General features: G+C 64.6%; 44 protein-coding genes and 1 tRNA gene (1 of these 45 running past the window's edge). 18 read left to right on the forward strand and 27 right to left on the reverse strand.

What is annotated here, in order from left to right:
- Positions 1-80: 80 nt before the first annotated feature.
- From Q6D67_RS16455 to Q6D67_RS16465, 3 genes are all read right to left on the reverse strand, one after another.
- Positions 81-157 (reverse strand) — tRNA-Arg (locus Q6D67_RS16455).
- A gap of 65 nt (positions 158-222) precedes the next feature.
- Positions 223-1,911, reverse strand: a complete 1,689-nt coding sequence (locus tag Q6D67_RS16460) for an FAD-binding oxidoreductase (protein WP_304706764.1) — start codon at positions 1,909-1,911, stop codon at positions 223-225.
- An 11-nt stretch (positions 1,912-1,922) separates the two neighbouring features.
- A complete protein-coding gene (locus tag Q6D67_RS16465) occupies positions 1,923-2,330 on the reverse strand; it encodes a hypothetical protein (RefSeq protein ID WP_304706765.1) in 408 nt (135 codons plus the stop codon).
- Between the two features lie 134 nt (positions 2,331-2,464).
- Between Q6D67_RS16465 and Q6D67_RS16470 the strand changes: the two genes are divergently transcribed.
- A complete protein-coding gene (locus Q6D67_RS16470) occupies positions 2,465-3,556 on the forward strand; it encodes a CNNM domain-containing protein (protein ID WP_304706766.1) in 1,092 nt (363 codons plus the stop codon).
- An 88-nt stretch (positions 3,557-3,644) separates the two neighbouring features.
- Here Q6D67_RS16470 and Q6D67_RS16475 read toward each other — a convergent pair whose 3' ends face one another.
- From Q6D67_RS16475 to Q6D67_RS16505, 7 genes are all read right to left on the reverse strand, one after another.
- A complete protein-coding gene (locus Q6D67_RS16475; protein WP_304706767.1) occupies positions 3,645-4,010 on the reverse strand; it encodes a hypothetical protein in 366 nt (121 codons plus the stop codon).
- Positions 4,011-4,140: 130 nt separating this feature from the next.
- The gene (locus Q6D67_RS16480; protein WP_304706768.1) at positions 4,141-4,569 is read right to left on the reverse strand and encodes a group 1 truncated hemoglobin; all 429 of its coding nucleotides are present in this window, start codon (positions 4,567-4,569) and stop codon (positions 4,141-4,143) included.
- A gap of 9 nt (positions 4,570-4,578) precedes the next feature.
- Positions 4,579-5,409 carry a DUF3034 family protein gene (locus Q6D67_RS16485; RefSeq protein WP_304706769.1) on the reverse strand — a complete coding sequence of 277 codons (831 nt, stop codon included), beginning with the start codon at positions 5,407-5,409 and terminating at the stop codon, positions 4,579-4,581.
- Entirely contained in the window at positions 5,402-7,756 is a 2,355-nt protein-coding gene (locus Q6D67_RS16490) for a bifunctional diguanylate cyclase/phosphodiesterase (protein ID WP_304706819.1), read from the reverse strand. Before Q6D67_RS16490 ends, Q6D67_RS16485 begins: the two co-directional genes overlap by 8 nt.
- Positions 7,734-8,420 carry a methylamine utilization protein gene (locus Q6D67_RS16495; RefSeq protein ID WP_304706770.1) on the reverse strand — a complete coding sequence of 229 codons (687 nt, stop codon included), beginning with the start codon at positions 8,418-8,420 and terminating at the stop codon, positions 7,734-7,736. The genes Q6D67_RS16490 and Q6D67_RS16495 overlap by 23 nt, the downstream gene beginning before the upstream one ends.
- Before the next feature lie 41 nt (positions 8,421-8,461).
- Positions 8,462-9,661 carry a pyridoxal phosphate-dependent aminotransferase gene (locus Q6D67_RS16500; RefSeq protein ID WP_304706771.1) on the reverse strand — a complete coding sequence of 400 codons (1,200 nt, stop codon included), beginning with the start codon at positions 9,659-9,661 and terminating at the stop codon, positions 8,462-8,464.
- Positions 9,658-11,052 carry an amidase gene (locus Q6D67_RS16505; protein ID WP_304706772.1) on the reverse strand — a complete coding sequence of 465 codons (1,395 nt, stop codon included), beginning with the start codon at positions 11,050-11,052 and terminating at the stop codon, positions 9,658-9,660. Before Q6D67_RS16505 ends, Q6D67_RS16500 begins: the two co-directional genes overlap by 4 nt.
- 502 nt (positions 11,053-11,554) lie before the next feature.
- On the opposite strand from Q6D67_RS16505, the gene Q6D67_RS16510 reads away from it, so the two are divergent.
- The 5 genes from Q6D67_RS16510 (at position 11,555) to Q6D67_RS16530 (ending at position 15,622) form a co-directional block, all read left to right on the forward strand.
- Positions 11,555-12,778, forward strand: a complete 1,224-nt coding sequence (locus Q6D67_RS16510; protein ID WP_304706773.1) for an acyl-CoA dehydrogenase family protein — start codon at positions 11,555-11,557, stop codon at positions 12,776-12,778.
- Positions 12,771-13,169 carry an HIT family protein gene (locus tag Q6D67_RS16515; RefSeq protein ID WP_304706774.1) on the forward strand — a complete coding sequence of 133 codons (399 nt, stop codon included), beginning with the start codon at positions 12,771-12,773 and terminating at the stop codon, positions 13,167-13,169. The genes Q6D67_RS16510 and Q6D67_RS16515 overlap by 8 nt, the downstream gene beginning before the upstream one ends.
- Positions 13,159-13,896, forward strand: coding sequence for an SDR family NAD(P)-dependent oxidoreductase (locus tag Q6D67_RS16520; protein ID WP_304706775.1), 738 nt, complete (start codon positions 13,159-13,161; stop codon positions 13,894-13,896). Before Q6D67_RS16515 ends, Q6D67_RS16520 begins: the two co-directional genes overlap by 11 nt.
- A 54-nt stretch (positions 13,897-13,950) precedes the next feature.
- Entirely contained in the window at positions 13,951-14,583 is a 633-nt protein-coding gene (locus Q6D67_RS16525; protein WP_304706776.1) for a glutathione S-transferase family protein, read from the forward strand.
- A gap of 208 nt (positions 14,584-14,791) precedes the next feature.
- Positions 14,792-15,622, forward strand: coding sequence for an HAD family hydrolase (locus Q6D67_RS16530; RefSeq protein ID WP_304706777.1), 831 nt, complete (start codon positions 14,792-14,794; stop codon positions 15,620-15,622).
- Here Q6D67_RS16530 and Q6D67_RS16535 read toward each other — a convergent pair.
- The 3 genes from Q6D67_RS16535 to Q6D67_RS16545 form a co-directional block, all read right to left on the reverse strand.
- On the reverse strand, positions 15,619-16,266 hold the full coding sequence (locus tag Q6D67_RS16535; protein ID WP_304706778.1) for a hypothetical protein: 648 nt from the start codon (positions 16,264-16,266) through the stop codon (positions 15,619-15,621). The two genes, Q6D67_RS16530 and Q6D67_RS16535, sit on opposite strands and share 4 nt — an antisense overlap.
- A 51-nt stretch (positions 16,267-16,317) precedes the next feature.
- Positions 16,318-18,321, reverse strand: a complete 2,004-nt coding sequence (locus tag Q6D67_RS16540) for a serine/threonine-protein kinase (RefSeq protein WP_304706779.1) — start codon at positions 18,319-18,321, stop codon at positions 16,318-16,320.
- Positions 18,322-18,414: 93 nt separating this feature from the next.
- Positions 18,415-20,097, reverse strand: coding sequence for a cation:proton antiporter (locus Q6D67_RS16545; protein WP_304706780.1), 1,683 nt, complete (start codon positions 20,095-20,097; stop codon positions 18,415-18,417).
- Between the two features lie 82 nt (positions 20,098-20,179).
- Here Q6D67_RS16545 and Q6D67_RS16550 point away from each other — a divergent pair, with 82 nt between their 5' ends.
- The 3 genes from Q6D67_RS16550 to Q6D67_RS16560 are packed head-to-tail and all read left to right on the forward strand — an operon-like array spanning position 20,180 to position 25,799.
- Complete coding sequence (locus tag Q6D67_RS16550; protein WP_304706781.1) at positions 20,180-21,946, forward strand: lyase; 1,767 nt, start codon at positions 20,180-20,182, stop codon at positions 21,944-21,946.
- A 5-nt stretch (positions 21,947-21,951) separates the two neighbouring features.
- Positions 21,952-23,850, forward strand: coding sequence for a pyrroloquinoline quinone-dependent dehydrogenase (locus Q6D67_RS16555; RefSeq protein ID WP_304706782.1), 1,899 nt, complete (start codon positions 21,952-21,954; stop codon positions 23,848-23,850).
- The gene (locus Q6D67_RS16560; RefSeq protein WP_304706783.1) at positions 23,847-25,799 is read left to right on the forward strand and encodes a PQQ-binding-like beta-propeller repeat protein; all 1,953 of its coding nucleotides are present in this window, start codon (positions 23,847-23,849) and stop codon (positions 25,797-25,799) included. The genes Q6D67_RS16555 and Q6D67_RS16560 overlap by 4 nt, the downstream gene beginning before the upstream one ends.
- Before the next feature lie 46 nt (positions 25,800-25,845).
- Here Q6D67_RS16560 and Q6D67_RS16565 read toward each other — a convergent pair whose 3' ends face one another.
- From Q6D67_RS16565 to Q6D67_RS16580, 4 genes are read right to left on the reverse strand one after another with little or no spacing between them, the layout of a single operon-like run.
- Positions 25,846-28,269, reverse strand: coding sequence for an RND family transporter (locus Q6D67_RS16565; protein ID WP_304706784.1), 2,424 nt, complete (start codon positions 28,267-28,269; stop codon positions 25,846-25,848).
- A complete protein-coding gene (locus Q6D67_RS16570; RefSeq protein ID WP_304706785.1) occupies positions 28,266-29,405 on the reverse strand; it encodes a YCF48-related protein in 1,140 nt (379 codons plus the stop codon). The genes Q6D67_RS16565 and Q6D67_RS16570 overlap by 4 nt, the downstream gene beginning before the upstream one ends.
- A 10-nt stretch (positions 29,406-29,415) precedes the next feature.
- On the reverse strand, positions 29,416-30,780 hold the full coding sequence (locus Q6D67_RS16575; RefSeq protein ID WP_304706786.1) for a DUF1329 domain-containing protein: 1,365 nt from the start codon (positions 30,778-30,780) through the stop codon (positions 29,416-29,418).
- Positions 30,781-30,804: 24 nt separating this feature from the next.
- Positions 30,805-32,667, reverse strand: a complete 1,863-nt coding sequence (locus Q6D67_RS16580) for a DUF1302 domain-containing protein (RefSeq protein ID WP_304706787.1) — start codon at positions 32,665-32,667, stop codon at positions 30,805-30,807.
- 120 nt (positions 32,668-32,787) lie between these two features.
- Between Q6D67_RS16580 and Q6D67_RS16585 the strand changes: the two genes are divergently transcribed.
- Positions 32,788-33,315: a TIGR02281 family clan AA aspartic protease gene (locus tag Q6D67_RS16585; RefSeq protein ID WP_304706788.1), complete on the forward strand. Its 528-nt coding sequence runs from the start codon at positions 32,788-32,790 to the stop codon at positions 33,313-33,315.
- Positions 33,316-33,323: 8 nt separating this feature from the next.
- Complete coding sequence (locus Q6D67_RS16590) at positions 33,324-33,794, forward strand: pyridoxamine 5'-phosphate oxidase family protein (protein ID WP_304706789.1); 471 nt, start codon at positions 33,324-33,326, stop codon at positions 33,792-33,794.
- Here the strand turns inward: Q6D67_RS16590 and Q6D67_RS16595 are convergent.
- The 4 genes from Q6D67_RS16595 to Q6D67_RS16610 all read right to left on the reverse strand — a co-directional run bounded on the left by Q6D67_RS16595 (position 33,769) and on the right by Q6D67_RS16610 (position 38,906).
- Entirely contained in the window at positions 33,769-34,521 is a 753-nt protein-coding gene (locus tag Q6D67_RS16595; RefSeq protein WP_304706790.1) for a universal stress protein, read from the reverse strand. The genes Q6D67_RS16590 and Q6D67_RS16595 overlap by 26 nt on opposite strands.
- Positions 34,511-36,919: a Lon protease family protein gene (locus Q6D67_RS16600; protein WP_304706791.1), complete on the reverse strand. Its 2,409-nt coding sequence runs from the start codon at positions 36,917-36,919 to the stop codon at positions 34,511-34,513. The genes Q6D67_RS16595 and Q6D67_RS16600 overlap by 11 nt, the downstream gene beginning before the upstream one ends.
- A 53-nt stretch (positions 36,920-36,972) precedes the next feature.
- A complete protein-coding gene (locus Q6D67_RS16605) occupies positions 36,973-37,260 on the reverse strand; it encodes a hypothetical protein (RefSeq protein ID WP_304706792.1) in 288 nt (95 codons plus the stop codon).
- Between the two features lie 296 nt (positions 37,261-37,556).
- Positions 37,557-38,906 carry a serine hydrolase gene (locus Q6D67_RS16610; RefSeq protein WP_304706793.1) on the reverse strand — a complete coding sequence of 450 codons (1,350 nt, stop codon included), beginning with the start codon at positions 38,904-38,906 and terminating at the stop codon, positions 37,557-37,559.
- A 128-nt stretch (positions 38,907-39,034) separates the two neighbouring features.
- Between Q6D67_RS16610 and Q6D67_RS16615 the strand changes: the two genes are divergently transcribed.
- From Q6D67_RS16615 to Q6D67_RS16635, 5 genes are all read left to right on the forward strand, one after another.
- Positions 39,035-41,728 (forward strand): PD-(D/E)XK nuclease family protein, encoded by a 2,694-nt coding sequence (locus Q6D67_RS16615; protein WP_304706794.1) that lies wholly within the window; start codon positions 39,035-39,037, stop codon positions 41,726-41,728.
- A complete protein-coding gene (locus tag Q6D67_RS16620; RefSeq protein WP_304706795.1) occupies positions 41,725-44,877 on the forward strand; it encodes an exodeoxyribonuclease V subunit beta in 3,153 nt (1,050 codons plus the stop codon). The genes Q6D67_RS16615 and Q6D67_RS16620 overlap by 4 nt, the downstream gene beginning before the upstream one ends.
- Positions 44,878-44,963: 86 nt before the next feature.
- A complete protein-coding gene (locus Q6D67_RS16625) occupies positions 44,964-45,938 on the forward strand; it encodes a hypothetical protein (RefSeq protein ID WP_304706796.1) in 975 nt (324 codons plus the stop codon).
- Between the two features lie 26 nt (positions 45,939-45,964).
- Complete coding sequence (locus tag Q6D67_RS16630; protein ID WP_304706797.1) at positions 45,965-46,396, forward strand: MAPEG family protein; 432 nt, start codon at positions 45,965-45,967, stop codon at positions 46,394-46,396.
- Entirely contained in the window at positions 46,397-47,539 is a 1,143-nt protein-coding gene (locus Q6D67_RS16635; protein WP_304706798.1) for an MltA domain-containing protein, read from the forward strand.
- Positions 47,540-47,602: 63 nt separating this feature from the next.
- On the opposite strand, the gene katG is transcribed toward Q6D67_RS16635, so the two are convergent.
- The 3 genes from katG to Q6D67_RS16650 form a co-directional block, all read right to left on the reverse strand.
- Positions 47,603-49,825 carry a catalase/peroxidase HPI gene (katG, locus tag Q6D67_RS16640; RefSeq protein WP_304706820.1) on the reverse strand — a complete coding sequence of 741 codons (2,223 nt, stop codon included), beginning with the start codon at positions 49,823-49,825 and terminating at the stop codon, positions 47,603-47,605.
- Positions 49,826-49,987: 162 nt separating this feature from the next.
- The gene (locus tag Q6D67_RS16645) at positions 49,988-51,295 is read right to left on the reverse strand and encodes an MFS transporter (RefSeq protein ID WP_304706799.1); all 1,308 of its coding nucleotides are present in this window, start codon (positions 51,293-51,295) and stop codon (positions 49,988-49,990) included.
- Positions 51,296-51,393: 98 nt separating this feature from the next.
- On the reverse strand, positions 51,394-52,584 hold the full coding sequence (locus tag Q6D67_RS16650) for a multidrug effflux MFS transporter (protein WP_304706800.1): 1,191 nt from the start codon (positions 52,582-52,584) through the stop codon (positions 51,394-51,396).
- 194 nt (positions 52,585-52,778) lie between these two features.
- Here Q6D67_RS16650 and Q6D67_RS16655 point away from each other — a divergent pair, with 194 nt between their 5' ends.
- Together Q6D67_RS16655 and Q6D67_RS16660 are read left to right on the forward strand one after the other, a co-directional pair.
- Positions 52,779-54,533 (forward strand): S8 family serine peptidase, encoded by a 1,755-nt coding sequence (locus Q6D67_RS16655; RefSeq protein WP_304706801.1) that lies wholly within the window; start codon positions 52,779-52,781, stop codon positions 54,531-54,533.
- Positions 54,534-54,753: 220 nt separating this feature from the next.
- Positions 54,754-54,933 (forward strand): PLDc N-terminal domain-containing protein, encoded by a 180-nt coding sequence (locus Q6D67_RS16660; protein ID WP_304706802.1) that lies wholly within the window; start codon positions 54,754-54,756, stop codon positions 54,931-54,933.
- A gap of 115 nt (positions 54,934-55,048) precedes the next feature.
- Here the strand turns inward: Q6D67_RS16660 and Q6D67_RS16665 are convergent, their stop codons facing one another.
- The 3 genes in view from Q6D67_RS16665 to Q6D67_RS16675 are tightly spaced (at most 18 nt apart) and all read right to left on the reverse strand, a layout consistent with a single transcriptional unit that may run on beyond the window.
- Entirely contained in the window at positions 55,049-55,339 is a 291-nt protein-coding gene (locus Q6D67_RS16665; protein ID WP_304706803.1) for a hypothetical protein, read from the reverse strand.
- A 10-nt stretch (positions 55,340-55,349) separates the two neighbouring features.
- A complete protein-coding gene (gene ilvD, locus Q6D67_RS16670) occupies positions 55,350-57,023 on the reverse strand; it encodes a dihydroxy-acid dehydratase (RefSeq protein WP_304706804.1) in 1,674 nt (557 codons plus the stop codon).
- An 18-nt stretch (positions 57,024-57,041) separates the two neighbouring features.
- Positions 57,042-57,671 carry the 3' portion of a DUF3524 domain-containing protein gene (locus tag Q6D67_RS16675; protein WP_304706805.1) on the reverse strand. 444 nt of this gene lie beyond the right edge of the window, so only the last 630 of its 1,074 coding nucleotides appear in the window; its start codon lies off the right edge, out of view; the stop codon is at positions 57,042-57,044.

Here is a 57,671-nt window from a genome sequence, read left to right on the forward strand (position 1 = left end):
CAATCCATTTCTACCGGAACTGTAAACCATGTGTCCGGTATGATCTGTAAAGGATGTCTCCGGTACAGACCACGAGTTTTTGGCGCGCCTGGCACGATTCGAACGTGCGACCGCCTGGTTCGTAGCCAGGTACTCTATCCAGCTGAGCTACAGGCGCGTTGAGGGGCCGTACTATAGGTAGCGAATCCTTGTTAGTCAAGGGCTTGCAGGGCAAAAATCCGGTCAGGCGCCCAGTACGCCGCCGCCAACAGCGCCCCGCCCCGGGGTATCCACCAGTACGCCCGGATTCATCATGCCGCGGGGGTCCAGCACCGCCCGGGCGCCGGCAAACGCGGCCTGGAACAGGGGCGGCACCTGGCGGTCGTAGCCCTGTGGGCGGTGGTCCCGGCCCACCGCGTGGTGGTGGGTTACCGTACCGCCGAGGGCGGTGACAGCCTCGTTGGCCGCCAGCTTGATCTGGCGCCAGCGGCCGAGCATCGCGGCCATGTCGCCGCTGCCGGTGCCGCGCGCGTAGAAGGTGAAATAGGGTGCCGGGCCGTCCGGGTAGACATGAGTGAAGCGGCAGCTGAGCATGCCCTCGGCACCGGTTGCCTCCCGGATCGCGCGGCCGACGGCTTCCTGTACACCTTGGTAAAGCGCCTCGAACCGGTCCCAGGTAATCGCGGTTTCGAAGGTATCCGCAATCACCCCGCGCGGAGTCAGGTAGTTGCGATAGTAGGGTGCGCGCAGGAACTGGTTGCGCCAGGCTCCGGCCTCACCCTGGCGGTGTTCGCCCTCCTCTGCGCCAGCGCTGCGCAGGGAGCGCTGCGCCGCTTCCCGATCCCACTCACCGCCGTGGTCGGCCATCAGTTCCAGCGCCCGGGTCAGCCAGGCATCCAGCGGATGGTCCGCGGACTCAAATGCCAGCACCAGCACCGCACTGGTGCCGTCGCCGACACCGTTGATCAGCGCCTCAACCGGATCCAGCAAGCGGCAATTGCTGGGGAACAGTGCGGCCTGGCTGATGGCGCGCACAGCGCTGCAGGCGCTGGTCATATCGGCAAAGCGGACACTGGCGGAGGCGCGGAACCGCGGCCGGTCCTGTACCCGCATCCAGGCCCGGGTGATCAGGCCCAGGGTGCCCTCGGAACCGAGCAGCATCCGGTCCGGCGAGGGCCCGGCGCCAGAGCCCGGCAGCCGCCGGCTTTCCAGCAGGCCACTGGGCGTCAGCATGCGGATGCTCTCGACAAAGTCGTCGATGTGGGTGTACTGGGTGGCGTAGTGGCCCCCGGCGCGGGTGGCGATCCAGCCGCCGAGGGTGGAAAACTGGAAACTCTGGGGAAAGTGGCGCAGGGTCAATTGGTGCGGCTTCAGCGCGGCTTCCAGTTCCGGACCGAGGGCGCCGCCTTCAATCAGCGCGGCGCGGCTACTGCGGTCGAGTTCCAGCACCCGGTTCAGATATTGCAGGTCGATGGAGAGCACCAGCCCATAGTCGCCCTGCACCGCCGTTTCCACCCCGCCGCAAACGCTGGTACCGCCGCCGAAGGGAATCACCGCGGCTGCGGCACTGTCCGCCCAGGCCAGCAGACCCTCGAGCTGGGCTTCGTCCCGCGGGAAGGCCACCCAGTCCGGCGGCCGCGGCACGGCGCGCTGCAACATGCGCACCCCGTCGGCGAAGGACTTGCCGTAGGCGTGGGTCAGGCGATCATACGGTGTTGCGGAGCAGATCGACGCCAGCGCAACCGGCGGCCGGCCGCGGGGGGCAGGCAGCGAAAACTCTTCCAGCCGCGGCGCCGTGACGGCGGCGGAACCCCCGGTGGTCAGGGCGACCAGCTCCGTCAGCCGGGTCTCCTCAGCGGGGGCCAGCTCCTCGTCCACATAACCCCAGCCCCAGAAACGCAGCTCCCGGCGGTGGGCGAGTGACTCAGGCATCGGCACGCCTGCTAGCGGGTGAAGCCGGTTGCGGAATCCATGTACAGGCGCAGTGGCAGGCTGCCATCGTCGCGCAGGTGGATAATCAGACCGTAGTGGTCGTTGTCGTAATCCGCCACCCACTCGTAGCGGAAGTCAGGCAGGATGTCCACCGCTTCGGGCCGGCGGCCGATGACGCGCACCTCTTCCAGCCCGTCAGAGGCCACCCCGACTCGCTCCTTCGGTATTGCGAGGGTGATTTTGCGTTCGCCTTCCATCGCGCCGGGTTCCACCTTGTGCACTGCAGCACCGGACTCCGGGTCCAGGTGGCCCTTGACCAGTTCCAGCCAGCCGGTTTCGGAACTCACGGGCTGTGCCAGCGCGGCGGGCGCAATCGCAATGGCGGCGCAAAAACAGAGGCTACGGGCGAGACGTGACATGGTATTCTCCAGTATCGTGCGATCAGGGTTGCGGTGCCGCAATCCAGCGATGATAGCGCAGTTTTTCCAGTACTGCAGATCCCGCGTACCTATCGCCAAATTCTGGCACCAGAATCGGAGCACAAGCACCCGCCATGGGCCTACTGCTACTCGCCATCTTCCTGGCCATCGCCATTTCCTTTGTCTGCTCGATCGCCGAGGCGGTGCTGCTCAGCGTGACCACCGCGTATACCAGGGTTCTGGAGCAGGAAGGGAGCCCTGCAGGGCGCCGTCTGCGGCTGTTGAAGCAGGATGTGGACCGCCCCCTGTCCGCGATCCTCACTCTGAACACCATTGCCCATACGGCCGGTGCCACGGTCGCTGGCGCCCAGGCCGCAATCGTGTTGGGGAGCAATATGCTGGGGGTGTTCTCCGCGGTTCTGACCTTCCTGATCCTGGTGTTCTCGGAAATCATCCCGAAAACCCTGGGCGCCTATTACTGGCGCCAGCTGGCACCGGTGGTCGCCATTCTGCTGCAGGGCATGATTATTCTGCTCTATCCCTTCGTGCTGATGTCCAACTGGCTGACCAGCCTGATTGCGCGCGGCAAACCCATCCGCGGCCTGAGCCGCGAGGAATTCGTGGTAATGGCGGAACTGGGTGAGATCGAGGGTGAACTGGCCGACAATGAGTCGCGCATCCTGCTCAACCTGCTGTCCCTGCGGGATCAGACCGTGAGCTCGGTGATGACACCGCGGCCGGTTCTGTTCAGCCTGCCACAGGACCTGCCGGTGGAGGAATTTTTCAATAAGCACGGCGACCAGCCCTACTCACGAATCCCCATCTACGGTGACAACCAGGACGAGGTTACCGGCTTTGTCCTGCGCGGTGAGTTGATGCAGGCTCAGGCCAAGGGTGAGGTGGACAGGACCCTCCGCGAGTTCCGCCGCCAGTTGCCGGCGCTGGTCGGCGCCATCGATTTGCTGCGGGCCTTCGAGGAACTACTGGCGAAGGACACGCACATGATGCTGGTAGTGGATGAATACGGCGGCGTCGACGGGGTCATCACCCTGGAGGATATTGTCGAAACGCTGGTAGGCAGGGAAATCGTCGATGAAATTGACCGCACTGCGGATCTGCAAAAGCTGGCGCGCAGACTGGGCGAGCACAGAAACCGGCAGCTGGGGATAACGTCAGCGACTTCACCCAAGGTTGAGCCCCCAGAACCGCCGGCGGACTCCGCTTGAAGTGGCAAGCCGCACGCAAACGCAGCCGGATATAACCGGGCAACGCTCGCCCCAAAAACTTTCGTTCTGGTGAGCGTTGCCCCGTGAGCTACTGGTTGTTTACGGAATCGTCGACGGCGTCCTCAGCATCGTCCGCCATTTGCCCTGCCTCATGCTCGGCATCTTCCATCGCCTGCTTGGACTCGTGCATCATGTCTTCGCCGGCCTGCTTGCTGTCATGCATGGCATCGTCCACGGCGTCAGTAGCATCGTCCCAGGTGTCGCCGGCTGCATCCATGGCGTCATCAGCCGCTGCAGACAATGAACTGCCAGCTTCTTCGGCTTTTTCGCCCATGGTGCTCACGGCATCGGAAGCGGACTCCTGTGCTTCCTGGGTGTCGTCTTTGCTGCAAGCCGCAAGACCCAAAGTCATCAGCGCTGCCAGTACTGCGCCCGTTATTTTTTTCGTACTCATACAATGACCCCTTTAAATTGGTTGTATCGTCGTGTCCCGAGAGGACGCTTTGAGACTACACAGCAATGCGTTTGGAGTAAAGTGGCAGCCTGGCAGCCTGGCAGCCGGGCAGCCGGGCCGCCGCAGCCGTTCAGCCCGCGACAATATCGGCGTGCATCCTGGCGAGGCGCTGCAGCAGCGCATTCTGGGCACCCACCGGGACACCTTCGCGCTCCATGGCCCGGATCAGGTCGTCGACCAGGCTGTTGAACTGGGCCGAAGTGATCCCGAGCCGGCGGTGGGTCTCGGTCATGGAATCGCCGCTGTAACGACAGGGGCCATCGGCAACCTCGCACAGCTGTTCCACCAGCTTGTTGCGGAAGCGCTCGATGTCAGTATCCGCAAACAGCGGCAGCACCAGCGGATCTTCGGCGATTTCCCAGAGCAGGCCGGCGACGATACGATCGACACCCGGCATGCCACCCAGGCGTTCGAACAGGGTGCGCTCGCCGGGAGCCACGGTGCCACAAGCGACCAGCGCCAGAGTCGCCAACAACAGCAGCGTGCGTACTACCCACATGGGCTTCTCCTAGCGGTTCAACTGCAGCGACAGATACCAGCCACCCTGCCCGGGCAAGCCGGCAATGCTGCCGAGATCGGTCCAGGCCAGCACTGCGGCAAAGCGCTTGCCGGGAAACCAGCCCACAAACACATCCGACCAGTCGTCTTCCGCCACCGCAGCGAGATTGTCGGGTTTCTGCCGGTACTCCACGCCCAAAACCCACTGCCGGTTGAGAAAAATTCCGGCAGAGGCTTCCAGCTCCAGCTCCCGCTCGTCGCCAAAACCCAGCAAACCTGTCTGGTGAGCAGAAGTTGAACGCAGGGTAATGTTAGCAAACAGATTGCGCCCAAGCAGACCGTTGAGCCACAGCTTGCTGGCGGCCAGATACATATCCACACCGCTGTCCGCAGACGCGCCCAGCGCGGTCGGCACCGCCATGTCGCGGTTGCGCTTGTACTGCATACCCAGGCTCAACTGGGGCAGGCGGTTGTACACCAGGTCCCCCGCGAGCCGGACTTTGGCGCCGAACACATCCTGGCTTATGGTAAGATCCAGCGGCTCCACCTCCAGATGCTGGCGACTGGCGCTGAACTCCAGCCGGTTCTCGACGCCGACACTCACCGAGCGCACGTCGAGCTGGAAGTCATCGACACCGACCCGCGTGAGGGACGCTGCGCCGCCCCACTCGCCGCTGTCGCCATAACCGCTGATCACCGCCCAGGGCACAATGCCGCCGCCGGTCTGGCCCTCGAAGCTGGTCGCTCCCCCGGTTGCCAGCAGCTTGCTGTTTGCCAGGGTTACCGCGGGGAGGCACAGACACAGCAGGGCCGCGAGGCCGCTTCGAATCCACTCAGGCATGCTGCTCCTCCGCCAGCGCCCGCACCTGGGGCGGGGGTTCGGCCAGCCAAACCTGCAGGGCCGCGGCCGTCATCGGGCGGGCCAGGTAGTAGCCCTGCACCGAATCGCAACCCATCTCCTGCAGCAGCCGCAGGGAGGCGAGATTCTCCACCCCTTCAGCCACTACCTTGAGACCCAGGTAGTGGGCCATCTCGATCGTGGAGCGGACAATTTTCTGGTCGTCACTGTCCTGGTCCAGGCGCAGAATCAGACTCTTGTCGATCTTCAGTTCCTGCACCGGCAACATCTTGAGCTGGGCCAGGGAGGAGAAACCGGTACCGAAATCGTCGATCGCCAGGCGGATGCCGGCGATTTCAAATTCGCGGATGTTGGCCAGGGCAACGTCCATATCGGCCATCATCATGGTTTCCGTCACCTCGATGATTATCGCCGAGCTGTCGAGGCCCGAAGCCTGCAGGGAGTCGATGGCGTGGCGCACAAATCCTGCCTGCAGGATGTCAGCCCCGGAGAGATTGACACAGACGGCGAGCTCAATGCCGGCACGCTCCCAGTCCTGCAGCTGTCGCAATACCTGTTTCAACACAATCACGCTGATGTCGGTGATGATCCCGGTCTGCTCGGCGACCGGGATGAATTCATCGGGAAAGACTTCGCCCAGCTCGGGGTCGGTCCAGCGCATCAGTGCCTCGACCTGCCCTACCCGGTGTGCACCGAGGTCGTACTTGGGTTGGTAGAACACGGTAAAGTTCTCAGCCTCCACTGCGGCCTGCAGGCGGTGGGCCAGGGTAATCTGGCGCAGGTGTATTTCATCCTGGCCGATCTGATAAACGGACCAGCCCTCACTGGCGCTGCGGGCGTAGCCCAATGCAATCTGCGCCCGGCGCAGCAATTCGTCAAATTGCTGCCCATGCTGGGGCGCGAATACAAAACCCATCAGCGGCTCCAGGCGTACGGGCACACCATCAATCAGCAGCGGCGCGGCAAAGTCACCGCGCAGCTTCAGCACCACGGTATCCACCCCGGCGTGTGTGAGGTCATCGAAAAACAGCAGGATCTGCGAGTCCGCGACTCTGGCCGCGATGTCGCCGCGGCGCAGGCTGGCATTGATACGCTCGGCAATTTGCTGCAGGACGCTATCGCTGAACCCGCTGCCGTAGAGGTCAGTAAGCTGTTGCAGATTCTCCAGCTCCAGCAGCCCCATCGCGAACTGATTGCGCTGGGGGCTCTCGCTCAGCCGATTGTTGAACACCGAGTTGATGTAATAGCGATTGGGGAGCTGCGTCAGCATATCGTGCTGGGCCTGGTGGCGGATGCGCGCTTCCCGCTCGGACACGGTGTCCTGCATCAAATTGAGAGTATCGGCAAGCATGCCAAACTCCGCGCCCGCCGCCAGATCGATTCGCCGCGAGTAGTTGCCGTCAGTAATGCGGCGGGCGGCGTTGACGAGCGTATAGATCGGCTGGGTGACGCTGCGGGCAATCACCAGTGCGGTCAAGCCGGCCAGGCCCAGCGCAACAAAACCGATGATCAGCATTTGCTGACGCAGGGGCTGATAATTGTTCAGCGCCTGCTGCAGGGACTGCGACAACAATGCCACCAGTTGGTGCCCGTCTTCCTGCAGCAGGTCGACCTCCCGGCTCAGCCAACGCTGCTGCGAGAGACTGCCGGCAAGCTGCACTGCCATGTCGGATGAGGAATCGCGAGGCTGCAGACCACCTGTGAGGCTGGCCGGCAGGGTGGACTGCAGCAGCCTGGCACTGCGCCCGGCAGCGTAGCCCACCAGGGTGATATCGGCATTGGTAATGGACCGCAGCTCTTCCAGCATGGAGCTGTCGACCGCCGTGCCGAGCCCGACCCAGCCCAGCAGGTCCGGCGCCTGCACGGGCACCAGTACCAACTGAAACGGTTGCTCGTCGAGCAGGACCAAAGTGGCGGCGGCCTGGGTACTGCCAGCCTCTACCACGGCGCGCGCGCTGTCGGGCAAGCGCTCGATCGGGTGGGTGCTCAGCAGCACCTCGCCCTCCCGGGACAACATGAGCACGAAGTCCGCGTTGATGCGCTCGCCGTGGTTGGCGAGCGCGCTGAGCATGGTGGCCTCCTCCCCCGTGGCCAGCGCACGCTTGAACGCGAAATCTCCGGCCACCAGCTCGGCACGGTTGCGCAGCTGCTCCCGGTCGTCCTGCAACAGGGAGCGAAACACCCGTTCCACGACCTGAAGCTCGGCACGCACGATATCTTCCACGGCATTGGTCGAGGCGCGCATGACCGCAAGCAGACTGCTCGCCAGCGTTACCGCGAGCAGGCCCACAATGAGCAGCAGGAGCTTATTGCGGAAGCTGGTTCGCATCACGGGCAAAGCGCTTCAGCAGGCTCTCCAGTTCAGCATTGCTCTTGCTCACCTGTGGATCCTCCCAGGCCAGGGGCAAATCCACGGCGAGGGTGGCACCGGGTGGCGCGGCCAGCGGCACAGCCATGGCGGCGTCCAGCTGGGGATGCCAGACTTGCAGCACCGTGGCGGGCTGCGCACCATCCCAGCTCAGGGTGGCGCGCCCCCGGGCATCGCTGACCACAGCGGTGGCGTCGGTACTGACATAGAGATAGGCCTTCATGCTGTCGTGGATATTGCAACCCAGGGTGACAATACCGGGATTGTTGAAAGCCACGGGCGGCGCATCATTGGCGCGGAACAGCTTGAGCTCGAAACTGTTGCCTTCGGAAAACGAGTAGACGTGGTGCCGGGTATCGTCACTGTTGGGAAAATTGACCTCGGTGCCGGGGCTGATGGCGCTGACATGGGGCAAGAAGCGCCGTTCGCGCTGGTCCACGGAAGCTCCCTGCAGCGGTGGCGCGGGCGCCGATTCGACCCCGGGCAGCGTGAGCACGGCAAACGGGACCGGCTTGCCATCGCTGCCGGTCAGCTGTACCGACAGTGTCTCCGCCACTACCAGCGGCACGGACCCCAGGAGCACCACCGCCAAACCAAGAGTTGTTGCCCCCAACACTTTACCCACGTCGCCCACCTGCAGCTGATAAACGAGAGACTATACCCGAGTCAGGCGAAATCCTGCTTTTCCATCCACGGGATCATACGCTCAAAAGCCGCTTCGATCCGGTCGATGGAAGTTGAGTAGCTGATCCGCAGGGCGTTGCCGCAGGAATCGCCAAAGGTTTGCCCGGGAATCGTGCAGACACCGGTTTCCCTGAGCAGGCGCAGCGCCACGTTGTTGCCATTAATGCCCTCTGGCAGCGAGGGAAACATGTAGAACGCACCCTCCGGCCTGTAGCCTGTCAGGTACGGGGTCTGGTCAACGAGCTCCATCACCCGGTCCCGGCGGCGGCTGTACTCCGCCAGCATGTTATTGACGAAAGTACGCTCGCCCTTGAGCGCCGCCACCCCCGCCCACTGACAGGGCGTATTGGCCACGGTAGTGGTGAACATGTGGTAGCGGCGCAGTTTCCTGATCGCGCCCTGGCTTGCAATCAGCCAGCCAATCCGCATGCCGGCCATGCTGAAAGTCTTGGAAAAACTGCTGACCACCATCACATGGTCCAGGTCCGAGCAGCAGGACAGGACGCTGGGGAAGGTCTTGCCGTCGTACACCAGATGATCATAGACCTCGTCGCTGATCACGTAGATGCCGCGATAGGCGGCCTCCTCGACGATGGCTTCGATGGTCTCCCGCGGATACACCGTGCCAGTGGGATTGCTGGGAGAATTCAGCACCACGGCGCAGGTATTCTGGTCCATGGCGTCGATCACTTCCTGCGGATCGAGCTGATGATTGTTTTCGGCGCGGGTGGCAATGCTCTTGACGGTGCCGCCGTTCATGCGGATCAGCGGCGCATACAGCATGAAGGCAGGGTCCGGCACGATAAACTCCCGGCCCGGGGCCGAGGTGGAGGTCAGGGCCAGATAGATGGCTTCAGTGGCGCCGGTGGTGACCAGGATATTCTCCGGCAGGAGGGCGCGCTGGTAGCGTTCCCCGTAGTATTCCGCCAGTGCCTCCAGCAGTTCGGGTAGCCCCGCATCCATGGTGTACCCGGTCTGACCGGCATGCAACGCATCCACGGTGGCATCGACCACATGGCGTGGTGCCAGCAGGTCGGGTTGGCCAATGGACAGGTGAATGACATCGTCCATGGTCGATGCCAGGTTGACCATCTTGCGGATACCCGGCATCGGAATGGCCAGTAGCGCCGGATTCCAGATCGGGTCCTCGGACTCGTAAAAATCAATATCCATGTCGCTCATGGCAGAGTCCTCGCCTGGGGGGCAGCCTGCTGGTAGGCATGGCCCGCGCGCAGGGCAACAGCATCGTTGTAGCGGGCGGCCACCAGTTGCAGGCCGATGGGAAGGCCCTCGCGACAGAAGCCGCAGGGCACGCTCAGGGCCGGTTGTCCGGTCATGTTGAACGGGTAGGTAAAGGGCGTCCAGGTGGGCCAGCGGGTGCTGGGCCAATCTTCGGGCACCTCGCGGTTTAAGCCGAACGCCGTGAGCGGCAGGGTCGGGGTCAGCAGCAGATCGTATTTCAGGTGAAACTGCGCCATCCGCTCGCAGAGCTGGCCGCGCTCATCGTTGGCGGCAAGGAAATCCAGCACGGTGAGCCGGGACGCCTTGTCCGCAACCTTGACCAGCTGCGGGTCCATCAGCTCCCGCTTGCGGGTACCGATGTCGCGCAGGGCATGGGCGGTACCGCTGTAGAACAGGTGACCGAAGGCGCCGAGTGGATCACTGAAGCTGGGGTCGACCTCGGTAACCGTCGCCCCGAGATCCCGCAGCACCGCGGCGGCAGCTGCGACCGCGCGCACTATCTCGGGACTCACGTCGACATGGCCGAGGTTGGGACTGAACGCGATCTTCATCCCCCTGACGCCAGCGCCGAGGTCCGCCAGGTAATCAATACCCCGCCGCGGCACCGCGTGCACATCGCGCACATCCGGCTCGGACAGGACGTTCATGAGCAGCGCGCAATCCTCCACCGTGCGCGCCATGGGGCCGGCGTGAGCCAGGGTACCAAACGGAGTGCGCGGCCAGTGGGGAACCTCGCCGAAGGAGGGCTTGAAACCGACAACGCCACAGAACGCCGCCGGAATACGAATGGAGCCACCGGCATCGGTGCCCAGAGCCAGCGGCGCCATATTCGCGGCCAGTGCCGCCGCCGAGCCACCGCTGGAACCGCCCGCCGTGCGCTGGTGGTCCCAGGGGTTGCAGGTGGTGCCGTGCAGGGGGCCGTCCGTCACCGCCTTCCAGCCAAATTCCGGTGTGGTGGTCTTGCCCAGGGGGACGTAGCCGTGGCGGTCCAGCGCCGCCACTGCCGGCGCCGACTTGCCCAGATGCAGGTTGGGATCGACGGTCTTCGAGCCGCGGGTGGTGGGCCACATGGGGGTCAGGAACAGATCCTTGATCGCGACTGGCACACCATCCAAAATGCCCTTGGGCTCGCCGCGGCGGTAACGTTGCTCGGACTCCTCGGCGCTGCGCAGGGTGATTTCGGGATCCACCAGGCAGAACGCATTGATATCGGCATCGATTTCTTCGATTCGGCCCAGGGCGGCAGTGGCGACCTCCACCGGAGAGAGCTCGCCTAGCCTGTACTTTTGCAGCAGCGCTATGGCACTCAGCGCGTTGATGGACTCACTCATGAATGGCTCCTGTGCGACCCCGCACACTACTCAGCGGCGGTTGTGGCTGTCAACTGTACTTGGCCGCAATGTGCAGTTGGTCTCGCGGCCGGTGCGTCGCGCCTAATACCGCTTCGTTCTGTTGGCAGCCTGGCGGCTGCTGCGTCGCTCCGCCACGGGTAGGCTGGTGACCAGGCACGTTGTCGAGCGGAACGGAACAAAGGACCAGAGACCAGTGGGCAAGATCCAGCTCGGAATGCCTCGCCTGACCGTCACTGAGACAAAGTCGATAGTGACCGACCCCTGCACCAAGCGTGGATTCGGAGCCCCCGGTTCCCGGAGCGACGCCGCGGTCGCCAGGCCGCCACTCGAACGCAGCGTCCGGGTCGCGCAGCGCCATAGCGACGCTGCGGCCGCCAGGCCGCCTCGCAAACGAAGCAGTCAGGAGTCGGAAATGCGATTTCCGTCGCTCCCCGGCACCGGCTACACTGTGCGCCTCGGAAAATGAGCCCAGGAGAACGCCGTGTACAGCTTCAGTCCCCAGTCCATCGCCTACCAGGAACGCCTCCAGGCTTTCATGGCGGAGCACATATACCCCAACGAAACCGCCTATGCCGAGCAGCTGCACCACGCGGCTTCGCGCTTTGCCGCCCTGCCGCTGATGGACGAGCTGAAAGAGAAGGCGCAGGCGGCCGGGCTGTGGAACCTGTTCATCTCGCCCCACGAGGCTGAGTTCGCCGACCACGACGGTTTCAGCAACCTCGACTACGCGCCGCTGGCGGAAATGATGGGCCGGGTGCTGTGGTCGCCGGAGGTGTTCAACTGCAACGCCCCGGATACCGGCAATATGGAAGTGCTGATGCGCTACGGCAATGCCGAGCAGCAGGAACGCTGGCTGCGGCCGTTGCTGGCGGGCGAGATCCGCTCGTCCTATGCCATGACCGAGCCCCAGGTTGCGTCCTCCGACGCCACCAACGTCGAACTGCGCATTGAGCAGGACGGGGATGACTGGGTGCTGAACGGTCGCAAGTGGTTCATTACCAGCGCCATGTATGAACGCACGCAGATTTTCATCGTCATGGGCAAGTCGGACCCGGACAACCCCAACCGGCACCTGCAGCAGAGCCAGATCCTGGTGCCGAAGGACACTCCGGGGCTGACCATGGTGCGCCCGCTTTCGACCCTGGGTTACGACGACGCCCCCCTGGGCCATGCGGAAATCCTGTTCGAGAACGTGCGGGTGCCCGCCGGCAATATGCTGCTGGGCGCGGGCCGCGGTTTCGAGATTGCCCAGGGGCGCCTGGGGCCGGGCCGCATCCACCACTGCATGCGCCTGATTGGCGCCGCCCAGCGCTCGCTGGAACTGGCCTGCGAACGGGCCGAGAGCCGCACCACGTTTGGCCGCAAGCTGAGCCAGCACCAGTCCGTACGCGAGGACCTGTCGCGCTGCTTCTCGGAAATCGAGATGGGCCGGCTGCTGTTGCTGAAAACCTGCCACAAGATGGACGAGTTGACGCCCCAGGGCGCGCTGGACTATATCGCCGCGGCCAAGAGCACGGTGCCACTGCTGATGCAGAATGTAATCGACCGCTGCATGCAGATCCACGGCGCCGGTGGCCTCACCGAGGACTACATGATGGCAGAGGCCTTCAACTACGCGCGCTGGTGCCGCCAGGCGGACGGCCCGGACCAGGTCCACCAGATGGCCCTGGGGAAGATGGTGATCAAGCGCTACACCGATGCCTGAGCTACATCCGCAGCTGCTGGCCGATTGCCATCGCCTGGGCGCGATGGCGAGCGGCGAGCTGTTACTGTCGCGCAATGGCGGCCTGCACTGGTTTATCCTGGTGCCGGATACCGAGATGGCGGATCTGCTGGACCTGCCACCCCCACAGTTGCAGCAGGTACTCGCTGACTGCCAGCGGCTGTCCCACTGGCTGAAGCAGGTGCAGGGCTACCCCAAGGTCAATTTTGCGGCGCTGGGGAATGTGGTGCCGCAGATGCACCTGCACGTTGTCGGCCGCAGTGAAGACGATCGCTGCTGGCCGCAGCCGATCTGGGGCAATCTGCCGCCCGGTCCAGTATGGCAACCCGTTGTGCTGGACCTCATCAAACGAGAACTCGGGCTTGACCACTGAAAACGTCGCACTGGTCATCGGAGCCTCGGGCGGCATCGCTACGGCGGTGGCGCGGCAGCTGCTGGATGATGCGCGCTACAGCACCGTGTTCTGTGTCAGCCGCGCCACCACCCCGCCGGCAGCGTTGGCCGGAGCGCTGCGCCTGAACTGGCTACCCTGCAGTGGCACAGCCGCTGACATTGCCGCGGTGCGAGCACAACTGGACGATGCTGTCGGCCGGCTGGCCCGGGTGGTGATCTGCAGCGGCATCCTCCACGACGGCGACCAGGGCCCGGAAAAATCCCTGGAACAGCTGGACCCGGCCTGGATGCAGGAACTGTTCAACGCCAACAGCATCACCCCGATGCTGTGGTTGCAGGCCCTGGCGAAGGGCCTGGGGCGCAAGCAGGACTGTGTGATCGCCGCCCTGAGCGCGCGGGTGGGCAGTATTGGCGACAACAGGCTGGGCGGCTGGTACGGCTACCGCGCCTCCAAGGCCGCTCTCAACATGCTTTTGCAAACCGCCGCGGTGGAACTGGCCCGGCGCGCACCCGGGACCAAGCTCATCGCCTTCCACCCCGGCACCACCGACACGCCGCTGTCGAAGCCTTTCCAGAGCGGCGTGCCGGAGGGGAAACTGTTCAGCCCCGATTTCGTCGCCGGCAGGCTGCTGGCAATCATGGACGCGGCCAGGGCGGACGGTACGCTGTCCTACCTGGACTGGGACGGGCAGACGATCACCTGGTAATGGCGTGCTATCCTGCAACCATCGCCGATAACAACCACCAAAGGGAGTTCCACCATGCTCGTCGTCCACCACCTCAACAACTCGCGCTCCCAGCGCGTCCTCTGGCTGCTGGAAGAGCTGGAGCTGCCCTACAAGATCGTGCGCTACCAGCGCGACGCCGAAACCAATCTCGCGCCCCCGGACCTGGAGGCAGTGCACCCGCTGGGCAAGTCGCCCCTGCTTGGCGACGGCGACCGGGTGATCATCGAATCCGGCGCCATCATCGACTATGTGCTGCGCCGCCACGGCGGTGGCCGCCTGCTGCCCAAAGCGGGCAGCGACGAGCACGAGCAGTACCTGCAGTGGCTGCACTACGCCGAGGGTAGCGCCATGCTGCCGTTGATGCTGCGCATGTACACGTCGCGCCTGCCGGACCAGGGCGCTGCGCTGCAGCCGCGGATCAACGACGAACTGGAACGCCATCTCGGCTACATCGATGCGGCGCTGGAAGGGGTCGAGTGGCTGGTTGGCAACAGTTTCTCCGGCGCCGATATCCAGCTCTCCTTTGTCGCTGAAATCGCGCCCCTGCTGCACACGCTGGAGCCCTACCCCAACCTGGCGGCTTTCCGCGACCGCATCCACGCCCGCCCGGCCTACAAGCGCGCCCTGGAGCAGGGCGGCGAATACGCGTTCGGCCCCGCCAGCTAAACGAACTACGCTCCCGGGAGCCAGCGGTGCGTCGCGGCTCTCTTGAGTACAGCCCACTGCAAAAACCGCCAGCGTCAGCAGCAGCCAGCGGCCCCAGTGCCCCGATCCTGTCGACTTGAATGTCACTGCGTTCTCGACCTCCACCCGGCGAACCGCTATCCTCCAAGCTTGCCTGCAAGACCTTCCCTGACACAAGTCTGGAGTCATTTTGGAACTGGTTGTTTTCGATCTCGACGGTACCCTGCTCAACAGCCGCTCACATATCAGCGACTACACCCGGGACACCCTGCACCTGCTGGCGCAAAACGGCATCGCCTATACCGTGGCGACCGGGCGCACCCTGCATGCGGCGCGCGATATTCTGGAGGGGCACAGCTTTACCCTGCCACAGGTCTACAAGAACGGCGCCATGATCTGGTGCCCGCAGGCGGCGGACTACAGCCATACCACCTTCCTGACCCAGGGCGAAATCGAGCGCGTCCTGACGGTCGTCATGGAGCAGGATGTGACGCCCTTTATCTTTACCCTCGCACCCGGCAACTATCACGCCATCTACCACACTCCGCTGCGCAACGACGTGGAGCGACGCCTGGCGGCGGCGTTCAACAAGCGCTCCGAGGTGGATGTACTGCCCGCGGAGATGATGCCGGCGGATGCGGACATCACCAACGTCAGCGCCCTCGGCAAGCCTGCCGCCATCGCGGCGGTCGCGCGGATGGTGGAGGGTGCGGACAATCTCGTGGCCTACAGCGGCGATGCGCTGGAGGGCTCGGCACTGAAGTGGATCGACGTTCATCACATCAATGCCAGCAAGGGCAACGCCGTGACGCAGTTAAAGGAGGATCTGGGGGTAAGCAGGGTGCTGTGCTTTGGCGACAGCGACAACGACCTCAGCATGTTCGCCCTGGCCGATGAGTCCTATGCCCCGGACAACGCCAAACCCTATGTCAAGGATGTGGCGACCGCGGTAATCGGCCACCACGACGAGGATGGCATCGCACGCTTCCTGCGCCAGCGCTTCGAGCTGCCGGAGAACTAGTAGCCGGCCTGCGCCAGCTGTATTGCGCCGCTGACATCCACCTGCAGCACCAGCTGCAGCCCGTGCCTCTGGTCACCGACCTGCTCGCCATTCAGCAGCAGATGGGTGCTCACCGGATAGACACCCTGGGGCAGACCCTCGGGCAACTTGAAAGTGAACTCACTGGTGAAGGCACCACCGTTGGCGGTGCTGGACCCCGGCGCCTTGGTCATGCTGTTGAGGGCGACACTGTTGTCGTCGTTATCCCAGATGGTCATTTTTTCTTCGATATTGGCGCCGGTACCGCTGGTCCCCGGCACAACCTCGATGTGGGATTTGACCCGCACCTCGGTGCCCGGACGCACGGATGTTCCCGGCAGAACCTCGCTGCGGTAGGCGCTCACCTTGGGGTTGACCGGCAGGCTGCCGGTCTCCTTCTCGAATTCAGAAGACACTTCGCGGTCTGACTTCACCTGCACGGTGGTGTAGCCAATGATCATGTTGCGCACCGTGTCACGGGTGGTCTGGATCACCACATCCTTGGCGGTATTCTCCGCAGTGCGCTGTACGGAATCCACCAGGTCCTTGAAAAAGTTGGCCTGGCTGGCATTGGCAACACCCAGGCCGAGACCGATGGTGATGGCAACTCTGGTAAGCGTTTTCATTGTGTGTCTCCTCGCAGCCGGCTGGACTGCTGTTATGACTGCAACCATAGCCTATTGTATGGAAATATTCATTTTCGCCTTGTTCTGCGCCCCGTCCGCCTTCTGGATCAGGGCGCTGGCGCCCGGATGCCGCGGGATGATGGCCAGTGCGGATTCTGACTTGGCAATGGTGCAACTGTAGTTCTTGCGCTGGAAACAATCCTCGGCCTCTTGCAGGAAAGCGGCCACGGTTTGCTCGCGAAAGCGCTGCTGTTCCCGACCGGCGGCGGCTGCCTGCTCCAGTTCCAGCGCGCCGGCATTGCCGGGGTCTGCCGATTTGAGCTGAGCGGCCCGGTCGTCGGCGCAGGCGAAGTCGTTCATCCGCAGGCAGGCGCGGCCTTCCGCCAACAGCAGCCCCAGGCGCTCCTCGCGATCACGGGCGGCCGCCATCAGCGCCTCGGCCATGCCGTCCACCTGGCGCTGGGTCTCCGCAAGTTCCCCGGGCTCGGCTCCGGCTTCGCGGGCGCTGGCCAGGCCTGCCCGGGCGCAGTCGATATCATCCCCCGCGATACAGGCGCTCGCCTCCTGCAGGTGCCTGGCAATCGTCTGGCGAGCGACTTCCCGGTCCACCCGCTGCAGCAGCAGAATAGCCTGGGCCTGACCCGGCACCAGATCCAGCAGGGCGCGCAGCCGGCTGCCGGCGCAGTCGTAATCGGCCGCCTCAAAGCAGGCCTCGGCATCGGCCAACCGGGTGCTGACCAGTTGCTCCTGTTGGGCCTCTGCCTGGGCCTCCTCCGCCGCTGCCAGCAACTGGCCAGCCTCGGAATTCTGCGGCGCCAGGCTGCGTACCACCAGCGCATTCTCGATCGCGCACTTGTAGTCGTCGCTGTAGAAACAATCCTTGGCAACCTGCATCCGGCTGTCGATCGCCCGCTGTTGCTCCTCCTCGGCCTGAAGTTGCTGGTAGTACAACCAGCCACCGGCGGCGACTACCAGCACCAGCCCCAGCGCAACGATTGCCTTGATGTTACCGCCGCGCTTCGCTGGCAGCATGGCATTGCGAAAGGCGTCAATGGTTGCCGGGCGTCGGCTCTTCTCCGGACTCAGGGCCGCGCTGAGGGCCTGCCATTCACGGTTGTTGAGCAGCGCCGGACGCGCCGGCTTCATGTTTGCCGCCAGCGCGTCCGCCGCGCTCTTGCGGTCGTAGGGGTGTTCACCTGTGAGCATGATGTAGAGCACACAGGCCAGGGCATAGACGTCATCGCTGAAACTGGGCGGCTCCCCCCTGGCCATCTCCACGGTGGCGTAGGCGGGTGTCAGCGCGCCCAGGTCGCCGGCGTCATAGTCGTGGCTGACCGCGCTTTTGTTGGCGGCCCGGGCGATGCCGAAATCCAGGATCTTTACCGTGCCGCCGGTGGTGACAAAAATATTGCCGGGCTTGAAGTCGGAGTGGATCAGGCCGCGCTTGTGGGCGTAGTCCAGGCCGGAGCAGAGATCGTTGAAGTAGCGCATCGCCACTTCCTTGCTGAACGGCGCTTCCAGCCGCAGCAGGCTGTCCAGCGGGTCGCCCTTGAGCAGCTCCATGGTCATGAAAATGGTGGCGCCGTCACGGTCGAAGTCGTGCACGGTGACGATGTTCGGATGCGCCAGCTTCTGCGACTTCACCGCCTCCTGCTGCAGGGAGACAAACGCCTGGGGATGATCCTTGAAATTTTGCCCCAGGACCTTGACCGCAATATAGGGGTTGCGGTCCTCCGCTTCGACCTTGCGCAGGTCGCGGGCCTTGTACACCAGCCCCATGCCGCCCTCGCCCAGCACATCTTCCAGCACGAAGCGTTTTTTCAGCAGGCGGCCGCTTTCGGAGCGCGCCTTTTGCGCCAGCTGGCGGGCCTGGTCAAATCCGGCCGAGGTCTGGGTGGCACTCTGGTACTCGGTGTAGTCGCCCGCCGGGGCCTCGGGCTCCGGTGCCTGTTCACCCGGGAGCGAACCCTCTGGATTGATCTCGGTGGCATCGGCGTCTGGCGTCCCGGCCCTCTTGCCGGAATCTGGATCCTGCCTGTTGTCACTGTCTCCCAAACTGCACGCTCCCCTGTTACTGCTTTCGGCCACTTGGCGGGCCAATAATTGAGTGAGTATAGATTTATGCCGCGCAGGCTGCTACCACCCGTATCAGGGCCGCATGTTTGCCACCAGCTTGGCGACCGCAAGCTCGGCCGCGTCGGTAAACGGAGACAGCACCAGGTCTGCGCCCTTGTCGTGGAGGCCCTCAATATCCTGGCTGTAATGCGACGCCAGCGCGATCCGGCCCTCGAACTGGCGGCCCCTGAGGCCGTTGAGAATCAGCAGCCGCGGGTCTTCATGGGTGACGCCAAGATCGTGCTGGGGCAAGGCACAGACGACCCACTTGACGCCCTGCAGCGGCAGGCTGGCCATGAACTCCGGGTCTGCGGCATCGCCATAAAGCGCCTGCTTGCCCCAGTCCCGAAACCGGCGCACGACCTCGGGGTTGAAATCCACCCCCAGCACGCTGTAACCCTGTTCTTCGAGAAAGCGGCTGATGGCCATGCCGTAGCGCCCGAGGCCAAACACCACGACATCGTAGCCGCGGTCGTCGACCTCCTGGTCCGCCAACGAGGCCTCCCGCTGGGGGTTGTCACGCTCGAAGATTCCCAGCACCGGCTCCAGCAACCGGTACAGCAGATGCGACCAGGTGATCATGTACACGGACAAGGCGATGGTGATCAGGCCGACCAGGGTCACCAGGCCCAGCGCCTCGGCATCCACATGCCCCAGGGTCATCCCCATGGCCATGAAAATCAGGGAAAACTCGCTGATCTGGGCGACGGTCAGACCTGCCAGAAAACCGGTGCGTTTGCGATAGCCCAGCACACCCATGATCACCATTACGATCAGCGGGTTGCCTACCAGGACGAATAACGAGAAGACCAGTGCCGGACCAATCTGGGCACCCAGCAGGCTGAGGTCCAGCTGGGTCCCGAGGGATATGAAGAAAAACAGCAGCAGGAAATCGCGCAGGGACCCCAGCCGCGCCACGATCGCCTCGCGATAGGGGGTGGAGGCCAGGGAAATGCCCGCCAGCAGGCCGCCCAGCTCCTTGCTGAAACCGAGGTAGTGGCCCGCCGCCGCCAGCAGCGCGGCCCAGGCAATGGCAAAGGTGACCATAAGCTCCTGCGAGTGCGCGATGCGCCCCACCAGCGGTGTCGCCAGGTAGCGAATAAACAGCAGCACCAACAGCAGCATTGCTGCGCCGTTGACCAGGATACCGGCCACCCGTGCCAGGGCGTCGCCGTTGTCGCCCTCTGTGGCGCCGATGCCGAAGGAGGACAGGACCATCATCGCCAGCACCACCACCAGGTCCTGCACGATCAGGAAGCCGATGGCGATGCGCCCGTGCAGGGAATCGACCTCGCGTTTGTCCGACAGCAGCTTGACGATAATGATGGTACTGGAAAAGGTCAGTGCCACTGCCACATAGAGCGCGGCGGTCACACTCATGCCCAGGGCCAGGGCAATCAGGAAGCCAAACAGCGAGGTGAACAGCACCTGCCCCAGCCCGGTTGCGAGGGCCACCACGCCGAGGGTGCGGACCAGCTTCAGGTCCAGCTTGAGCCCCACCAGGAACAGCAGCACGGCAATACCGAGTTCCGCCATCAGCTCGATATTGTCGTGTTCCTGCACAATATCCAGCGCCGATGGCCCGGCGAGCACGCCGACCGCGATAAAACTGACCACCATGGGTTGGCGCAGCTGCAGGCCGATAAAGCCCACAAAGGCAGCCAGTGCCAACAGGGCTGCCCATTCGTAGAAAGGTGAGCTGTTGATCAACTCCATGGCAATCATCCCTCAAGCGCCCGCTTTGTGGCAAAACCCCAAAAGTGCTACAAAGCGGTTCTGATCTCCAAAGGTGCAAACAATGACCATTAAACGGGCCGCCCTGACACTGCTTCTGCTGGTCACCAGCTACAGTCACGCGGCAAGCTTTGTCGTTACCGACCCCACTGGCGAGCCTGTCGGTCCCGCGATGATTACCGCCAGCCCGCTGACGGTGCCAGAGAGCGACCTGAGTGACAATGGCTACGCGCCCCATGGGGTCACTAATCGAGCCGCGGTTACGCTCACCCGCTTTACCGATAGCGCAGGCCGCGCCAGCTTTGCAACCAGCCTCGAAAACCACAGCATCCGGGTCCGCGCCCAGGGTTTTGTCGATGCCACCGTGACCGTTGCAGCGGAGGATGCGGAAACCGCCGTCACCCTGCAGCCCATGTCCCGCGAGCAGTTGATCGCCAGTTTCCCCTCCAACGTCTGGCTGTCACAGCTGAACTTCGGCGGCGATGCGGAACTGAAGAAGACGTTCCAGCTGAATTGCGCCTTCTGCCACCAGCAGGCCTCGCCCTTCATGCGCAACGAGCGCACAGTGGCCCAGTGGCTCAGCGTATTCGAGCGCATGAACGGCTATGGCGCAAGGCTTCCCAACGAGGACCACCAGCGCATTGCGGAGCTGCTGCAAACGGAGTTGCGGGAGCTGCGCGAGAATCCGCAACAGGTACCCGAGCCCCGGGAGTGGGAGCCCTACCTCGCGGACTACAGGATGACCGAGTGGCCCATCGGCGACGGCTTTTCGCAGATGCACGACTTCCTGCTGCACCCCAACGGCATGGTCTATGTCGGTGACAACCTGTTCGACCGCATTTATGAAGTCAACCCGGCAACCGGTGACTACACCGTGTACAAGGTGCCCCACCGGGAGGGCGACAGCGTCGGCGGCATTCTCGGCAACCGCTTCACGGTATTCCCCAAGATGGACAACACCATGGGCGTGCACTCCTTTGCCTACTCCAGACGCGACGGCAACATCTTCATCACCCCGTCCATGCAGCAGGCGCTGCTGGAGTTCAACCCGGAGACCAAGGCCTTCACCATTCACGAGATGGACGCAGGCTTCTATCCGCACACCATCCGCACCGACGACCAGGACCGGGTCTGGTTCACCCTGGCCCTGTCCTCCCAGGTGGCCCGCTTCGACCGCGACAGCGGCGAGTTCACGCTCTACGACCTCCCTGCCCGCAACATCCGTGAGTGGCTGGTGCTGAAATCCCTGCCGCTCATTTTCTGGATGGATCCGGAGCGGCGCCCGCAACCGGCGCCGGACCGCGAGGGCACGGGCCTGCCCATGCCCTATGGCATCGATGTGGCGCCGGATGGCCGGGTCTGGGTCGCGCGGCTCTATGCCAATGACCTGGCGGTCATCGACCCCGCTACCGACGAAGTGACCATGATCGACTTCCCCTTTGCGGGCCCGCGACGCCTGCGGGCAGATGCCGAGGGCAATCTGTGGATCGTCGCCTTCCAGGATTCCCTGCTGGTGAAGTACGACCCGGCGACCGCCATCTTCACCGACTACCCGCTGCCGGTGATCAACGAGATACCCTACGCTCTCAATGTCGACCGCGAACGGGGAGTGGTGTGGGTCAACGGCAACCAGTCCGACACCGTCATGAGTTTCGACATCGCCAGCGAGGCCTGGCGCGTATTCCCGATGCCGCGACAGCGCTTTTTTACCCGGGATATCGAGGTGGCGGAGGACAGCGGCGCGGTCTACACCAGCAACTCCCACTTCCCCACCTGGCAGACCGAGGGCGGCGTGCCGACGCTGCTGCGCATTACACCGCTGGCGGAGTAGTGGCAGTGGCTGCAACGAGACTGCCGGGGCTGTTGCTGGCACTGTGTGCAAGCAGCGTCGCAGCCAGCGACTGGCCGGTGTATGGCGGCGACGCCGGGGGCCGGCACTACAGCGCTCTGGACCAGATCAATCGCGATAACGTGGCCCAGCTTGAGGTCGCCTGGGTATTTCGCAGCGGCGACAGTGCAAGCTTCGGCGACGAAGCCATGGCGCAGACCTCTACCCAGAGCACGCCCATCCTGCTGCCCGAGGCGGCGGGCGCCAGCCTGGTGTACTGCACGCCCTTCAACCGTGTCATTGCGCTGGACCCCGGCAGCGGCGAGCAGCGCTGGGATTTCGACCCGCAGATCAACCGCGGCGGCGACCGCCCCTTCCGCTGCCGCGGCGTCAGCTACGCCGAGGACCCGGCAGTAACCGCCGGCGCTCACTGCCGGCATCGCCTGTTCCTGGCTACCCACGACCGCCAGCTGTGGGCGCTGGATGCGGGCGATGGCAAACCCTGTGCCGGGTTCGGCGACAAGGGCCGGGTTGCGTTGTACGGCAGCAGCGGGCAGCCACCGGGAGAAGTCAGCAATGCCTCCGCCCCCGTGGTTGCCAACGGCGTGGTGGTCACCGGCTCCACGGTGATCGACTTTACCCGCGCCACCACGCCGCGGGGTGTGGTACAGGCATTCGCCAGCCACAGCGGCGCGCCGCTATGGCAGTTCGATCCCCTGGCGGGTCACCCCGACAGTGGCAGCGCCAATGTCTGGGCGCCGATGTCGGTGGATGCGGCGCACGGCCTGGTGTACCTGCCCACCAGTGCGCCCTCCCCCGACTACTACGGTGTCGCGCGCCCGGGAGACAACCTCTACGCCAACAGTGTGGTCGCCCTGGACCTGGCCAGCGGCGCCCGACGCTGGCATTTCCAGCATGTGCGCCACGACCTCTGGGACTACGACACCCCGGCTCAGCCCATCCTGTTCGACTGGCAGCGGGATGGGGTGCGGGTGCCCGCGCTGGCGCAGCTGACCAAGCAGGGTTTCGTGTTCGTGCTCAACCGGCTCACCGGGGAGTCCCTGTGGGAAATCACCGGGCAACCGGTGCCCCCGTCGCAGATTCCGGGCGAGGTCACTGCGCTCACCCAGCCCAAGCCCATCGCCCCGCCGCCCCTGGTGGACGGCTTCCTGATGCCCAACGATGCCTGGGGACTGACCCCGGTGGATCGCGCCCACTGTCGGCGCCAGCTCGAAGCGCTGCACAACCTGGGGCTGTTCACTCCCATCAGTGAAACCCTCACCCTGATGTACCCGGGCAGCCTCGGCGGCGCCAACTGGGGTGGCGGTGCCCTGCTGGCGGACCGGGGTGTGTTGCTGGTGAACGTCAACAACGTCGCATTTACCGGCCGCCTGCTGCCCGCTGCCGAAAACGCTGCCGAGCGCGAACTGCCGGCGGCGGGCAAGCGCTTTCGGGTAACCATGGCCGGCACTCCCTGGGCGGTCGAGATGGAAAGCCTGCAATCCTTTCTGGGCTTGCCCTGCAATCCGCCGCCCTGGGGCAAGTTGCTGGCGGTGGATCTGTACGGCGGTCGAATCCTCTGGGAAACCGCACTCGGCTCAGTGCACGAAATGGGCCCGGTCAAGGCGCCCTTCCACATCGAGTGGGGCACGCCCAACCTGGGGGGCGGCGTCGCCACCGCCGGCGGGCTGTTTTTTATCGGCGCCACCATGGACCGACAATTCCGCGCCTTCGACACTGACAGCGGCGCCACCCTCTGGCGCCATACCCTGCCAGTAGATGCCACCGCCACGCCCATGACCTACAGCTATCGGGGCCGGCAATACCTGGTGATCAACGCCGGCGGCCACCACATGTTCAACCGCGGCAGCGGCGACTACCTTTACGCGTTCGGGCTTCCACAATGAAAAAAGTACTGTTGCTTATATTGCTGCTGAGCGCCGGCCTCGCGGCCTGGCTCGGCAGCGAGGGTTTCTTCCAACACCCGGCGCGAACCGTCGAGACCCTGGCCATGCGCCACGCCGACAAGCTGCCGCTGGCATATTTCGGCGGTCGCCTGTACCAGCAGCACTGCGCCGACTGCCACCAGAATCCGGCCATGAAAGCACCTACCCGCCAGGCCCTGGGCAACCTCTCGCGGGAAGGCATCATGGTATCGCTGGAGTTCGGCAAGATGCAGCCCATGGCGACGCACCTGAGCAAACAGCAGCGGGGCCTGATCGCCCTCTACCTGACCGACTCCGCCGAGGGCGTGTATGACTGGATAGACAGTATTGCCTGCACGGAAACCGACGCCAGCGACCGTACTGTGCGGATTGGCCACTGGGGCCTGGGGCCGGACAACCGCCGCTTCCTGAGCACCGCGGAGGCGGGCATCGACCGCGGCAACATCGGTTCCCTGGAACTGGCCTGGAGCCTCGCCCTGCCGCGGGTCACGGACATGCGCTCCCAGCCCGCCATTATCGGCGACACGCTGTACCTGGGCGACCGCGCCGGCATGCTCTATGCGCTGGACCGGAAGACCGGCTGCGTGCGCAGGCATACGGAGGTCATGGCCGGCGTGCGCTCCGCAATCACCGTCGCCGAGCTTGCGGACGGCCGCCGCCTGCTGGTATTCGCCGATTCGCTGGCCAACCTGTTCGCCCTGGACCCGGAAACCCTGGACATTGTCTGGCAGGGCTCGGCCCGGGTATTCGACACCTCGGTGGTCACCGGCTCCATCAGTTTTCACAACGACCGCCTGTATGTACCGGTGTCCTCCTACGAGGTTGCGGTGGCGGGCAGCCCGGACTACCCCTGCTGCCGATCCCACGGTGCGGTGCTGGCCCTGGACGCCGGCAGTGGCAAGCAGCTGTGGGCCTGGCATGCCACCCCCGACGCCACCCTGCAGGGCCAGAATGCGGACGGCGTGGACTGGTACGGGCCCTCGGGCGCAGTGGTATGGACCACCCCCGCCATCGACCCCGCCCGCAACCGGCTCTACGTCGGCACCGGCCAGAACCTGTCCCGGCCCGCCACCGGCACCAGCGACGCCATCGTCGCCCTGGACCTGGACAGCGGTGAGCCGGCCTGGATTTTCCAGGCCACCGCCGATGACGTCTGGAATGCTGCCTGCCAGAACGCTGGCGCCAACTGTCCACAGCAGCCGGGACCGGACTTCGACTTCGGCGCCTCGGTGATCATCGCGGATCTCCCCGACGGCAGCCAGCTGCTGCTGGCGGGGCAGAAATCGGGGGCAGTCCACGCCCTGAACCCGGACCCGGCGAGTGCCGCGGGAGAGCGTCTGTGGTCACGGCGTGTCAGCCAGGGCACCACCAATGGCGGCATCCACTGGGGCATGGGGCTCGCCGGCACGCGTCTGGTGGTGCCGGTCGCGGACCCGGAGCGGGACCTTCCCGGCTATACGCCGGCACCGGGCCTGTACGCCCTGGATAGCACCAGCGGCGCCCTGGAGTGGCAGCATCCGGTCAGCCGCGATTGCGATTTCCCTGCCGGGCACCGGCCCCTGGTGGGTCTGGCCCAGGTCCGCGCCGGTGGCGGCCAGCCGCTGGCGGAACAGTACCGGTGCTCGTTTTACTACGGGCTTTCAGCCGCGGCCACGGTGACGCCAGAGCTGGTCTTCAGTGCCGGCCTGGACGGCCGGGTGCGGGCGTTTGACCTGGCCACGGGCGAAGTGCTCTGGGAAACCGCCACCGCAGTGCCGCTCACTGCCAGCAATGGGCTTGAGGGCCACGGTGGCGCGATAGATGTGGGCGGGCAAGTGGTCGCGGACGGCTGGCTGTATGTGCTCTCCGGCTACAGCATGTTTGGCCAGCTGCCGGGCAACCTGCTGCTGGCCTACCGGGTCGGGCAATAGCGGGGGACAGGTCTCGCAGCGAGACCTGTCCCCATTCTATAAAGGGTCAGGTCCCAACGGGACCTGACCCCCTGTTTTCCCGGGGTGACAGCAGCCAGGCCAACGCCGGCAGGAACAACAGCGCCCCGAGCATGTTCCAGAAAAACATGAAAGTGAGCATCAGCCCCATATCGGCCTGGAACTTGATCGGCGAGAATATCCAGGTGCCCACCCCTACCGCCAGGGTAAGGCCGGTAAAGGCTACCGCCGTGCCGCTGGATTTGAGCGCGTAGAAATAGGCATTCTCCAGTGCCTCGCCGCTGCGCAGATAAGACTGTAGCGAAGAGTAGATGTAAATACCGTAGTCCACCCCGATACCCACACCCAGGGCAATCACCGGCAGGGTTGCCACCTTCACCCCGATACCCAGCGCGGCCATCAGGGCCTGGCCGAGGACGGAGGTCAGCATCAGCGGCACAATAATGCAGGCAGTGATGCGCAGGGAGCGGAAGTTCAGCAGGCACAGTGCGATCACCACTCCGTACACCCACAGCAGCATCTTGGTCTGGGCCTCGCGGATAACAATGTTGGTCGCCGCTTCGACGCCGGCATTGCCCGCCGCCATCTTGAACTGGAGGTCGTCGCTGTTGTAGGTGTCGGCGAACTCGGCCACCGCGGCCACCACGCCGTCCAGGGTATCTGCCTTGTGATCGTCGAGGAACAGAATAACGGGCACCATGGAACAGTCGGTATTGCGCAGCATGTTGGGCGCGCTGCTCAGGGAATTGTTGAGGATAAAGCGGTTGCGACTGATTTCATGCCACTTCGGGCTACCCTCGTTCATACCCTGGATGGCGAGTTTGGATACATCCACCAGAGACATGGCGGACTGCACCCCGGGCACGGTTTCCATCACCCCCTGAAAATAGTTCACTGCCGAGATGAATTCGTAGCTGCCGCACTGCTGTACGCCGGTGCTTGCCATGACCACGAACACATCCGTACTGGTGGAGTAGTTGCGGGTGAGGAAGGCGTTGTCCTGGTTGTAGCGTGAATCCGGGCGCAATTCCGGCGCACCCGGGTCGAGATCGCCGATCTTCTGGAACTGGCCGAAGTACAGCCCGATGGCAAACAATACTGTGCACACGGCGAGGATGGTCAGCGCGGGGCCGCGGCGGGTGGTTTTGGCCAGCAGCCGCCAGTGGCTGTAGTGGCTGTTTTCCTTGCTGGAGCGGTAGCTGACGCAGCGGTCGGTAATACCGGTGTAGGTAAGCACCAGCGGCAGCAGGATGAGGTTGGTCAGCACGAGTACCGCAATCCCCGTGGCGGCCACCACGGCCAGCTCCTGAATCACCGGGATGTCGATGACCCGCAGGGTGAAGAAACCCACGCCGTCACTGAGCAGGGCCACGAAACCGGGCTTGGACAGGCGAATGAAGGTCAGCCGCGCCGCCTCCAGCCGGGGCGCCTTGAGGTAGACCAAATTGCCAAAACGATTGATGATCTGCACCGAGTGGCTGACGCCCACCGCAAATACCAGGAACGGCACCAGCATCGAATACGGGTCCAGCCCCATGCCCATGAGCTTGAGCAGACCCAGCTGCCAAATCACGGCCACTGTGGAGCACAGCAACGCCGCGGAAGTGAGCCAGCCGCAGCGGGAGTAGGCAAACAGCATCACCGCGGTGATCACAAATGCCACCAGGAAAAATAGCCCCACCAGGGTGGCGCCCGCAATGAGGTCACCAATCAGCTTGGCGAAGCCGGTGATGCGGATATTGATGTTGTCCATCTCGTACTTTTTCCGCACCCGGTCCTCAAGGTCGAGGGAAAGGCGGAAGTCCGACGCGTACTTTTCCCGCACCAGTTCCTCGAGGTCGCCGGCAAACTGAGCGTAGTCCAGGCGCTCGCCGGTGGTGGGGTCGGTCTCAATCAGGGGCGCGACGATAATGGTGGATTTGAAGTTGTTGGCAACAATGCGTCCGATCTGGCCGGACTTGAGGACATTCTGGCGCAGCTCATCCAGGGCGCGCTCGCTGCCGTCGTAGTCATCGGGGATCACCGCGCCGCCGACAAAGCCCTCTTCCGTAACCTCCATCCAGCGCGTGTTGGGAGTCCACAGGGACTGCAGCGCAGAGCGGTCGACGCCGTTGATGTAAAATACTTCGTCGGTGATGCGGCGCAGCAATTCCTGGAACTCGGCGGTGAAAATGTCGCCCTCTGTGGTCTCGACAATGATCCGCACCGAGTTGCCCAGACCCTTGAGGTCGTTCTGGCGGTAGAGGAAATTCTGGATGTAGGGGTGCGATATCGGCAGCATCTTCTCGAAGCTGGCGTCGGGTTTTAGCTGGCTGGCCTGCCAGGCGAAAAACGCGGTCGCCAGCGCAAACAGCAGAATCAGGGGCAGGCGCGCGCCTATCAACAGAGTGCCCAGCCGCGGGCGAAGTTTGCCGTCTTCCGGTTCTAGCTGAATGCTTTCGTGGTCGGTCACAGGGGCTCTGCCTCACTCAGGGGTAACAGGCCAGCCATGCCCACCAGCAGGATGTCACCGCTGGCCGTCTGCACGGCAGAGGACAGGCTGGAGCGGGACGGATGGCGCCAGCCACGCAGACCGCCGCCGTCGGCTTTGGTGGCCAGCACCAGGCCGCCGGAACCGACCATCAGGACCTGGCCGTCCGCCAGCTTTGTGCCCCCGTACAGGCTGTAGCGCTCGGGGTTATCGACTTCCTCCCAGCTCACGCCTCCATCCAGGGAGCGGAACACATGACCGCGGAGCCCGTAGGCGTAGAGTTTTCCCCCAAGCACGGCAATGCCGAACAGGCTGCCGTCGTAGAGATCGTCCACCCGCTCCCAGCTGCTACCAGTATCGCCGGAGTAGTACAACAGGCCCGCTTCGCCACTCAGGTAGAGGCGCCCGTCCGCACCTGCGGCGAGTGCGTAGTAATGATAGCGGTACGCGTTGTCGATACCGGCAATCGCTATCTCCCAGTCGCTGCCGCCGTTATGCGTGCGGTACAGCATGCCGTAGGCGCCCACCGCAAAACCGTTGCTGGCGTCCAGGAACAACACATCCAGGAAGGGGTCGGCGGGGCCAATGTCGATGGCATCCGAGGCGTCTTCCACGGCAAACCTGGCGTCTTCGAGGGCATATTCCAGCTCTTCCAGCTGCGCCTCGTCCTCCGTCTCCGCCAGCGCGTCTTCGAGCATCCCTACGCGCTTCTGTGACCACGCCAGGTACTGCCGATTGGCGTCGTTGCCGTCAAACTGCAAGCTCCAGCTTTCGCCGCCGTCATTGCTGTGCAGGATTGTGCCGCCATGACCCACGGCCCAGCCCAGCTCCGGCTGCGGGAAGTGCAGCGCGGTCAGGGCGACGCTGACCGGCACCGGAGCCTGGCGCCAACTGGCGCCGTCGTCATCGCTGAGGATAATCACGCCGCGCTCTCCCACGGCTACCAGGCGGTCGCCAGCACGGGCGATATCGAGCAGTTGCATGCTGGTGGGATCGTCAAAGGTCACCGCCGGCAGGAAAGCGAAATCCTCCGCCGCGCGCAGCTGCGCGGGCAGGAGGCAACAGAGGGCCAGTGCGGCGAGGCCAAGCGGCCGCGCCAGAGCGTTCAGGCAAGCCATGGCGGTATGCCTAGCGCCGGCCGGCCCGGCGCAGGGCGGCCGGGGTGAAGTCCTCGAAATCACCGACGTAGCCGAAATCGTACTGGTAGCCGCTCTCTTCGTTGTCCAGGCCGATAACCACGTAGCGGCCAGAGATCAGGTCGTGCAGGGATTCAGCCGCAATCCAGGGCACATTCACCTGGTAGTGCTGGACCTTGTGGCCTTCCTTCACCCGCCACAGTTCGCCGCGGCCGTCGTAGTGGTCCACCACCGCGATCTGCCAGGTATCCTCGTCCACGTAGAAGGTGCGACGGGCATAGATATGGCGGGCATCTTCCTTCAGCGTGGCCTCCACCACCCAGACCCGGTGCAATTCGTAGCGCAGGTACTGCGGATCCATATGCCCGGGTTTGATGATGTCCGTGTAATCGAGATCGCCACGGCGCAGGGCATAGGCGTTGTAGGGGATGTACAGCTCCTGCTTGCCCACCAGCTCCCAGTTGTAGCGATCGGGAGCGCCGTTGAACAGGTCGAGGTCGTCCGCAGTGCGCAGACCATCGGCGGCGACGCCGGGGCCGTCATAGGCGATGCTGGGCGCCAGGCGTACCCGCCGCTGGCCGGCATTGTAGACCCAGGCGGAACGGGGCTCCTTCACCTGGTTCAGGTTCTCGTGCACCAACAGGACGTCCCCCTCCAGCCGCGCCGGCGCCAGGATGCGCTGCAGGAACACGAACAGGCGGTTCGGGTAGGGGTTGCCCGGGAAGCGGTTGGCGAAGATGGCCTCCTCCTCGAACAGTACGGGGGCGAAGGCGCCGTTGGCCTGCACCGGCGCCTGGATGTAACGGCGCTTGACCCCCTGCGGGGTGCGGTAGCGGGTGATATGGTTCCAGATCACTTCCACCCCACTGTCGGGAATGGGGAACGGTATGCTGGCCCGGAAATCCATCAGGCCATTGCCACCGGCGACCAGGTCGGTCTTGGTCGCCCACTCCTTGATCAGCTCGTATTCACTCTCGGGAAGGTTGGCGCTGCGACGAGTGGGATAAACAGGCATCTTGTAGGTGTCGGGGTAGCGGCGGAACATCGCCACCTGCCCCGGGGAGAGGTTGTCGGCATACTGCCCGACGTTTTCCGCGGTGATGGTAAACAGCACCTCGTCTTCCGCGAAGGGATTCACCAGCCTCTCGCCTTCAGTATAGCCAGCGGGAAACTCGGTTATCCCCCCCTCCCAGGGCGGGATACTGCCGTCGGCGTTGCCGGCGCGCTCGGCGCCAATGGGAGTCAGTTCCTCGCCGCCCAGACGGGCAGCCTGCTCGGGGCTGACTTTCGCCAGTGCCAGGCTGCCGCCCAGACCCAGAATGGACGCGAGGCCCAAGGCTATCAGTCTCTTGTTCATGCAGTGCTCCTTGTTATCTGACGTCTAGAAGGCGACGGAAAAACTCAGCGAAACGAAATCCCGGTCTGTGAATTCATCATAGTCTGCCCCAAAGAAACTGGTATAGGAAATATCAGCGCGGTAGACGTTCAGGTAATCCGCCGTGACTCCCATGCTCAGGGCAATGCGGTCCTCGATGAAGTTCGGTGCCGGCGAGGTGCCCTTGACGTCGTGGGACCAGGCAACGTTCGGAGTAAGGTTGATGCCGGCAACGACATCCGTGTACTCCAGCCCCGCGCGCACCCGATAGCCCCAGGAGAAGTCTTCGGTGAAGCCTTCGCTGGTGCAGTAGTCGCTGTTGCTGTTGGGTCGAATTCCGGCAAACGCTTCTGCTGCCGGGTGCGAGTCGCAGGACACGGGGGAGCCGGGCCACAGCGCAAACTGGCTGCTGAAGGGCTCGAAGTCACCCACCCCGAAGCTGGGCGAGCGCCCGTAGTTGATGTCGTCTTCCATGCCCCCAAGGAACACCGCACCCACCTCGGCGGCAAAGGAGAGCCGCTGGGCGCCGAACACCTGCTCGAAAAACTTGATGAAGGTCATCTGCGCCTGAGTATAGGAAACATTGTCGTAACCCGCCACGTAGCCACCCGGGCCCGCCGCCAGTACCCGCGGCAGCATCCGCGACCACTCCGCCGGGGTACCCAGGGCCACAGCCTGCAGCAGGTCGGTGGTATTGATCTGCAGCGGGAAGTCCGGCCGGTGACTCAACTCACCGGAGACGGCCCAGGTGCCAAGATTGGTGGCAAAGGTCAGGCCCCAGAGCTCGATGTCCTCGGGAAACTCGAAGAAATAGTCGGGATTGGCGCCAAAATTGACCGGCAGGCCGAAGGCGACGGTGGCGTTGTTGGCGCTGAAAATCGGCGTGCGGCTGTGGTAATTCATGTAGTACAGGCCGAATTCGGTGTCATTGAAGGCCTCGGAATAGTAGCGGAATGCGAGGCCCCACTGCCCGGAATCCGACGCCTCCACATCGCCACTGCGGGGCAGGATCAGGCCCGCAGCCTCCGCGGAACCGTCGGCCACCGCGTTGGATATGGTCAGGTAGTCACAGCCACCGCCGTAGGGATCCGCCGCGTTCCAGTAGGTCCCGCACTCATCGAGGATGGTGCGCTGCCAATCGTACTGGACAAAAGCCTCCAGGCTGAGGTCGCGCGTCACGCCATAGTTGGCGTAGACCAGGCCCACCGGCAGCAGGGCCTCCTTGATCTCCGAGCCAGGCTTGCGCAGCGCGGTTACATCGAAGGGGTTGATTACGTTGATGCCGTTCTGGATGAAGGTGCTCTCGCCCCAGCTCAGGACCATGTTGCCGGCGCGCAGCTCGAGCGGGTTCTCGCCTACTTCAAAGCTGCCGAACAAATAGTAATCGAGGAACTCGACACCGCGATAGCGCGCCAGGCGCTCAAAGTCGGAGGTATCCAGCTTGCGGTTGGGGATGTAGCCGTTGGCGGCGTGGCCGTGGGGCACATCGCTGGTGCCCACCTCGTGGTCGTACCAGTATTTCAGGCGGGTGAAAAAGCCGTAGTTGTCCCGGGTCAGCTCCAGATCGTGAATACCCCGGAACTGCAACGAAAACAGATCGCCCTGGTCATAGTTCAGGTTGCCGTCGTCAGCGGTACTGGAGGAGGCGCGGCCCTTGCCATCGGCAGTATTGCCCGGCGCCAGCAGGCCGGCGTCGGGGCTTTCCGCCCGCCAGCTCGCGCCGATCGAGAGATTGGAGGAAAAATTCGCTTCAAAGGGGCCGAGGTCGAAGGTCAGCGCCGACGCTGGCGCCGCAAAACCCGCGACCACCAGGGCGGCGAGTAGCGGTGACCGGGTTTTGCAGGGGTTACAGCCAGGCAGTGCTTTCATGTTCTCTTCTCCTGCTGGTTATGATTACGCGTTATCAGCATTCACCGGACAATTATGGACGATTGTAGGCATTGCTGCGTTGTCAAGGATCAATATATCGGCGCGTGCTAAGGTAAGCCCATGAGCGATGATACTGTAGAGCAGAAGCGGCTGGGAACCACCATGCAGGTACTGGCATGGGTGGTGTTGATGGCCCTGCTCGCGGCCTGGTTCAACGACCTGCTGGGACGGCGACACAACCCGAATCAGGTGCTGGAAACCCGCTATGCGGAGGGCGGCATCCGTGAAGTGGTCCTGCAGCGCAACCGCTTCGGCCACTACGTTACCAGCGGCCAAATCAACGGCGAACCGGTTGTGTTCATGCTGGATACCGGTGCCACCGGGGTTGCGATACCCGAGGCCGTCGCCCGCCGCCTCAACCTGGTGCGGGGCCGGGCCTATCGCACCCAGACCGCCAACGGTGTCGCCATCTCCTACGCCACCAGCCTGGACCGGGTCAGTGTCGGCGAGATCGCTCTGGGCAATGTCAGAGCCGGGATTGTGCCGGGCCTGCAGACCAGTGAAATCCTGCTCGGCATGTCGTTCCTGAAACACATTGAATTCACCCAGCGCGGCGACCAGCTTATACTGCGGCAACCCCCCGGCTGAGGACGCCCATGCCCACGACCCTGAAAGGCCCCTGGAGCCGGCGCGAGATCGAGCAGTTCCTGGAGGACTCCCGCTTTCCCCTGCGCCTTGCCTGCACCAGCCGCGACGGCTACCCGCGGGTGGTGTCGGTGTGGTACGCCCACGTGGACGGGGCACTACTCTGTGTGTCGCACCGCAAGTCTGCGCTGGTCAAGCTGCTGGAACAGGATTCGCGGGTAGGCTTTGAAGTCTCCCCCAACGCCCCGCCCTACCACGGGGTGCGCGGCCAGGGCAGGGTCAGCCTGGCACCGCTCGGTGACCACGATGTACTGGAAACCCTGCTGGACCGCTACCTGGGGCAGCAGGAGTCCCGGGTCGGCAACTGGCTGCTGGCGCGCAAGGATGAGGAAACGCTGATCACCTTGTACCCCGAGCGCATGTTCAGCTGGGACTACCGGCAGCGCATGGCGGATGTCAGCGCGGGTCGGGCACCACAATAACCGGCACCGGGATCCGCGCCAGCAGATCCGGGTCCTCGCCCGTCAGTTGCCGCAGTTCCGCCCGGTGCAGCAACAGGGCGCCGTTGCGGGCATTGGCCAGATAGCGCTCCAGACTCAGCGCATCCTGTAGCTGCAGGCGCTCGACCCCGTCGCACAGGGGCAATGCCAACAATTCCTCCGGTACCGGTTCGGACAACACCCGCAGGGGTCCGCTGCGCGGCGGGTGGCGTTCATCGTGAATCAGCACGGTACAGGGCGCCTGCAGGATCAGGGCGCGGCAGTTGGAACCCAGGCGCAACCCGCCGCAGTGAGCGGACAATCCCGCCTTGCCCAACACCAGCAGGTCCCCCGGGCCCGCCAGGGCCAGGGCGGCGTTGACCACCCGCCCACGACTGACCTGCAGGGAGTGCGCCAGATCGCGCCCGGCTACCGCTGCCTCCAGCGCCCGGGTCGCTTGCTGCAGCTGGCGCGCCACCGTTGCCTCCATCTGCGCCAGCGACAGCGGCCGCGCCAGACCGGAGCGGGCGCCCACCTCGCGGGCGAAAGGGAATGCCGCCGAATGCAGCAGGTCCTGATCCTCCACGTACAGGGCTACCAGCTCGGCCCGGCGCAGTGCAGCGAGCTCCACCGCCGCCTGTAACGCCGCCAGACTGTGGCGCGAGGCATCCAGCAGGGTCAGTACCCGGACATCCGTGCGCCGGCGCCGCGGAGCGGGTTCAGCGTTCATGCTCATCGTCCTCATGCCGGTGCTCATCGTCCTCATGCCGATGCTCCTCGTCACTGTCGTGATCGACTTTGGCCGCCTTGATCGCCGCCGCAAACAGCGCCAGGCGCTCCCCCACCAGGCGTTCCAGCACGGCAGTATCGGTGCCGGTGAGCAGCCCCAGGGCCTCGTCGACATGGCGAATCGGATAGATGCGGAAGCGCCCCTCGGCAACCGCAGAGCGCACCTCTGCCTTGAGCATCAGGTGCTCCACATTGCTCGCTGGCAACAGCACCGCGTGCCCGCTGACCGCGCCGCGCGCGCGGCAGACGTCGAAGAAGCCCTCGATCTTTTCATTGACGCCGCCGACCGCCTGCACTTCGCCGCGCTGGTTCACTGATCCGGTGACCGCGAAGGACTGGTCCAGCCCCACCCGGGCGATGGCCGACACCAGGGCACAGACTTCCGCCACCGATGCGGAGTCTCCTTCGACACCGCCGTAGGACTGTTCGAACACCAGGCTCGCCGACAGGGACAGGGGAATATCCGGCGCATAGCGATTGGCCAGGTAACGGCCGATGATCATTACCGCCTTGGAGTGGATGCGCCCGCCCATGCGCGCCTCGCGCTCGATATCGACCAGCTGGCCACCGCCGGGGCGCGCGGTCGCGGTGATACGGGAGGGCTGGCCGAAGGCAAAATCGCCCAGGGTCATTACCGACAGGCCATTGACCTGTCCCACGACGGAGCCGCTGGTGTCGATCATGATGGTACCGCGGTGGATCATCTCGTGGCTTCGCTCGCGCAGGCGGCTGGCGCGCCAGAGTTGCTGGGTCACCGCCTGTTCCACATGGGCGCGGCCAATAACGCTGGCGCCGGACTCGCCGGCCCAGTGCTGCGCCTCCAGCAGCAGATCCCGCAGTTCGCGCTGACGCGCGGTGAGCTTGCGCTGGTCATCCGCCAGGCGGCTGGCGCGCTCGATTACCGCGGCCACGCCGCCCCGGTCCAGCGGCAGCAGGCCCGCCTCCCGGGCCAGGGTGCCGATCATGCGCGCGTACATGACCTGGTTGGCGGGGTCCCGGTCCAGCTCGTCTTCCAGGTCCGCCTGCACCTTGAACAGCTCCAGGAACTCGGGGTCGTGCTCGCAAAGCAGGTAGTAGAACAGGCGCTCTCCCAGCAGCACGACCTTGACATCGAGCGGAATCGGCTCCGGTTCCAGACTGACGGTGCTGATCAGGCCGTAGGCCTGCTCCAGGGACTCGGTGCGGATCTCCGCCGCCCGCATGACCCGCTTCAGGGTCTCCCAGGCGCCCGGCTGGGTGAGCACCCCGCGGACGTCAATCAGCAGGTAACCACCGTTGGCGCGGTGCAGGGCGCCGGCGCGGATCAGGGAGAAATCAGTGACCAGGGTGCCGTTGTGCACGTGGTGCTCGGTGCGACCCACCAGATGCTGGTGACTGGGCAGATCCTGGTAAATGACCGGCGCGCCCCGGCAGTCGCTGTTGTCCACCAGCAGGTTGATCTGGAAGCGGCTGAACACCGCCTCCGGTGACACCTCGGGGCTTTCGGCCAGGAACACACTGACGTGGGACAGAATCGCCTCGCGGCAGGCCTGCAGGTGGGCCATCACCCCGGCCTGCTCCCGATAGCGGTCCTCCAGCTCCGCCAGCGGCGAGCCAATCGCTGCCTGCAGCATTTCCGCGTTCAGGGCATCCGCCTGGTGGCGCAGCTCGCGCGCCAGCAGTGGCATCTGGCGGATGGCCTGGGTAAGCTTGCGCTGGAGAATGTCGACCGTGCCCTCTATGCGCTCACGGTCTTCCTTGGGCAGCGCACGAAAAGCCTCCGGGGACATCATGCTGTCACCTTCCGCCTTGTCATCCACCGGGGCAAAGGTGAAGCCGTTGGGCGTCGACACCAGCAGGATATCCTGCTCCCGGGCCTCCCGGCGGATGGCCTCGATGGCGTCGCGCTGGCGGTCACCCATGGCCTGGTTCATTTCCTGCAGCCGGTTCTGGTATTCCTCGCTCTCGAACAGGGCGGGTATAGCCGTCTTCAACTCATCGACCAGCTGGCTCAGATCAGTATGCAATTGCTGCCCCATTCCCGCCGGCAGGGCGAGGTGGAGCGGACGCGAAGGGTCATCGAAATTGTAGCGGTAGGCCCAGTCCCCGGGCGGGGTCTCGTTTTGGGCGCGGGCGTTGAGAAATTGCGCCACCAGCTCGTGGCGGCCGTGGCCGGGATCACCCAGCACGTAGAGGTTGAAGCCGTCACTGCGGATCGCGGTGCCGAAACTCAGGGCATCCCGGGCCCGGTCGTGACCGTACAACAGGTCCAGCGATTCCAGTTCCGTAGTGGTATCGAACTGAAACCCTTCTCCGCTGCAGGTGCGGTAGACCTGCTCCGGTGCCAACGGTTCGAGCATGGCAGAACTCCTTGTCTATGGAATTGCTGCCAGATCATAACAGGGACCGATGCTCAGATGGCGAGTTCCAGCTTGCGCGCCATCTTGGCTTCCAGTTTCTCGTTCAGTTTGTCCGAGATCTCCTCGGCCGAAATCACCAGTTCACGCTCCACGGACCGTGCCTGAGCCTTCTCACCGGTGGCAGCCAGGGTCGGCTCCCAGGTCTCGATCAGCGGCGCTTCGTTCAGTGCCAGGATAGTACCGGCCTGATCCTGCCCGGCTGTCTGCGCGAAAGCGGTGCTGCCGAGGGCAGCGGTCAGCGCCAGGGTGGCCAATCTGACTGTTACAGCCAACGTATTCATTACTGTTCTCCTTGAGGGTAGCGACGGGGCGGATTATCCACCCTGTAATCGTCCGTGTGTTACGACATTGCACACATGGTAACACATATACCCATACGGAAGGATTTCGGATCATGAACAGTTTCTTACAAGCGCCGGATATTGAACGGTAAAAATCTCGACCCATTCTCGTTACCAGCCTTATCTAGCTGTTTTTTAATAATTTTATTAAATATAAAGCGGCGGATCAGGAGAGTGTGAAAATTACCGGAGCCGGCCTGCCGCAAAGTGTTACCTCAGACAGACGGCCGGGGCGATCAGCGGTCCGCAGGTAGCGCAACCAGCAACTGCCCCAGTCCCGCGGAAACCGGGTACTCCCCCTCGGTCCAGCCCAGTCGTACCAGCACCGCCCCGCGGGAGGGCACAATCATCACCACCTGACCCCGGTTGCCCTGCATGGCGTAGGCATCCGCCGGCAGGTCCGGCCAGCGCAGGCTGTCGCCGCCGGCGTTGAGCCAGAGCTGGTAACCGTAGCGCGGGTCATTGACGCTGGGGTTGGGCCGGATTGCGCGCGCCACCCAGTCTGCGGACAGCAGCTGCTCACCGTTGACGCGGCCCCGGCCCAGCAACAGCTGGCCCAGCCGCGCCCAGTCTCGCGCGGAACTGTAAATGTAGGAGCTGCCGACCAGCACACCGGAGGGGTCGATTTCCAACAGCGTCTGGCGCAGGCCCAGTGGCTGCAGCAGCTCCCGGTGGAGAAAATCCAGCTGCGCCTGGGGGCCACCAAGCCGGTCGTGAAGATACTTCGCCAACAGGTTGGTGGTGCCCGAGGAATAGGAGAAGGTCGTGCCCGGCTCGTGCGCGAGGGGGCTAACCATGGCTACAGCGGCCGCGCTGTGGGCCTGGAACAGCATGCGGGTGGAATCGCTGCCCGGCGCATAGGTTTCATCCCAATCCAGCCCCGAGGTCATCTGCAACATTTGCTGCAGGGTCACCTCCCGGCGCTCATCCCCGGCCCAGGCGGCAAACAACGGTAGCGGCGGGTCCACCGGCAACCGGCCCAGCGCCTCCATGCGCCCGAGCAGGATTGCCACCACGCTCTTGCCCATGGACCAGCCCAGCAGTGGCGTGTCCGGCCCGTAGCCCTCCGCATAGCTCTCCGCCACCAGCTTGCCATCCTGCAGCACCAGCAGCGCCCGGGTCTGCAGGCCCGCGGCCTGATCCGCGGCCAGCAGCCCCGTCACCGCCGCCTGCAGCGCAGTGTCCTGCAACCGCGCCGGTGCCAATACCGGCGCGGCGCCCGCCCAGTCATCATTGGCAACCAGCGTGTCCAGCGGCGCCGTATCGCCGATATCCAGGGAGCAGCCGAGGCCGGGGCGCCAGGTGGCGCTGGTGGCTGCCAGGCCGAACAGGGAGGCCTCGGCCCGGTTGTCGCCGAATTCCAGAGTGAGCCGGCGGTTGATCGGCGTATAACTGGCGAGATCGTCAATGATCTGCCCGTGCTCCTGGCCGCTGACAAAGTAACCAGAGCAGCCGAGCTTGGCGCCCATACCGGTCGCCACCGCCAGCGCGTCCCCCAGACGCCAGAGAGAAAAGCCCAGCAGCGAGGGTGCCGCCAGCACCGCTACGGTCAGCACCAGCACCATCAGCACCAGCAATTTCTTCATCAGAATCTCACCTGTATTGTGCGAACAAGCGCACAGAATAGGCCAGTCGGGCGGCGGAATAAACGCATTGCTTGAGCAACGGGAGCATTCCAGTACACTGCTTGCACAGCCTGCAACGAGAACCTTTCATGGCCGCAGCCGCGCCCGGCCCGCTTGTCATCACGCTCAGCCTGGCGGGGGATGGACCGCAACCCGTGCCCACAGCGCCCGCGTTGGGTCGGGCGAGCCTGGGGCCCGGCGCCATGTTGCGCGCGCTGGAAACCCGGCTCGGCATTCCCGCCACTGACACACCCTTCAGCACCCGCCTGATCCAGTATCTCGCCTGCGTCGATCAGTGCGACCACCCCGCCGCTTTCTACCATGCTTCCTGGCAGGCAGACCCGTTTGCGGTGGCCCGCAGCCTGCTGCAGTGGCGGGACCAGTGGTACCTGGCCGGCTGGAGCGGCAGTTTTGCCAGCGCTGGGCCGGGGCGCCTGGCCGACATGGCGGCCATTGAAGAAGTGGCCGCCAGCGCCGTAGAACCCGGCCTGGGCCAGCGCTTGCAGCGGGTGCTGGAGCTCCTGCCCACGCACAATCCGGCTATCGCGGCGGTGCACCTGCTGGACCCGCTCGGGGATTTCCCGCCGCTCTGGCAGCGCCTGCTGCGGGCGCTGCCGACAGACCTGACCGAGGCTGCCGAGCCCGGCGCCCAGGGAGCCGCGGGCAGTGACCTGAGGCGGGTGCAGGAGCGGCTGCTGGCCGCCGGCTCCGAGCGCGCCAAAGTCAGGTTGACCGGGGATGGCAGCCTGCGGGTGCTGACCGCGGATTCCCCCCGCGGTAGCGCACCGCTGGTTGCGCGGCTGGTCCGCCAGCAGCTCGCGGCCAACCCCGGGGCCACACTCGCGGTCCTCGCCGAACAGCGCGGTGACCAGTTGGACGAGGCGCTGGAAGCCAGCGGCGGCGCACGCCTGGGTTTCGGCAGCGCCTCGCCCTGGCGGCCGGTATTCCAGCTGCTGCCGCTGGCCTGTGAACTGCTGTGGCAGCCGCTGAATCCAACCGCCCTGTTCCAGTTCCTGTCCCATCCAGTGGGGCCACTGCCGCAGCCCGTGCGGCGGACCCTGGCGCGCACCGTGGCGGCGGTGCCCGGCATCGGCAGCCCGGCCTGGGAAAGCGCGGTGGCCGACTGCCTTGCGGCGGCCGAAGATGGCCAGATTCTGGAGGAAGCCATTGCCTTCTGGCTGCAGCCGGAACGGTTCGCGCCGGACAGCGGGGTACCGGGGGCGCAGCTCGCGGCCCGCGCCCGGCGGGTGGCCGAGTGGCTGTTGCGGGCCCGCGAAGCCAGCACGGACCCGGCCCAGCACACCCTGTACAACACCGCCATCAACCAGGCCCAGGAACTGGTGAAGGCGATTGAACGTCTCGCGGCAGCCGGCCGCGACCGGCTGACCCGGGACAATGTCCTGCGTCTGATCGAGGACGTGCGAGGCAGCGGCAGCGCGGTGACCGATCGCTGTGCGCAGACCGCGCCCGGAGCAGGCAACGCCCTCGCCACCGGCCAGGCCGGGAGTTTCACGGCGCCGGTGGATCGGGTGCTGTGGTGGGACTGCCAGGCCTCCGACCGGGTCCAGCGCTGGCCCTGGTCCCGGCGCGAGTGCGCGGCCCTGGAGGCCGCCGGGGTCAATCTGCACAGCGAGGCGGCGCGGCTGGACTGGCTGGGCCGGGCCTGGCAGCGGCCCCTGCTCAGTGCCCGCGCGCAATGCACCCTGGTGCTGCACAGTGATGCCGCGCAGCACCACCCGGTGTGGGATCTGTTGAGCAGTATCTGCGACGGCCTGCCTGTACTCGCGGCAGCGGACCCGGGAAGCGCGGCGCTGCTGCAACTCCCGCACAGTCCGTTGCCGGCACGTACACTGCCGCCCCTGGCCCGCTGGTGGCAACTGCCCGCTGGCACCGCGATACCCGCGCGCGAAGCGGAATCCTATTCCTCCCTGGACGCCTGGATTCACAGCCCCTATCAATGGCTGCTGCGCTACGGCGCACGGATCCAGCCGGGTTCCCTGGCCAGCGTCAGCGATGGTTCCACCCTGAAAGGCAATCTCGCCCACCGCCTGCTGGAACTGTATTTCCGGGCCCACCCGGAGGTGCAGACAATCAGGGGCAATGATATCGCCGCCTGGGTGGACACTCACTGCTACCCGCTGCTGGAACAGGAGGGAGCACTGCTGCTGGAAGCCGGACGCCAGGCCGAGTGCGAGCGCTTCATCACCGTGCTGCAGGAGGGCCTGGTGGCGCTGGTGGCGCACCTGCAGGAGGCCGGAGTCGTGGCGGTGCAAATGGAACAGGAACTGCAGGGCAGCTTTACCGGCGGCAAGCTGACCGGATCCATCGACCTGCTGGCCCTCACCGGCGACGGCCGCGAGGCCGTGGTCGACATCAAATGGGGCGGACGCAAATACCGGCGCCAGTCCCTGCTCGACGGCAGCTTCCTGCAGCTGGCGGTATACGCGCAGTTGCGGCGGGCAGCGGGCGCCAGCCACAGCCCCTGCCTGAGCTATTTCATCGTCAGCGATGCGCACATGCTGAGCCTGAACCACACTTTCTTCCCCGGGGCGGAGAATGTCACACCGTCGGCTGACACCAGCCCCGCGGACTACTGGCACCGCTTCGAGCACACCTGGCACTGGCGCAGGGCCCAGTTTGACCGCGGCCTGGTCGAAGTCACGGTGGCCGGCACCGAACCCGACGCCGGCTCCAGCCCCGGCGAGGACGGGCTGCCCATACCAGACACCAGCGACAGCTTCAGCGACTACCGGGCGCTGACCGGCTGGGATGACAACGCGTGAGCGCCAGGATCCACTTCATCAGCGCCGGCGCCGGCAGCGGCAAGACCTTTCGCCTCACCGGGGAGCTGCGCGACCGCCTCGCCGCGGGGCAGGTGCAACCCGCCGGTGTGATCGCCACCACCTTTACCCGGCTGGCGGCCGGCGAGCTGCAGGAGCGCGTGCGCCGGGCGCTGATTGAAGCCGGCGAGCACGGCACTGCCCTGCGCATGGAGCAGGCCCTGATCGGCACCGTCAACGGGGTCTGTGGTGAACTGCTGCGGCGCTTCGCCTTCGAGGCCGGCATGCCCCCGGAACAGCAGGTAATCGACGAAGCCCAGGGCAACGTGCTGTTCTACCAGGCCATGGAGCAGGCCCTGGCCGGCGCCCGGCCGCGCCTGCGTAAAATGAACGCCTTGAGCCACCGGCTGCAGATCGTGGACCAGCGCAGTCGCCAGCAACTCTGGCGCCAGGAAGTCAAAAAGATTGTCGACGCGGCCCGGGCCAACAACCAGTCCGCCGCGGATATCCGCGACCTCGGCAGCGCCAGTGCCGCCGCCCTGTTGGCGCACTTCCCCACCGCGACCGCGCGGGACCTGAACGCCGAGCTGCTGGCTGCGGTCAACCACGCCCTGTTCGAACTCGATACCGACCACGACCGTACCCAGGCCACAGCGGATTATCTGTCGCGCCTGCAGCAGGCCCAGGCGGCGTTGATCAAGCGCACCCTGACCTGGCCCGAGTGGATCGGCCTGGCCAAGGGCAAGACCGGGGCCAAATCCCGCGCCATCGCCGAACCGGTGAGCGCGGTCGCGGCTCAATTTGAGCAGCACCCGCAGCTGCAGGCGGACCTGCGGGACTTCTGCAGCGAGGTCTTCGCCATTGCCGCCGCCAGCCTGGATACCTACCAGCAGCTGAAAAACCGCAAGGGGCTGATCGATTTTGTCGACCAGGAGCAGTGCCTCTACCAGCTGCTGGACCACCCGGAGGTGGCGGCTGTGCTGCGCGAGGAGTTGCAGCTACTGCTGGTGGACGAGTTCCAGGACACCAGCCCGATCCAGCTGGCGCTGTTCCTGAAGCTGTCAACGCTGGCGGACGATGTCATCTGGGTCGGCGACATCAAGCAGTCCATCTACGGGTTCAGGGGTGCGGATCCGGCGCTGATGGATGCGGTGGTCGCGCGGATCGGGGAACAGGGTTCGGCGCCCGAGGTGCTGCCCCAGTCCTGGCGCTCCACCCCCGCTCTGGTGGCCTACAGCAACGCCCTGTTTGCGCCCGCCTTTGCCGACACCCTGACGGCGGAACGGGTGACCCTGCAGCCCGCCCGGCCGGCGGCGGAGGTTCCCCCCGGGCCCGCAGTGGAATGCTGGCACCTCGAGGGGCGCAACAAACCCGAACGGGCCGCCGCACTGGCGGCCGGGGTGCAGGCGCTGCTGGCCAGCGGGCGCCAGGTGTGCGACAAGGACAGCCGGCAACTGCGCGCCATTCGCTGTCGCGATATCGCCATACTCTGCCGCACCCACAGCAATCTCGCTGCCATCGCGGCGGCGCTGGCAACGGCGCGATTGCCGCTCCGCTACCAGCGCCCGGGGCTGCTGGCGACCCCCGAAGGCTGCCTGGCCATGGCCTGCCTGCGGCGCCTGATCGACCCGGCGGACACCCTGGCCTCGGCGGAAATCATCAGCCTTACCGAGTGCAGCAACCCGGAACACTGGCTCAGTGAACGGCTGGCCTGGCTGGCGGACCCGGAGGCAATGCCCCACCGCTGGCGCGAAGATGGCACTACCGGCCCGCTGTCGGCACTGGCCGAAGCCCGCGCCCGGGTGCGTTTCCTGACCCCGGTGGAAACCCTGCGCCTGGCGCTGGATGCGGGCGAGGTGGCACAGTCAGTGCACCGCTGGGGGCCCACCAGCCAGCGCAGCCAGCACCGGCTCAACAACCTCGCAGCGCTGCTGGCCCACGCCGAAGACTACCTGGAGCAGTGCCGGGCCCAGCGCGAACCGGCCACCGCCAGCGGCCTGGTGCTGTGGCTGCAGGCGCTGGCGGACGCCGAGGAAGATACCCAGGCCAACGGCGGCGACGAAGACGCCATCCAGCTGGTCACCCACCACGGCGCCAAGGGCCTGGAGTGGCCGCTGGTTATTGCCATGGATCTGGCCAGTGAACTGAAACCGCGGCTGTGGGGCCTGACGGTGCTGCCTTCGGTGCAGCCGGTGAGCCTGGATGATCCACTGGCCGGGCGCAGCCTGCGTTACTGGCCGGCATTTTTCGGCAACAACAGCACCGGCATCGCGGTGCTGGACACCATCGACGCCAGCCCCGAGGGGCAGGCCGCACTGGCGCGGGAAATCCAGGAGGCGAAACGGCTGCTGTACGTGAGCCTGACCCGGCCGCGGGATGCCCTGATCCTGACCCGGGAGGGCAAGAGCAGTGGCGGGCCGTGGATGGACACCCTGGGCGCGGAGTGGATGCTGCCCACCTGCGAAGAACTGCCCTTGCCTGACGGGCCCACCATTGCGGCGCGCTTTCTGGCACTCGCGGCGGACAATCACCTGCCGTTGCAATCCCCTTACCAGCCCGAGTGGCCGGACACCCCTGCCCCCGAGCCGACGCTGCTGCCCCTGCGCCAGAGCCCGTCCGCCTTCCCGCCCCTGGCGGACGCGAGAATTGGCGAGGAAATAACGCTGGGCGAGCGACTGCCGCTGGAGCGCAACTTTGACCCGGCCACACTGGGTTCGGCCCTGCACGCGGTGATCGCCTGCCGTCTGCTGGGGCACGCGGACAGCGCGCGCATTCTCGCCGAGCACGGGGTGGAAGAAATCATTTCCAGCGCCGCCGCCGACCAGTGCAGCGACCGCCTGCTCGCTGCGGTGGCAAAGCGCTTCCAGCCGACCGCTCTCTATCCCGAGCACCCGGTCCGCTTCATCAATAGCGACGGCCAGATCGTCGACGGCTGGATCGACCTGCTGCTGGAAACCCCGGAGGGCTACATCATCATCGACCACAAGGCTTCACCGCGGGCCCGCGGCGACTGGCAGGAGGTCGCGCTCGGCTATTCCGGCCAGCTCCGGGCCTACGCCGAGGGCGTGACCCGCGCCAGCGGCAGACCGGTGCTGGCAACCTGGATCCATTTCGGCGTCACCGGGGGCCTGGTCGAAGTGTGTCTGCCATGAGCACTGGACAACTCTGCTTGACGCCCCGCGTCGGCATCGGGTCTACTCCGTGAAAAATCCAATAAAGCCTGTGGGGAAAACCGCGCATGAAAGACTTCAATATCGGAGAAATCATCGGCCTGCTGCTGCGCACCACGCCGTTCCTGATTTTTCGCTTTCTGATCTACTTCGGCATTACCCTGGGCTACGTCCTGGTGACCGGGACCGGCGCGGGCATGGGCTATGGCATCGGCGCCATCGCCGGTGACAGCGCTGCCGGCGGCATGTACGGCGGCATTGCCGGCTTCGCCATCGCCGGTGCGATCATGTACTTCCTGCGCGAATACCTGCTCTACATGGTCAAGGCCGGGCATATCGCGGTGCTGGTGGAGCTGCTGGAAGGCAAGGAACTGCCCGGCGGGCGCTCCCAGATCGACCACGCACAGCAGGTGGTGCGCGAGCGGTTCGCGGAATCCTCGGTGCTGTTCGGCCTCGACCAGCTGATCAAGGGCATCCTCAAATCCTTCAACCGGATTTTCTTCACCGTCGCCACCCTGCTGCCGATTCCCGGCGCCGGGGGCCTGGTCAAGTTCCTGAACACCGTGCTCAATCTGTCGCTGACCTATCTCGATGAAGTGATCCTGGCCTACAACATTCACACCCGCGCGGAGAATCCCTGGGACGGCAGCAAGACGGCGCTGGTTCTGTACGCGCAGAACTACAAGGCCTTCCTGAAAAACGCCTTCTGGCTGGCCTTCCTGATCTGGGGCCTGACCCTGGTGATCTTCCTGCTGATTCTGGCTCCGGTGGCTGCCCTGGTCGCCTGGTTCCCGGGCGCCGCCGGCCCGCTCAGCCTGGTGATTGCGCTGGTCTTTGCCTGGGGCATCAAGCAGGCGGTGATTGAACCCTTCGCCATGACCGCGCTGATGCAGGTGTTTTTCAAGGTCACCCAGGGGCAGCAGGCCAACCCCGAGTGGGAAGCAAAACTGGACAGCGCCTCCGGCAAATTCCGTGAACTCAAGGACAAGGCCGCGAACTGGCACAAGCCCAACGCGCCGGCCGCCGAAACCTCTCAAGTCTGAACCTCCACTTAGCAAAGGACGAAACAATGACAACAGCAATCCTCGCCCCCGCCGCCCTGCTCGCAGCCTGGTCTCTGGTCATCCTGACCTGGATGGCAGCTACCCGCCTGCCCGCCCTGAGCAAGGCGGGTCTCGACCTGGCCAAACCGATGCCCGGCGGGCGCCGCGGGGCGGACCTTGAAGGCGTCTTGCCGGACAGCGTCAACTGGAAGGCGCACAACTATACCCACCTGCATGAGCAGCCCACCGTGTTCTATGCCCTGTGCGGCATCCTCGCCATCAGCGGTGCCGGCACCGGCCTGGCGCTGCAGCTGGCCTGGGCCTATCTCGGCTTGCGGATCGCCCACAGCCTGGTGCAGGTCACCATCAACTACGTGCCGGTGCGCTTTTTGCTGTTCCTGGTGTCGTCGCTGGTCCTGGCGGGCATGACGTACTTTGCCATCACGGCAACGCTGTAGGTGAGTGCCCGCCTGACGTCACTGTACCGCCTCGCCTCCATCGCCGCGCTGCTGCTGGCCGGTGGCAACGCCTGCGCCAGCCCGGCCTTCAGCCCGGCCACCACGCTACCCGCGGGGCAATGGGCGGGGCACAGCGCGGAACTGTGTGAAGTCGCCGCGGCAACCGCGGACTACCTCGCGCGGGGCAGGGCCTACGACCCGGCCGCCATTCACGGCGGTACCAGCGCGCTGTTGCAAACGTCGCCACAGCGGATCCGGGAAACCCTGGAGTTCGTCTGTGCAGTGCAGCAGCAGGATCAGGCCCGCGGCCAACCCTCCCGCCTCAGCGACCCGGCCTTTATCCAACAACATTTCGAGCTCCTGCGCTGGCACCCGGACCGGGCCAGGGCCGCCACCCTGGCGGCCGGTAAACCGCTGCTGCAGCGGCTGCCCGAAGACCGGCTGCTGCTGACCAAGTACTACGTGCGGGTGGCGGATGGCAGCGCCCAACAGAGCGCAGCCACGCCCCACGCACTCTACGGCCTGCCCTTCGATGAGGCCGAGTTGCCGCTGGCGGAAGCCGACGCGCAGCGCGACAGCATCACCCGCTATCGCTACGGCAAGCAGCGCGTGGTGGCGCTGGAGACCAGCCCCGAAAGCGCCAACAAGATGGCTGCCCTGGCCCCGCCCCTGATCTGGCTCAGCCGCGCTGATCTGGAAGGCGCCTTGCTGCAGGGTACCGCGGTGGTCGAAGACGAACGCGGACAGCGCCGCTACTTCAACGTGCACCGCAACAACGGCGTGGCCTACGACCGCAGCCGCAAGCCCGAGGCGCAAGAGCGTTACTGGTATTTCAAGGAAGTGCCCGGGGTCCTCGGCTACGGCAAGGATGCGGACTACAAGATTCCGGTAAGGCCGCTGGTCACCGTGGCCGGCGATATTTTCCAGCTCGGCCTCGGTCGCCTGGTGCTGCTGCGGGCGGAGGAAGCGGGCCAGCCCACCTTTCGCCTGACCGTGCTCGCCGACACCGGCGGCGCCTTCCACGACAACCTCTACCAGCTGGACTGGCTCAGCGGCTACTACCGCGGCTGGGACGACTACCACGCGGCCAACCGCCAGATCAGCGACTATGCGGAAGCGTGGCTGCTGCTCAAGCGGCAGTAATCCCCGCCCATAAAAAAACGGCGGTGCATTACGCGCCGCCGTTATAGCTTGCTGCCAGTTCGATCAGGTATCGAAGCGGTCCAGGGTCATGACCTTGGTCCACGCCTCCACGAAGTCCTCAACGAACCTCTCCCCGGCGTCGTCCGTCGCGTAAAATTCCGCGACTGCGCGCAGCTCGGAGTTGGAACCGAACACCAGATCCACCGGAGTGGCGGTCCACTTGCGCTCGCCGGAGCTGCGGTCGATGCCTACGTAGAGACCTTCCGTATCGTCTGACTTGCGCCACTCGGTGGACATGTCGAGCAGATTCACGAAGAAGTCATTGCTCAGCTCACCCGGCTGGTCGGTGAAGACCCCGTGGTCAGCGTCGCCTGCGTTGGCGTCCAGGGCCCGCAGGCCACCCACCAGCACCGTCATTTCCGGTACCGTGAGCGTCAGCAGGTTGGCACGATCCACCAGCATCTCCGCCGGCGAAAGGTGGTTGCCCTCGCCGAAGTAGTTGCGGAAACCGTCTGCGGTGGGTTCCAGTACGGCGAAGGACTCCACGTCCGTCAGCTCCTGGGTGGTATCGGTACGCCCGGGAATGAAGGGCACCTTCACCTCGTGGCCCGCCTGCTTCGCTGCCTGTTCAATCGCAGCGGCGCCGCCAAGTACGATCAGGTCCGCCAGGGACACCTGCTTCTTGCCACCGCGCTGGGCCTTGTTGAAGTCGCTCTGGATTTTCTCCAGACGGGTCAACACTTTCTCCAGCTCCGCCGGGTGATTCACCGCCCAGTTTTTCTGCGGCTCAAGGCGAATGCGCGCACCGTTGGCGCCACCGCGCATGTCGGTGCCGCGGAAGGTGGCAGCGGAGGCCCATGCAGTCCGGACCAGTTCACCGGTGCTGAGACCCGATTTCAGGATCTCTGACTTCAGCCTGGCAATGTCGCGGTCGTTGACCAGATTGTAGTCAGCTTCCGGCACCGGATCCTGCCACAACAGGTCTTCATCGGGGAGGTTGTCGCCGACATAGCGGGCACGGGGACCCATGTCACGGTGAGTCAGCTTGAACCAGGCCTTGGCAAAGGCTTCCTCGAACTCCTGGGGGTTCTCCAGGAAGCGCTGGGAAATCTCGCGATAGCTCGGATCGACCTTCAGCGAGATATCAGTGGTAAACATGATCGGCTGGTGGGCCTTGCCCTCGACGTGGGCATCCGGCACGGTATTGGCCGCCTGGTTGTCCACGGGCACCCACTGCACGGCACCGGCGGGGCTGCGGGTCTGCTCCCACTCAAACGCGAACAGGTTGCTCAGGTAAAGCATGCTCCATTGAGTAGGGGTCGCAGTCCAGGCGCCTTCCAGGCCACTGGTGACGGTGTCTTCCGCGTTGCCCTTGCCGCACTTGTTGGTCCAGCCGAAACCCTGCTCTTCCATCCCCGTGGCAGCGGGCTCCGGGCCAGTACAGTCGTCCGGCTTGTGCGCGCCGTGGGCCTTGCCGAAGCTGTGACCACCGGCAATCAGGGCCACGGTCTCTTCATCGTTCATCGCCATGCGGCCGAAGGTTTCGCGAATGTCCGTGGCAGCCAGCAGCGGGTCGGGCTTGCCGTTGGGGCCTTCCGGGTTGACGTAGATCAGGCCCATTTGCACCGCGGCCAGGGGGTTGTCGAGCTTGCGGTCGCCTTTGTAGCGCTCGTCTCCAAGGAATTCGGTCTCGGGGCCCCAGTACACCAGGTCGGGCTCCCAGTCGTCTTCGCGACCGCCGGCAAAGCCATAGGTCTCAAAGCCCATGGACTCCAGGGCCACGTTGCCGGTAAGGACCATGAGATCGGCCCAGGACAGACTGCTGCCATATTTCTGCTTCACCGGCCACAGGAGGCGGCGAGCCTTGTCCAGGTTGGCGTTGTCCGGCCAGCTGTTGAGGGGATCAAAACGCTGCTGGCCACCACCGGCACCGCCGCGGCCGTCAGCCACGCGGTAGGTTCCGGCGCTGTGCCACGCCATGCGGATGAAGAACGGGCCGTAATGGCCGTAGTCCGCGGGCCACCAGTCCTGGGAGGTGGTCATCAGCGCTTCGATATCTTTTTTAACCTCATCCAGATCCAGTTTGGCAAACGCTGCTGCGTAATCAAAGTCTTCGCCCAGCGGATTGGACTCCGGGCCGTGGGCTCGCAGGGGCGACAGATTCAGCTGTTCCGGCCACCAGAACTGGTTTGGCTTGGGTTCCATGGCCAGTGAACTGCCGGCGTGCAGGAGCGACGAGGTGGCGATCGCCACCGCCGCAACCAGGGGTAATGTTTTCTTCTTCATCATTGCAAAGCCTCTCTATGCGAGTGAACTTGTTGTCTGTTTGCCCAGTGGTAAAGGTGTCGTGTATCAATATCACACACCACTTAAGGCTACCTTAGCCGCAAAGTTTTGCAAATCACACTTAAACCGAAGTTTACATTCCATAAAACTGAACATGGTCCGTCAATCCTCCACCCGCTTGAGATCCCCCGGGAAATGCACTCCCGCGCGCCAGTAGTGGAACGCGGCCCAGAGATTGGCCATGGAGCAGATCAACAGCGCCCAGCGCAGGGAATCCACGCCGTAATGCGGCGCCAGCAGGTCGCTGAGCACCCCCACCACCGAGGGCCCGAAGGCGAGGCCGACAATGTTGATCACGAACAACAGAATGGCCGCCGCGACACTGCGCATGCGCAGACCCACCAGGGTCTGGGTCTGGGCGAACGTGGTGGCCTGGTAGAAGTTGCCCAGCAGCACGGGGATGATCAGAAACAGCAGGGCAAAGGTCACCGAGTCGGAAAGGAACACGCCCACCCCGGCCGGCACGGCGATCAACAGCGCCACCGCCACCACCCACAGATACCAGCGCGCGTCGCGTTCACCGAACCGGTCCGCGAGCCGCCCGCCGAGGACGATGCCGATGCCCCCGGGAATGCCGAAGATCAAGCCCAGCCAGGTGCCGATCTCGCCGGAAGACAGTCCGTGGCTGCGCGCAAGAAACGCCGCCGCCCAGGAAATCAGCCCGTAGCCGACGAACGCGGAGATACCGCCGCCCAGGGCCATGTGGATAAAGGACCTGCGGCCCAGCAGGTAGCGGAATACGGCGCCGATGGCGGGCTGCTGCGCGCCTGGGTCCGCCGTGGCCCGCTGCTCGGACATGCCCCGGTCCGGCTCGCGCACCGTGAAACGGATCAACAGCGCCAGCACGATGCCGGGAATGCCGACCACGAAGAACGCCACCCGCCAGCCAAACCACTCGTTCATCCAGCCGCCGACAAAAAAGCCGAACAGAATGCCGACAGGAATGCCCAGGGAGTAGATGCCCAGCGCAGTCGCGCGCTGATTGGGGGGATAGTAGTCCGCCAGCATGGAATGCGCCGGCGGCGAGCAGCCCGCCTCGCCCACGCCGACGCCAATGCGGTAGGCCAGTAACTGCCAGTAGTTCTGGGCCAGGCCCTGGGCCGCGGTGAACACGCTCCAGATGCCCACTGCGGCGGCAATCAGGTTGCGGCGGTTGGCGCGGTCGGCGTAACGGGCGATGGGAATACCCATCAGCGTGTAGAACACGGCGAAGGCGAGCCCGGTCAGCAGGCCCATGGCGGTATCCCCGACCCCGAGCTCCAACCGGATCGGTTCCACCAGAATGCCGAGAATCTGCCGGTCGATAAAATTGAAGGTGTAGGCAATAACCAGAATGGTCAGCACGTAGCGACGCGTGCCGGCGCCAAAGGATTCCGACGGCGCCACGGCACCCGGGCGGATATCTGTCAAGACGGCTTCTCCCTGCAGTGTTATAGATTATGTGCTGGTGGAGTTGCGATACTCGCGCTCTGCACAATACCTGTGACGGTCCGTCAGGGGAAGAGCGTTCAGGCCATGGCGTGGCTACTGGTGCCGCGCAGGGCCATAAACCCCAGGCTCACCAGGGAACAGGCGAACATGCACAGAGTCACGGCCAGCAGAGTTTGCGGTAACAGCGTGCTGAGCCCGCTGGCGATGCCACCCAGGCTGAAAGTGGCGGTGCCCATCAGGGCTGCTGCCGAACCGCTGCTGGCCGGGAAATATTCCAGGAAGCCGGCCTGGTTGTTGGGGCTCATGGCGCCCAGGGCACCGGCGTAAAGCATCATCCCCGGCAGGAACGCGAACACCGGGCCATCCAGCAGGGCAACCCCCAGCAACCAGACCGCGGCCGCTGCCTGGGCCACGGTAGCGCCACGGAGGATCTGTAGCGAAGGCATGCTGTTTAGAAGCACGCGGTTCAGCAGGTTGCAGCCGAACATGGCGACAATGTTGCAGGCGAACAACAGGGCGAAGGCATCGCGCGATTGCCCGTAATGGACCTGATAGATGAAGGCGGACCAGGTTACAAAGATGATCAGGCCACCGAAGCCCGCGGTCTGCCAGCCGATATGCGGCAGCGCCCGGCGCTCGCTCAGTACCCCCAGGTACCGTGCCACCATGCTGATACCGCCCGGCCCAACCGGCGGCCGGCGCGGCCCCTTGAACACCGTGACCGTTAACAGCGGCAGCAGCAACAGGGCGTAGATACCGAGAAAGACGAAGATGATCCCCCAGTCACCGAGGCGCAGCAGCAGCGTGCCGATGGTCGGGGCGATCGCCGGCGCCACGATGGCCACCAGGCCGATCATCGAGAACAGCTTGGCGGCCTGCAGTCCGTTTACCCGATCGCGGACCAGGGCCGGTATGGAGACCGCGGTGAAGCCGCCGCCGAGAGCCTGCACCACCCGGCCCAGCAGCAGCGATTCAATGGTCTGTGCCTGGGAGAGAAAGAAGCTGGCGCCGGCAAACAGCAGCAGCCCCGTGACCAGCACCCGGCGGCGCCCGAAGCGGTCAGACAGCGCGCCGCCCACCAGTTGCCCCAGGGCTATCGCGAACATATAGACCGAAATGGACAGGGAAACCACGTTGATTTTCACGCCCATGGCGGCCGCAATGTCGGGAAACGCGGGCAAATAAGTGTCGATGGCGAAGGGCCCGAGCATCATGGTGAAGCCAAGGGCAAACACGATCGCCAGCGGCGTATGCTGGGACTGGGTCATGCGGGTTCCGGATGGTGTTCAGCGAACCCACCCGCAGGGGTGGGCCAAAAGCCAACAGTATAGCACGCTCGAAAAACTCACTATCTGGAGATTCAGCAACAAATGCCTTGTATACGCAGGACCCCAGGCCAATTATCGAGACACACCTCAGTCTGCCGAAGCAGTACACAACGGCCTCTATAAAGGACGACATTATGAAAAGACTAGCGCTTGCTGTCGCAGTTGCACTGCCTCTCTCAGTAATGGCCGAGCCCGCAAACAACACCAGCCACGCCAGCTATATCGTCATGCTAAAACCCGGAAATGCGGCTGCAGGTGGCGTCGCAGCCAGGATCGCCCGAAACAGTGGCGGTCGCGTCGGCTATGTCTATGAAAATGTCCTGCAGGGTTTTTCCATCAGTGTGCCCGCCGCCGCTGTCGCGGGCATCCAGCGCAACCCGAATGTACTCAGCATTGAACCGGACTTGGCCGTAACGACCTTCGACCAGCTTGTACCGACCGGCATAGATCGCAGTCTGGCTAATTATCAGGCGCTTTCCCTAAACTCTACCGATGACTACCGGGTAGATGCGGATGTGGCAGTTCTGGACACCGGAATAGACGTGGACCACCCGGATCTGAATATCGTGGGTGGCGCCAATTGCCTCTACACGACGGGCGGTGGCACGGCGTACTGCGAGGATGCGGAAACCGGTGACGATGACCATTACCATGGAACACATGTCGCAGGCTCGATCGCCGCGCTGGACAACGGTATTGGTGTGGCAGGAATCGCTCCGGGCGCCCGTTTGTGGGCTATCAAGGTGCTTGATTCTCAGGGGTCCGGAACACTATCCGGCATTATCGCCGGCATCGACTGGGTCGTCGCCCAGGGCAGAATCGAAGTTATCAACATGAGCCTCGGCGGTAGTGGCAGCAGCAATGCCATGAACAAGGCCGTCGCCAATGCGGTGAAGAGCAACGTGACTGTCGTTGTTGCCGCGGGCAACAGCAATGCGGACGCCGCAGGCTTCACCCCGGCCAATGCGCCCGACGCAATCACCGTATCCGCGCTGGCCGACTTTGACGGCCTGCCGGGCGCACTGAGTGCTCCGACCTGTCGGTCCGACCGGGACGACTCTCTCGCCGACTTCAGCAACTGGGGGGCGGTGGATATCGCGGCGCCCGGTGTGTGTATTCTGTCGACCATTCCCGTTGAGCAGGGCAGTTATGGGACGATCAGCGGCACATCGATGGCAGCGCCGCACGTAGCCGGTGCTGCCGCCATCCTGGCCAGCAACGGTCAGGGGCCTTCCGCCATCCGTACGACTCTGCTCACCAGCGGCAACTATAATTGGGTCGATGATTCCGGAGATGGCGTAAAAGAGCCACTATTGGCAATCAGCAACTTCACGCCCGATTTCGTCGCAACCGACGGCGGTGGTGACGAGCCGAGCAGCCCCGAGGAGCCGAACAGCAATCCGGTTGCCAGCTTCAGCACAAACTGTAGCGACCTTAGCTGCAGCTTCGACGGCTCGGCCTCCACGGATGACGGCTCCATAACGGCCTATGAATGGACCTTCGGCGATGGCTATACTGCCAACGGGCAGTCCGTGACCCACGCTTACAGTACCGAAGGTACCTACAACGTTGTCCTGACGGTCGTGGATAATGAAAGTGCAACCGGCACCTCCCGTGAGGAGGTCACTGTCAGTGCAGCGAGCAGCGCGAGTATCAACTTGACAGCCACCGGCTACAAGCAACGTGGCGTCCAGAAGGCTGATCTCACCTGGGGCGGTGCGACCACAGAGATGGTCGCTATCTACCGTGATGGCAGCATCGTCGCTACTCCATCCAACAGTGGAGCCTACACAGACAACATTAATCAGCGCGGCGGCGGCAGTTATAACTACTCGGTCTGCGAAGCCGGCACCACGACCTGTTCTTCCACTGTCGTTGTCACTTTTTGACGCCGGCTTCACACCCGGGTCAACACCTTTGCCACAAAAGCGCCAGCGGCCGCGTGCCGGCGCTGGTCGCCTCCGGCATGTACCTGTCACTGGCGGTGGAGGTATGGTGCGCCGAATGATTTACATGGATACGCGTGCAAGAGTTGCGTAGAGTAAAGCCTGCGCCACGAGGGCCACTGGACCGGAGCGCCGGTCCGAAACTTTGATCAAGGAGCTATCCATGAATGTAGAAGTAGGTGGCCTGCTGGGCCTGATCTGGCTGGCATTGGTTATCTGGGCCATCATCAAGGTGGTGAAGAGTTCTGCGAGCGATCTCGCCAAAGTACTGTGGATTCTGCTCCTGCTGCTGGCACCGGTAGTCGGGCTGATTATCTGGGCGCTGCTGGGTCCCAAGGGGTAGCAGGTTCGCCCAGCACCTCCGCCCGGCAGGGCGGGTCGGAACGGCACACCCTCCCCTGCCAGCTCAGGTCGCGCTGGCGGGGGTTTAGCATGCGGAACCCGGCATTTCCGGTGCCCTACTCCGGGGTCAGGGTAATCTCGATATTGCCGCTGATGGTGAGTTTCATGCCGGCGGCTGCGGCCTCGGCAATCAGTGCGGCCATGTCCCCCTTGGTCTGGCGCAGTTCACTGATGCGCCTGGCCGACGCGGGGTCGGTTTCACCAAAGCGCTCCCGGCGACTCCAGTTGTTGCGCTGATGAAAGCTGATCTTGTCCTCTATCAGCGTCATCAACAGCTGGTTGGCCTCTTCCGGATAAAACACCCCGTTGATCAGCCGGTAGCTCCGCGTGTCTGCCTCGTTTTTCATGCGCTCTTCCTTACAGGTATTTGTCAGTGACCGCGCCTTCCGATGCCGACGCCACGGTTTTGGCGAATTTCGCCAGCAGGCCGCGAGTGTAGCGCGGGGGCGGTGGCTGCCAGCGAGCAAGGCGCGCCGCTATCTCGGCCTCAGTCAGCTGGACGTCAATGCGCGACGTTTCCGCATCAATCAAAATGCCGTCGCCGTCCTCGACAATGGCGAGCGGGCCACCCTCGCTGGCTTCCGGCGTAATGTGCCCGACCACGAAACCGTGGCTGCCACCGGAAAAGCGGCCGTCGGTGATCAGGGCGACATCGGCGCCCAGGCCCCTGCCCATGAGTGCCGAGGTGGGGCTCAACATCTCGCGCATGCCGGGCCCGCCGCGGGGCCCCTCATAGCGAATCACCAGGACATCGCCCTTTGTTACGCGGCCGTCGAGAATCGCCTGCAAAGCCTCCTCTTCGGAATGAAACACCCGCGCCGTGCCGGCAAAACGCAGGCCTTCCTTGCCGGTAATCTTGGCCACCGCGCCTTCGGGCGCCAGGTTGCCGCGCAGGATCATCAGGTGGCTGTTGCGCTTGATCGGGTTGTCGAAGGCGCGAATGATATCCTGCGAGGCCGGGTAAGGTGCCACCTCCGCCAGGTTCTCGGCGAGGGTGTTGCCGGTCACGGTGAGGCAGTCGCCGTGCAGCAGCCCGCGCTCCAGCAACATTTTCAGCAATGGCTGGATGCCACCAATGGCAATCAGCTCCGACATCATGTACTTGCCGCTGGGCCGCAGATCCGCGAGCACGGGCACTTTCTCGCCCACCCGCACGAAGTCGTCGAGGCTCAGTTCCACCTCTGCCGCATGGGCCATGGCCAACAGATGCAGCACCGCGTTGGTGGAGCCGCCGAGGGCGATGACCGTGGCGATCGCATTCTCGAAAGCCTCCCGGGTCATGATATCCGAGGGCTTGATGTCGCGCTCCAGCAAGGCCAGCACAGCAGCCCCCGCGCGCCGGCAGTCCTCCGCCTTGGAGCGGGACACCGCCTCCTGTGCCGAGCTGTTGGGCAGGCTCATGCCCAGCGCCTCAATGGCGGACGCCATGGTATTCGCAGTGTACATGCCGCCGCAGGAGCCCGGACCGGGAATCGCGGTCTCCTCGATCTGCTTCACCTCAAGCAGGCTCAGGTCACCGCGCGCGTGCTGGCCCACCGCCTCGAACACCGAAATAATGTCCGTATGATTTGCCCCGGGCTGGATCGTGCCGCCGTAGACAAACACCGCAGGCCGGTTGAGCCGGGCGATGCCGATCATGCAGCCCGGCATGTTCTTGTCGCAGCCGCCGATTGCCACCAGGCCGTCAAAGCCTTCGCAGCCGCCTACCGCCTCTATCGAGTCGGCGATGATCTCCCGCGACACCAGCGAGTACTTCATCCCTTCCGTGCCGTTGGCAATGCCGTCGGAAATGGTGATGGTGTTGAATATCACGCCCTTGGCACCGGCCGCATCCGCACCGGCACAGGCCTCGTCGGCGAGTGCGTTGATATGCATGTTGCAGGGCGTGACCATGCTCCAGGTGGAGGCGATACCAATCTGCGGTTTGCGGAAATCCTCGTCGGTAAAGCCCACCGCACGCAGCATGGCCCGGGCGGGTGCTTTCTCGATGCCATCCACGACCTGGGATGAGTGTTTACGTGTGTCTTTCACAGTGTACGGACCTCCGGACTAATGAGTGTTTATACGAAGCGCCTCCGCCCACAGCGGCGCCAGACGGTCGGCATACCAGGGCGAGACATCCACGGCGGGCGGCAGGCCACCTGCAAGCCAATCCCGCAGGCGCACGGCAAGGGCCTGCTGGTCGCCCTCGGGGTAACGACAGGCCGGGGGATACTGTTCCGGGTAGCACAGGGCATCCGGCACCAGCGGCCGGGCACCGGCGCTCGCAGCCTCCAGCATCGCCAGCCCCTGGAACTCGTGGCGCGCGGTGCTGACAGCGATGCTCGACCGGCCCAGCAAGGCCCGATACTCCGCCAGCGGCAGCCGGCCGTCGGCGACAATTCGCTCCGGCAGCGCCTCGCGCAGCCGCGCCAGCGCCGGCGGCACCCGGCGCGGACGCTTGCCCAGCAGGGCGAGCCGGAACGGCACACCCTCCCCTGCCAGTTCGATCATTGCCTCGGCGAATAGCTCCGGCGCCTTGTCGTGCTCCCAGCGGTGGTTCCAGAGTACCAGCTGGGGATCCCGCTCCGCCGCAGCGGGCACTGGTTCGATGGGCACCGGACACAGGGCACACTTCTGTTTTAGCCGTTCTACAATGCCGGGCGGCACCGCATCCGGCATTTGCGCCAAGAGCTCCGC

This window comes from Haliea sp. E1-2-M8 (genome assembly GCF_030649675.1).
In the GTDB taxonomy this organism is placed as follows: Bacteria; Pseudomonadota; Gammaproteobacteria; order Pseudomonadales; family Halieaceae; genus Haliea.

What these genes read in the sequence shown, in the direction of transcription:
- Q6D67_RS16585 (WP_304706788.1), top strand. Translation starts at nt 32,788, where the DNA reads ATGAGCGATGATACTGTAGAGCAGAAGCGGCTGGGAACCACCATGCAG.
- katG (WP_304706820.1), bottom strand. Translation starts at nt 49,825, where the DNA reads ATGAAGAAGAAAACATTACCCCTGGTTGCGGCGGTGGCGATCGCCACC.
- Q6D67_RS16475 (WP_304706767.1), bottom strand. Translation starts at nt 4,010, where the DNA reads ATGAGTACGAAAAAAATAACGGGCGCAGTACTGGCAGCGCTGATGACT.
- Q6D67_RS16490 (WP_304706819.1), bottom strand. Translation starts at nt 7,756, where the DNA reads ATGCGAACCAGCTTCCGCAATAAGCTCCTGCTGCTCATTGTGGGCCTG.
- Q6D67_RS16570 (WP_304706785.1), bottom strand. Translation starts at nt 29,405, where the DNA reads ATGGCTTGCCTGAACGCTCTGGCGCGGCCGCTTGGCCTCGCCGCACTG.
- Q6D67_RS16480 (WP_304706768.1), bottom strand. Translation starts at nt 4,569, where the DNA reads ATGTGGGTAGTACGCACGCTGCTGTTGTTGGCGACTCTGGCGCTGGTC.
- Q6D67_RS16615 (WP_304706794.1), top strand. Translation starts at nt 39,035, where the DNA reads ATGGCCGCAGCCGCGCCCGGCCCGCTTGTCATCACGCTCAGCCTGGCG.
- Q6D67_RS16505 (WP_304706772.1), bottom strand. Translation starts at nt 11,052, where the DNA reads ATGAGTGAGTCCATCAACGCGCTGAGTGCCATAGCGCTGCTGCAAAAG.
- Q6D67_RS16600 (WP_304706791.1), bottom strand. Translation starts at nt 36,919, where the DNA reads ATGCTCGAACCGTTGGCACCGGAGCAGGTCTACCGCACCTGCAGCGGA.
- Q6D67_RS16655 (WP_304706801.1), top strand. Translation starts at nt 52,779, where the DNA reads ATGAAAAGACTAGCGCTTGCTGTCGCAGTTGCACTGCCTCTCTCAGTA.
- Q6D67_RS16595 (WP_304706790.1), bottom strand. Translation starts at nt 34,521, where the DNA reads ATGAACGCTGAACCCGCTCCGCGGCGCCGGCGCACGGATGTCCGGGTA.
- Q6D67_RS16660 (WP_304706802.1), top strand. Translation starts at nt 54,754, where the DNA reads ATGAATGTAGAAGTAGGTGGCCTGCTGGGCCTGATCTGGCTGGCATTG.
- Q6D67_RS16610 (WP_304706793.1), bottom strand. Translation starts at nt 38,906, where the DNA reads ATGAAGAAATTGCTGGTGCTGATGGTGCTGGTGCTGACCGTAGCGGTG.
- Q6D67_RS16550 (WP_304706781.1), top strand. Translation starts at nt 20,180, where the DNA reads ATGACCATTAAACGGGCCGCCCTGACACTGCTTCTGCTGGTCACCAGC.
- Q6D67_RS16500 (WP_304706771.1), bottom strand. Translation starts at nt 9,661, where the DNA reads ATGAGCGACATGGATATTGATTTTTACGAGTCCGAGGACCCGATCTGG.
- Q6D67_RS16515 (WP_304706774.1), top strand. Translation starts at nt 12,771, where the DNA reads ATGCCTGAGCTACATCCGCAGCTGCTGGCCGATTGCCATCGCCTGGGC.
- Q6D67_RS16485 (WP_304706769.1), bottom strand. Translation starts at nt 5,409, where the DNA reads ATGCCTGAGTGGATTCGAAGCGGCCTCGCGGCCCTGCTGTGTCTGTGC.
- Q6D67_RS16525 (WP_304706776.1), top strand. Translation starts at nt 13,951, where the DNA reads ATGCTCGTCGTCCACCACCTCAACAACTCGCGCTCCCAGCGCGTCCTC.
- Q6D67_RS16650 (WP_304706800.1), bottom strand. Translation starts at nt 52,584, where the DNA reads ATGACCCAGTCCCAGCATACGCCGCTGGCGATCGTGTTTGCCCTTGGC.
- Q6D67_RS16590 (WP_304706789.1), top strand. Translation starts at nt 33,324, where the DNA reads ATGCCCACGACCCTGAAAGGCCCCTGGAGCCGGCGCGAGATCGAGCAG.
- Q6D67_RS16630 (WP_304706797.1), top strand. Translation starts at nt 45,965, where the DNA reads ATGACAACAGCAATCCTCGCCCCCGCCGCCCTGCTCGCAGCCTGGTCT.
- Q6D67_RS16575 (WP_304706786.1), bottom strand. Translation starts at nt 30,780, where the DNA reads ATGAACAAGAGACTGATAGCCTTGGGCCTCGCGTCCATTCTGGGTCTG.
- Q6D67_RS16580 (WP_304706787.1), bottom strand. Translation starts at nt 32,667, where the DNA reads ATGAAAGCACTGCCTGGCTGTAACCCCTGCAAAACCCGGTCACCGCTA.
- Q6D67_RS16560 (WP_304706783.1), top strand. Translation starts at nt 23,847, where the DNA reads ATGAAAAAAGTACTGTTGCTTATATTGCTGCTGAGCGCCGGCCTCGCG.
- Q6D67_RS16470 (WP_304706766.1), top strand. Translation starts at nt 2,465, where the DNA reads ATGGGCCTACTGCTACTCGCCATCTTCCTGGCCATCGCCATTTCCTTT.
- Q6D67_RS16465 (WP_304706765.1), bottom strand. Translation starts at nt 2,330, where the DNA reads ATGTCACGTCTCGCCCGTAGCCTCTGTTTTTGCGCCGCCATTGCGATT.
- Q6D67_RS16545 (WP_304706780.1), bottom strand. Translation starts at nt 20,097, where the DNA reads ATGGAGTTGATCAACAGCTCACCTTTCTACGAATGGGCAGCCCTGTTG.
- Q6D67_RS16605 (WP_304706792.1), bottom strand. Translation starts at nt 37,260, where the DNA reads ATGAATACGTTGGCTGTAACAGTCAGATTGGCCACCCTGGCGCTGACC.
- Q6D67_RS16665 (WP_304706803.1), bottom strand. Translation starts at nt 55,339, where the DNA reads ATGAAAAACGAGGCAGACACGCGGAGCTACCGGCTGATCAACGGGGTG.
- Q6D67_RS16535 (WP_304706778.1), bottom strand. Translation starts at nt 16,266, where the DNA reads ATGAAAACGCTTACCAGAGTTGCCATCACCATCGGTCTCGGCCTGGGT.
- Q6D67_RS16625 (WP_304706796.1), top strand. Translation starts at nt 44,964, where the DNA reads ATGAAAGACTTCAATATCGGAGAAATCATCGGCCTGCTGCTGCGCACC.
- Q6D67_RS16460 (WP_304706764.1), bottom strand. Translation starts at nt 1,911, where the DNA reads ATGCCTGAGTCACTCGCCCACCGCCGGGAGCTGCGTTTCTGGGGCTGG.